Origin of the sequence: Methyloversatilis sp. (assembly GCF_030698125.1) — a bacterium.
Lineage (GTDB): Bacteria > Pseudomonadota > Gammaproteobacteria > Burkholderiales > Rhodocyclaceae > Methyloversatilis.
The window spans coordinates 1-57,671 of record NZ_JAUYNV010000050.1; the positions used below are offsets into that span (position 1 = coordinate 1).

Annotated in this window: 43 protein-coding genes and 1 tRNA gene (1 of these 44 running past the window's edge); 13 read left to right on the forward strand and 31 right to left on the reverse strand. The window is 65.1% G+C overall.

The window, feature by feature from the left end:
* Positions 1–227: 227 nt before the first annotated feature.
* Positions 228–304 (reverse strand) — tRNA-Met (locus Q8Q80_RS15830).
* Between the two features lie 184 nt (positions 305–488).
* On the opposite strand from Q8Q80_RS15830, the gene Q8Q80_RS15835 reads away from it, so the two are divergent.
* The 3 genes from Q8Q80_RS15835 (at position 489) to Q8Q80_RS15845 (ending at position 4,516) form a co-directional block, all read left to right on the forward strand.
* Entirely contained in the window at positions 489–1,457 is a 969-nt protein-coding gene (locus Q8Q80_RS15835) for a sensor histidine kinase (RefSeq protein WP_305633846.1), read from the forward strand.
* The gene (locus Q8Q80_RS15840) at positions 1,450–2,100 is read left to right on the forward strand and encodes a response regulator transcription factor (protein ID WP_305633847.1); all 651 of its coding nucleotides are present in this window, start codon (positions 1,450–1,452) and stop codon (positions 2,098–2,100) included. Before Q8Q80_RS15835 ends, Q8Q80_RS15840 begins: the two co-directional genes overlap by 8 nt.
* A gap of 157 nt (positions 2,101–2,257) precedes the next feature.
* Entirely contained in the window at positions 2,258–4,516 is a 2,259-nt protein-coding gene (locus Q8Q80_RS15845) for a TonB-dependent receptor (protein WP_305633848.1), read from the forward strand.
* 85 nt (positions 4,517–4,601) lie between these two features.
* Here the strand turns inward: Q8Q80_RS15845 and Q8Q80_RS15850 are convergent, their stop codons facing one another.
* The 10 genes from Q8Q80_RS15850 to Q8Q80_RS15895 all read right to left on the reverse strand — a co-directional run bounded on the left by Q8Q80_RS15850 (position 4,602) and on the right by Q8Q80_RS15895 (position 13,997).
* Positions 4,602–4,898, reverse strand: coding sequence for a formate dehydrogenase (locus Q8Q80_RS15850; RefSeq protein ID WP_305633849.1), 297 nt, complete (start codon positions 4,896–4,898; stop codon positions 4,602–4,604).
* 16 nt (positions 4,899–4,914) lie between these two features.
* The gene (locus Q8Q80_RS15855; RefSeq protein ID WP_305633850.1) at positions 4,915–5,937 is read right to left on the reverse strand and encodes a formate dehydrogenase subunit gamma; all 1,023 of its coding nucleotides are present in this window, start codon (positions 5,935–5,937) and stop codon (positions 4,915–4,917) included.
* 9 nt (positions 5,938–5,946) lie between these two features.
* Positions 5,947–6,171, reverse strand: a complete 225-nt coding sequence (locus tag Q8Q80_RS15860; protein WP_305633851.1) for a hypothetical protein — start codon at positions 6,169–6,171, stop codon at positions 5,947–5,949.
* Positions 6,168–6,794: a formate dehydrogenase FDH3 subunit beta gene (gene fdh3B / locus Q8Q80_RS15865; RefSeq protein WP_305633852.1), complete on the reverse strand. Its 627-nt coding sequence runs from the start codon at positions 6,792–6,794 to the stop codon at positions 6,168–6,170. Before fdh3B ends, Q8Q80_RS15860 begins: the two co-directional genes overlap by 4 nt.
* A 64-nt stretch (positions 6,795–6,858) precedes the next feature.
* Positions 6,859–9,765 carry a formate dehydrogenase subunit alpha gene (locus tag Q8Q80_RS15870; RefSeq protein ID WP_305633853.1) on the reverse strand — a complete coding sequence of 969 codons (2,907 nt, stop codon included), beginning with the start codon at positions 9,763–9,765 and terminating at the stop codon, positions 6,859–6,861.
* A gap of 16 nt (positions 9,766–9,781) precedes the next feature.
* Positions 9,782–9,994, reverse strand: a complete 213-nt coding sequence (locus Q8Q80_RS15875) for a formate dehydrogenase (RefSeq protein ID WP_305633854.1) — start codon at positions 9,992–9,994, stop codon at positions 9,782–9,784.
* Positions 9,995–10,056: 62 nt separating this feature from the next.
* Positions 10,057–10,716 (reverse strand): molecular chaperone, encoded by a 660-nt coding sequence (locus tag Q8Q80_RS15880; protein WP_305633855.1) that lies wholly within the window; start codon positions 10,714–10,716, stop codon positions 10,057–10,059.
* Positions 10,713–12,806: a 4Fe-4S binding protein gene (locus Q8Q80_RS15885; RefSeq protein ID WP_305633856.1), complete on the reverse strand. Its 2,094-nt coding sequence runs from the start codon at positions 12,804–12,806 to the stop codon at positions 10,713–10,715. Before Q8Q80_RS15885 ends, Q8Q80_RS15880 begins: the two co-directional genes overlap by 4 nt.
* A 65-nt stretch (positions 12,807–12,871) precedes the next feature.
* Positions 12,872–13,498: a DUF3306 domain-containing protein gene (locus tag Q8Q80_RS15890; protein ID WP_305633857.1), complete on the reverse strand. Its 627-nt coding sequence runs from the start codon at positions 13,496–13,498 to the stop codon at positions 12,872–12,874.
* Entirely contained in the window at positions 13,488–13,997 is a 510-nt protein-coding gene (locus tag Q8Q80_RS15895) for a DUF3305 domain-containing protein (RefSeq protein ID WP_305633858.1), read from the reverse strand. The genes Q8Q80_RS15890 and Q8Q80_RS15895 overlap by 11 nt, the downstream gene beginning before the upstream one ends.
* Positions 13,998–14,074: 77 nt before the next feature.
* Here Q8Q80_RS15895 and moaA point away from each other — a divergent pair, with 77 nt between their 5' ends.
* The 5 genes from moaA to Q8Q80_RS15920 are packed head-to-tail and all read left to right on the forward strand — an operon-like array spanning position 14,075 to position 18,737.
* Positions 14,075–15,163, forward strand: a complete 1,089-nt coding sequence (moaA, locus tag Q8Q80_RS15900; RefSeq protein ID WP_305633859.1) for a GTP 3',8-cyclase MoaA — start codon at positions 14,075–14,077, stop codon at positions 15,161–15,163.
* A 1-nt stretch (position 15,164) separates the two neighbouring features.
* Positions 15,165–15,992 carry a formate dehydrogenase accessory sulfurtransferase FdhD gene (locus Q8Q80_RS15905; protein WP_305633860.1) on the forward strand — a complete coding sequence of 276 codons (828 nt, stop codon included), beginning with the start codon at positions 15,165–15,167 and terminating at the stop codon, positions 15,990–15,992.
* Positions 15,989–16,582, forward strand: a complete 594-nt coding sequence (mobA, locus tag Q8Q80_RS15910; RefSeq protein WP_305633861.1) for a molybdenum cofactor guanylyltransferase MobA — start codon at positions 15,989–15,991, stop codon at positions 16,580–16,582. Before Q8Q80_RS15905 ends, mobA begins: the two co-directional genes overlap by 4 nt.
* A complete protein-coding gene (gene glp / locus Q8Q80_RS15915; protein WP_305633862.1) occupies positions 16,579–17,814 on the forward strand; it encodes a gephyrin-like molybdotransferase Glp in 1,236 nt (411 codons plus the stop codon). The genes mobA and glp overlap by 4 nt, the downstream gene beginning before the upstream one ends.
* Positions 17,815–17,816: 2 nt before the next feature.
* Positions 17,817–18,737: a helix-turn-helix transcriptional regulator gene (locus Q8Q80_RS15920; protein WP_305633863.1), complete on the forward strand. Its 921-nt coding sequence runs from the start codon at positions 17,817–17,819 to the stop codon at positions 18,735–18,737.
* A 179-nt stretch (positions 18,738–18,916) separates the two neighbouring features.
* Here the strand turns inward: Q8Q80_RS15920 and Q8Q80_RS15925 are convergent, their stop codons facing one another.
* The 12 genes from Q8Q80_RS15925 to Q8Q80_RS15980 all read right to left on the reverse strand — a co-directional run bounded on the left by Q8Q80_RS15925 (position 18,917) and on the right by Q8Q80_RS15980 (position 43,897).
* Entirely contained in the window at positions 18,917–30,340 is an 11,424-nt protein-coding gene (locus Q8Q80_RS15925) for a filamentous haemagglutinin family protein (protein WP_305633864.1), read from the reverse strand.
* A 158-nt stretch (positions 30,341–30,498) separates the two neighbouring features.
* Positions 30,499–32,052, reverse strand: a complete 1,554-nt coding sequence (locus Q8Q80_RS15930) for a ShlB/FhaC/HecB family hemolysin secretion/activation protein (protein ID WP_305633865.1) — start codon at positions 32,050–32,052, stop codon at positions 30,499–30,501.
* A 185-nt stretch (positions 32,053–32,237) separates the two neighbouring features.
* A complete protein-coding gene (locus Q8Q80_RS15935) occupies positions 32,238–33,776 on the reverse strand; it encodes a hypothetical protein (RefSeq protein WP_305633866.1) in 1,539 nt (512 codons plus the stop codon).
* 62 nt (positions 33,777–33,838) lie between these two features.
* Positions 33,839–34,672, reverse strand: a complete 834-nt coding sequence (locus Q8Q80_RS15940; RefSeq protein WP_305633867.1) for a PEP-CTERM sorting domain-containing protein — start codon at positions 34,670–34,672, stop codon at positions 33,839–33,841.
* A gap of 1,319 nt (positions 34,673–35,991) precedes the next feature.
* Positions 35,992–36,642 carry a hypothetical protein gene (locus tag Q8Q80_RS15945; protein WP_305633868.1) on the reverse strand — a complete coding sequence of 217 codons (651 nt, stop codon included), beginning with the start codon at positions 36,640–36,642 and terminating at the stop codon, positions 35,992–35,994.
* Positions 36,643–36,644: 2 nt separating this feature from the next.
* Positions 36,645–38,306 (reverse strand): putative porin, encoded by a 1,662-nt coding sequence (locus Q8Q80_RS15950; RefSeq protein WP_305633869.1) that lies wholly within the window; start codon positions 38,304–38,306, stop codon positions 36,645–36,647.
* A 50-nt stretch (positions 38,307–38,356) separates the two neighbouring features.
* A complete protein-coding gene (locus tag Q8Q80_RS15955; RefSeq protein ID WP_305633870.1) occupies positions 38,357–39,061 on the reverse strand; it encodes a TonB C-terminal domain-containing protein in 705 nt (234 codons plus the stop codon).
* A complete protein-coding gene (locus Q8Q80_RS15960; RefSeq protein WP_305633871.1) occupies positions 39,061–39,465 on the reverse strand; it encodes a biopolymer transporter ExbD in 405 nt (134 codons plus the stop codon). Before Q8Q80_RS15960 ends, Q8Q80_RS15955 begins: the two co-directional genes overlap by 1 nt.
* Before the next feature lie 19 nt (positions 39,466–39,484).
* Complete coding sequence (locus Q8Q80_RS15965; RefSeq protein WP_069038000.1) at positions 39,485–39,895, reverse strand: biopolymer transporter ExbD; 411 nt, start codon at positions 39,893–39,895, stop codon at positions 39,485–39,487.
* An 89-nt stretch (positions 39,896–39,984) separates the two neighbouring features.
* The gene (locus Q8Q80_RS15970) at positions 39,985–41,664 is read right to left on the reverse strand and encodes a DUF2341 domain-containing protein (protein WP_305633872.1); all 1,680 of its coding nucleotides are present in this window, start codon (positions 41,662–41,664) and stop codon (positions 39,985–39,987) included.
* A 256-nt stretch (positions 41,665–41,920) separates the two neighbouring features.
* Positions 41,921–42,274, reverse strand: a complete 354-nt coding sequence (locus tag Q8Q80_RS15975) for a hypothetical protein (RefSeq protein WP_305633873.1) — start codon at positions 42,272–42,274, stop codon at positions 41,921–41,923.
* Positions 42,275–43,129: 855 nt separating this feature from the next.
* Positions 43,130–43,897, reverse strand: a complete 768-nt coding sequence (locus Q8Q80_RS15980; protein WP_305633874.1) for a pseudouridine synthase — start codon at positions 43,895–43,897, stop codon at positions 43,130–43,132.
* 143 nt (positions 43,898–44,040) lie between these two features.
* Here Q8Q80_RS15980 and Q8Q80_RS15985 point away from each other — a divergent pair, with 143 nt between their 5' ends.
* Entirely contained in the window at positions 44,041–44,313 is a 273-nt protein-coding gene (locus tag Q8Q80_RS15985) for a hypothetical protein (protein WP_305633875.1), read from the forward strand.
* Between the two features lie 71 nt (positions 44,314–44,384).
* Here Q8Q80_RS15985 and Q8Q80_RS15990 read toward each other — a convergent pair whose 3' ends face one another.
* From Q8Q80_RS15990 to Q8Q80_RS16000, 3 genes are read right to left on the reverse strand one after another with little or no spacing between them, the layout of a single operon-like run.
* Positions 44,385–45,005, reverse strand: coding sequence for a DUF1415 domain-containing protein (locus Q8Q80_RS15990; RefSeq protein WP_305633876.1), 621 nt, complete (start codon positions 45,003–45,005; stop codon positions 44,385–44,387).
* Entirely contained in the window at positions 45,002–45,925 is a 924-nt protein-coding gene (locus tag Q8Q80_RS15995) for an alpha/beta fold hydrolase (RefSeq protein WP_305633877.1), read from the reverse strand. The genes Q8Q80_RS15990 and Q8Q80_RS15995 overlap by 4 nt, the downstream gene beginning before the upstream one ends.
* Positions 45,925–48,330 (reverse strand): DNA internalization-related competence protein ComEC/Rec2, encoded by a 2,406-nt coding sequence (locus tag Q8Q80_RS16000; protein ID WP_305633878.1) that lies wholly within the window; start codon positions 48,328–48,330, stop codon positions 45,925–45,927. Before Q8Q80_RS16000 ends, Q8Q80_RS15995 begins: the two co-directional genes overlap by 1 nt.
* An 89-nt stretch (positions 48,331–48,419) precedes the next feature.
* Here Q8Q80_RS16000 and Q8Q80_RS16005 point away from each other — a divergent pair, with 89 nt between their 5' ends.
* Complete coding sequence (locus Q8Q80_RS16005; protein WP_305633879.1) at positions 48,420–48,980, forward strand: DUF2062 domain-containing protein; 561 nt, start codon at positions 48,420–48,422, stop codon at positions 48,978–48,980.
* Positions 48,981–49,115: 135 nt separating this feature from the next.
* The gene (locus Q8Q80_RS16010; protein WP_305633880.1) at positions 49,116–49,385 is read left to right on the forward strand and encodes a hypothetical protein; all 270 of its coding nucleotides are present in this window, start codon (positions 49,116–49,118) and stop codon (positions 49,383–49,385) included.
* 50 nt (positions 49,386–49,435) lie between these two features.
* Here Q8Q80_RS16010 and lolD read toward each other — a convergent pair whose 3' ends face one another.
* The 3 genes from lolD to Q8Q80_RS16025 form a co-directional block, all read right to left on the reverse strand.
* Positions 49,436–50,107: a lipoprotein-releasing ABC transporter ATP-binding protein LolD gene (gene lolD / locus Q8Q80_RS16015; RefSeq protein WP_305633881.1), complete on the reverse strand. Its 672-nt coding sequence runs from the start codon at positions 50,105–50,107 to the stop codon at positions 49,436–49,438.
* Positions 50,100–51,344, reverse strand: a complete 1,245-nt coding sequence (locus tag Q8Q80_RS16020; RefSeq protein WP_305633882.1) for a lipoprotein-releasing ABC transporter permease subunit — start codon at positions 51,342–51,344, stop codon at positions 50,100–50,102. Before Q8Q80_RS16020 ends, lolD begins: the two co-directional genes overlap by 8 nt.
* Positions 51,345–51,494: 150 nt before the next feature.
* Entirely contained in the window at positions 51,495–52,097 is a 603-nt protein-coding gene (locus Q8Q80_RS16025; RefSeq protein ID WP_305633883.1) for a TetR/AcrR family transcriptional regulator, read from the reverse strand.
* 93 nt (positions 52,098–52,190) lie between these two features.
* On the opposite strand from Q8Q80_RS16025, the gene Q8Q80_RS16030 reads away from it, so the two are divergent.
* Both Q8Q80_RS16030 and Q8Q80_RS16035 read left to right on the forward strand, forming a co-directional pair.
* The gene (locus Q8Q80_RS16030; RefSeq protein ID WP_305633884.1) at positions 52,191–52,664 is read left to right on the forward strand and encodes a nuclear transport factor 2 family protein; all 474 of its coding nucleotides are present in this window, start codon (positions 52,191–52,193) and stop codon (positions 52,662–52,664) included.
* Between the two features lie 98 nt (positions 52,665–52,762).
* Entirely contained in the window at positions 52,763–53,857 is a 1,095-nt protein-coding gene (locus tag Q8Q80_RS16035; protein WP_305633885.1) for an NADH:flavin oxidoreductase/NADH oxidase, read from the forward strand.
* A gap of 107 nt (positions 53,858–53,964) precedes the next feature.
* On the opposite strand, the gene Q8Q80_RS16040 is transcribed toward Q8Q80_RS16035, so the two are convergent.
* Together Q8Q80_RS16040 and Q8Q80_RS16045 are read right to left on the reverse strand one after the other, a co-directional pair.
* A complete protein-coding gene (locus Q8Q80_RS16040) occupies positions 53,965–55,506 on the reverse strand; it encodes a glucan 1,3-beta-glucosidase (protein WP_305633886.1) in 1,542 nt (513 codons plus the stop codon).
* A 15-nt stretch (positions 55,507–55,521) separates the two neighbouring features.
* Positions 55,522–57,671, reverse strand: the 3' portion of a protein-coding gene (locus Q8Q80_RS16045) for a glycosyltransferase (protein WP_305633887.1). It continues 454 nt past the right edge of the window; 2,150 of the gene's 2,604 nt are visible here — the last part of the coding sequence; its start codon lies off the right edge, out of view; its stop codon occupies positions 55,522–55,524.

Here is a 57,671-nt window from a genome sequence, read left to right on the forward strand (position 1 = left end):
TTGATTCGTATGAGCACTTCAATTTAGTTGTCATGCGCATTTCAATCGCCCCAAGTTCCCCTGAAACGACATCTACACGCCGTTACAACCATGCCGTGCCCACACCTATCGGCTGTTTGTGTTTTTAAAGAGCTTCGCTGCAATTTCGTGCAGCACAGAAATGAGACTGTAACACAATTTCGAATCTGCGACTACTTTTTCTCTCACCCTTACCGCTCGTAAATCGGTGGTTGCGGGGACAGGATTTGAACCTGTGACCTTCGGGTTATGAGCCCGACGAGCTGCCAGACTGCTCCACCCCGCGTTCGAGAGAAAAAGATTATGACTGGTCGAATGAAGAAGGTCAACCCCACCTGATAAATTTGGTGTGGATTGCGGAGCGGCGCGATCGGATACTCTCCGGCGACGAACGGAAGGTCTCTCCGGCGACGAACGGAAGGTCGTCGGGGAAAGCGTGCGGATGTGCAAGCAACCATATATATAGGCGAATGAAACGGACTTACATCAGGAAGCACAGGCATCAGATTGAGCTTGCGCTCATCGTAGCCACTGCGGCCATCACATTCGTCGCAAGTTCGCAGGCGGAGCTTTACGAGCGGTTCCATACGCTGCTTACGCGGTATGAAGTTGTCCAGGCAGACGAGTTGTTCATTGCGTTGCTTGGTCTTACGGTGGCGCTGACGCTTTTCTCAGCGATGCGGTGGCGCGATGCACGACATGAGCTGGCCTCGCGTGTCGCCGCCGAAAGACGACTGAAACGGCTTGCCACACGCAACCGCGAGTTGGCTCAGGCCTTGATTGGCCTTCAAGAGGCCGAACGACGGCGCTTTGCACATGAGCTTCATGACCACTTCGGGCAGTGCTGCAACGCGATTCGGATCGATGCGGTTTTCTTGCGCGATCACCTTGAGGATCCCTCAGCGGAGAAGCGCGCGGCTGACCGTATTGCGGAATCAGCAGACGACCTTTACCAGACGGTACGGGGATTGCTCTACGAACTGCGTCCGGCGAGTCTGGACAGCCTCGGGTTGCTCGGGGCCGTGCAGTCGCTGTGCGAATCATGGGAAGAGCGATCAACGATAAACTGCGCCCTGCTTCCACGGGGAAACCTCGATGATCTCGGTGAAGACGCCAACATTGCAATCTTCCGCATCATCCAGGAGTCTCTTTCCAACGTCATGAAACACGCCAATGCCAGCCACGTCCGAATCGTCCTCGGTCATCATGCCGATACCGATACGATCGAACTTGCCATCGAGGATGACGGTGGCGGATACGATGCAGTCAGAGTGCGCCCCGGTCTGGGCTGGCTGGGCATGGGCGAACGCGCGTCCATGCTCGGTGGTGCGCTGACGATAGACACGAGTTCGCTGGGCGGTGTCATGGTGAGTTGCAGCTTTCGACATCCGGCACACGCTGACGCCATCGAGCGCCATAAGGTCAAGGACCATGATTGAAGTACTGCTTGTCGACGACCACCCTATCGTTCGCTCAGGTTATGCACGATTGCTTGAAACGGGTCGCGACATTCACGTCGTCGCAGAAGCCGAGGACGCCGATTCGGGCTATCTCGCCTATACAGCACATTCACCCAAGGTGACGGTAACCGACCTGTCACTGCCCGGTTCAAGCGGCATCGATCTGATACGCCGCATCAGGGCTCGTGATGCGGGTGCCAAGGTATTGGTATTCAGCGTGCACGATGAAGCAGTGGTCGTCGAGAAAGCGCTGCAGAGCGGAGCCAGTGGTTTCATCAGCAAGCGCAGCGCGCCGGAAGTGCTGCTCGAAGCCGTTCGTCACGTAGCACGCGGTGAGCGCTATCTGAGTACCGACGTAAAAAGGGCTTTCGAACTTCGTTCGCCCGACGCCGAACGTTCCATCATCAATGACCTTTCACCGCGTGAGTTCGAGGTGTTCCGCCTCCTCGCGCAGGGGTTGTCGGCCGCTGAGTGCGCCACGATGCTCAACCTCAGCCAAAAGACGGTCGCCAACTACCAGGCTCTCATCAAGGAGAAACTCGGTGTCGGCACATCGGCGGCACTGGTGCATCTCGCACTTCGGTTAGGTGTTGTGCCTCCACTCGGACCAAAGCAGGACTGAACTTCGCTCGCAAACTATCGGGAAAAACTCCCGATACCGGGAGTTTTTCCCGATCTTTCCCGAAGAGCGTTCGCTATCTTCCGCTGCGGTCGCGCCCTGCGACTGCAGTCGCAGCGCCTCGCAGACTGGCGCGCGACGCAACTTGAGGAGATTTCAGTTGAACACACATCACGGCGCAGCACGACTGCGTCTGACGCCGCTTGCAATGGCCATTGCCGGACTGCTTGGTACTACGGTCACCATTGCAGCGGAAGTTCGGACCGTTGCCCCGACCGTTGAAGTCGTCGGCACGTCTCCGATCCCCGGTCTCGACCGGCCGAAGGACGAGATCCCGTCGAACGTGCAATCGATCCGCCGCGATCGACTTCGCGACACCGGAGCAGCAGGCTTGCCGGAGCTTCTTGGCAGCCAGTTGCAAGGCGTCAACGTCAATGAAATCCAGGGCAACCCCTACCAGGCCGACGTGAATTACCGCGGCTTCACCGCAAGCCCGTTGCTCGGCACTCCCCAAGGCCTGTCGGTGTACCAGGACGGGGTGCGCATCAACGAACCGTTCGGCGACGTTGTGAATTGGGACCTGATCCCGCGCAACGCGATCGCATCGATGGACCTGATCCCGGGCTCGAATCCGCTGTTCGGCCTGAACACGCTTGGCGGCGCGCTGGCTATCCGCACGAAGGACGGCTTCAGTCATGCCGGCACCGGGCTGGAAGCCTACACCGGCAGCTTCGGCCGCCATGCGGTCACCGCCGAGCACGGCGGCAACAACGGCGAACTGGGCTGGTATTTCACCGCCACGCGCTTCAAGGAAGACGGCTGGCGCGATTCCTCGCCGTCGGACGTCAATCAGTTCTTCGGCAAGATTTCGCATCGTTCCGCAAAACACGAGCTCGACCTGAACCTCACTCACGCCAACAGCGATCTCATCGGCAACGGCCTGACGCCTCTGTCGTTCTACGAACAGCGGCGGAAATCGATCTTCACGTCGCCCGACAACACCCGAAACCGGATGACCATGCTGTCGCTGAATGGCGGCTACTGGCTGGACGACGTGCACAAACTGTCAGGCACGGTCTATGTCCGCACGAACAACGTACGCACGCTCAACGGCGATGCCAATGACGAGTTCGCCGCCCCGGGCGACCCGGAAGGCGTACTCAACCGCACCCGCACGCGCCAACTGGGTTACGGATTCAGCGCCCAGTGGGCAAAGATTCTTGACGACCGTCAGCTGGCAGTCGGCACGACCTATGACCACAGTCGTACCCGCTTCCAGCAGACCGAGCAGGAAGGTGACTTCAATCCGGACCGTTCGGTGAATCCGACCGACACGGAAGAGGATCCCGACCCCAAGCTGCGGGGCCGCACGCAGACCTGGAGCCTTTTCGCCACCGGTACCTGGAAGCCGGTGCCGGAAGCCGCCGTGTCGATGTCGGCACGCTACAACCACACCAGCGTGAAGACGACCGACCAGCTGGATGCCACGTCCAGCCTCAACAGCGACTACACCTACAGCAAGATCAACCCGGCGCTCGGCGCCACCTATGCGCTGACTCCGGCAGTCACGATATACGCCAACGCGCAGCAGGGAAATCGGGCGCCCAGTCCGATCGAACTGGGCTGTTCCGACCCGAACGAGCCATGCAAGCTGCCCAACGCGATGCAGGCCGATCCGCGACTCGACCCGGTGGTCACCCGCGGCATCGAGTTCGGCATCCGTGGCGTCGCAGGTCCGATTCGCTGGAACGCGGCTGCTTTCGGTTCAGTAAGCCGGGACGACATCCTGTTCGTGTCCAGCAACACGGTCGGCCAGGGCTACTTCAAGAACTTCGGCAAGACGCAGCGCCACGGCGTCGAACTGGGCGTGGGGGGCGACTACGGCCAGATGGCCTGGCGCGCCGGCTACACTTGGGTGGATGCGACTTACCGCTCGGGTGAGTGGGTCGTATCCACGGAAAACTCGTCCGCAATGCCAACTGGCGACCCAAAGGAGGGGCAGATCCGGATCGAATCCGGCGACCGCATTCCGGGCATCGCCGAGCATAGTTTCAAGCTGGGGCTGGACTGGCGCCCGACGCAGTGGCTGACACTCGGTTCCGACATCGTGACGCACTCCGGTGTGTATGTACGCGGCAACGAAAACAACCAGCACGACGAAGGTGGGAAGACAGCCGGCTTCAGCGTGGTCAACCTGGTCGCAACCGCCCAGCTGGGTGCCGGATGGTCGGCATTTGCCCGCATGAACAACGTGTTCGACAAACACTACTTCACCGCCGGCCAGATCGGCGAAAACCCCTTCGTCGGCCCGAACAACAGTTTCGATCCGGACGACAACAACTGGCGCGATGAAACCTTCTATGCGCCGGGTGCCCCGCGTGCCGGCTGGATCGGCGTTCGGTACCGTTTCGGCGGGTAAGCGGCGGTGCCCCGCAGTGCCGGGGCCACTGCGGCCACAACGACAAAGGCACCTTGCGGTGCCTTTGTCGTTTCCGTGGGTTGGCTTACCTGGCGGCCGGCGCCTGTGCCGGCGCAGCGGCGGGCGGCGCTGGGGGTACCGCCGGAGGTGCAATAGGCGTCGGCGTCACGGTCACTCCCTGCGCCTTCATCCGTTCAATGTACTTTCCCGCCACCGCATCCTGCGAGGCGGCCAGCAATCCGGCCGCCTTCTTGTCGCCTTCAGCCGCCTTCGCTTTCTTCTCGGCCGCAGCAGCCTTCTGTTCTTCCGTCATTTCCGGAAGCTTGGCCAGCGCACCGGTGGCCAGCAGCGCACCGAGCATCAACACCAGTAGCCTGTTCATACAAGTAGTCCTCCGATCAGACGCGGGCCGTGACGGGCATCCCGCCAGCCGGCTGTGTCGCGGGTTGAGTTTTCATCGCCTCGTCGTACCACAGTTCGTGGTGTTCCCTGGCCCAGGTTTCGTCCACGTAGCCGGTCTTCATGCCGTCGAGCGCGCTTTCCATGCCGATGCTGCCTATATATATATGCGCAAGCGACAGCGTCATCACCAGCAGAGACCCGATCAGGTGCACGATGTTTGCCGTCTGCATCACCCAGCGCCCCTGTTCGAAGTTCGGGAAATTCAGCACCAGGCCACTGACCCCGACAATCGTCGACAAGCCGACCACTCCGAGCCAGAACCAGGTTTTCTCGCCGAAGTTGAAGCGATGAGATGGCACATGTTCACCGGTCAGCAAGCCACCTGCCTTGCGTATCCACAGTGCGTCGATCGACTGCCAGATGTTGTCCTTGATGAACAGCACGATGAAGACGACCACCGACAGGATGAAAAGCGGTCCGATGAAGTTGTGGACGTTCTTGCACACCACGGCCACAGTGGCGAACAGCGAGTAGCCGAACACCGGCAGCAGAACATGCTTGCCGAACAGCATCACCAGACCGCTGACGGCGAGTACGCAGAACGAAATCGCCATCGCCCAGTGTGATGCACGCTCCAGCGAATTGAAACGATGGATCAGACGGCCGGTCTTCGCGCCGGAGAGCATGATCGGCCCCTTCAACTTGAAGAACACCGCGAGCAGTATCACCATGGCGCAGAAGGCGATGCCGCCGTACAACATCACCGGCCCGTTGCGCAACGCGCGCCAGGTCTGGCCCCCCGACTGGATCAACACACCGGTCTCGACCCCCTTGACAGTCGTGTAGTGAGCGTCACCCGAGCGCACCTCGCGCCATACCGGTGCGTTGTTCAGCGGCTGGAACTGCTGGCTGGTCGCCTGCTCGGCCGCATCGGCCGCCAGCGCGGGCTGTAACGGCAGCGCCATCAGCGCACCGATGCAACACAGCAGACGGACGAGCCATGAGAAGTGTTGAGTCATCGCAGCCTCCTAACCGTTGATGCGGCGGTATTCGTTCTGGCTCTGGTTGCGCGCCTTGATGGTGGCTTCCCATTGCGCACGGTCACCCGCGAACGATTCGTTGTCCCACGGCTTGGTGTCGGGCTTGCCCTGGTACTGGCCCTGCTTGTAGACCACCACCCGTTCGTGTTCGCCGCAGCCGGCCAGCGACACCGCCACGGCGGCGACAAGAACCGATCCAGTCAGTCGTCTCATGATTTGCCTCCCGCATCAGGTTGCCGGGCCGGTGCGTCCGGCTTGCCGTAGGCGGTCGACCAGCCCCAGATGTCGGCGCCCTTGCCGCGCGTGGTGACGCGCTGGCGGTAGATGTCGGCCAGCACGTCGGCATCGCCACCGAGCAGCGCCTTGGTCGAACACACCTCGGCGCACAGCGGCAGCTTGCCTTCGGCGAGGCGGTTGCGGCCATACTTGCGGAATTCGTCTTCCGAAGCGTTCTTCTCCGGGCCGCCGGCGCAGAAGGTGCACTTGTCCATCTTGCCGCGCAAGCCGAAAGCACCCGCCTGCGGAAACTGCGGCGCGCCGAACGGACAGGCGTAGAAGCAGTAGCCGCATCCGATGCACAGATCCTTGTCGTGCAGCACGACGCCCTCGTCGGTGCGGTAGAAGCAATCGACCGGACACACCGCCATGCAGGGCGCGTCGGAACAGTGCATGCAGGCAACCGACATCGAGCGCTCGCCGGGCACACCGTCGTTGATGGTCACGACGCGCCGGCGATTCACGCCCCAGGGCACTTCGTGTTCGTTCTTGCACGCGGTGACGCAGCCATTGCACTCGATGCAGCGCTCTGCGTCACAGATGAATTTCATTCTTGCCATGTTGTCCTCCGTTCTCCGCGGCGGTCCCGACCAGGCGCCCGCCGCGTGGGTTGCATCGCGCGTTTCAGGCCTTGACGATCTGGCAGACCGTGGTCTTGGTTTCCTGCATCATCGTCACCGAGTCGTAACCGTAGGTGGTGGCAGTGTTAACCGCCTCGCCGCGCACCACCGGGGCCGCACCTTCCGGATAGCTGTCGATCAGGTCCTTGCCCATCCAGTGGCCGGCGAAGTGGAACGGCAGGAACACCGTATCGGCGCCGACCCGCTCGGTCACCATCGCCATCACCTTGATCTGGGCCCCGGTAGGCGACTTCACCCACACCATGTCCTTGTCGCGGATGCCCCGGTCATTGGCTGCACGCGGGTTGATCTCGACGAACATGTCCTGCTGCAGTTCGGCCAGCCACGGGTTGGAACGCGTCTCGTCGCCGCCGCCCTCGTACTCGACCAGCCGGCCGGAGGTCATGATCAGCGGGTAGTCCTTGCCGACGTTTGCGAACTGGTCCTGCACGCTCTTGTACAGCGTGGGCAGTCGCCAGAACGCCTTCTTGTCGTCGTGCGTCGGGTACTTGGCGATCAGGTCGGCACGCGGCGAGAACAGCGGTTCGCGGTGCAGCGGAACGGCATCGGGGAAATTCCACACCACGGCGCGTGCCTTGGCGTTGCCGAACGGATGGCAACCGTGTTCCTTCATCGCGACGCGGATGATGCCGCCCGACGAGTCAGTCTTCCAGTTCTTGCCTTCCGCCTTCTTCTTCTCGTCGTCGGTCAGTTCGTCCCACCAGCCAAGCTTCTTCAGCAGCACATGGTCGAATTCCGGGTAGCCGAACTGCAGGTCGGCACCCTTCGACGCCGAGCCGTCATTGGCCAGCAGACTCACGCCGTCCTTCTCGACGCCGAAGTTGGCGCGGAAGTTGCCGCCCCCGTCCATCACGTGTTTCGACGTGTCGTACAGATTGGGCGTACCGGGGTGCTTCATTTCCGGCGTGCCGTAGCACGGCCACGGCAGGCCGAAGTACTCGCCGTCGAGTACGTAGCCCGTTTCCTTGTCGATGCCGCCCTTGGCGCGCAGCGTCTTCGGATCGAACACCTGCATGTTGCGCATGTGGATCTTCAGGCGTTCCGGCGACTGGCCGGTGTAGCCGATGGTCCAGGTACCGCGGTTGATCTCGCGCAGGATGTCCTCGACGCTGGGCTCGTTGTTCGTCACCTTCACGTTCTTCGTGAACTCGTCGGCGAAACCGAATTTCTGCGCGAACAGATACATGATGGTGTGGTCGGGCTTCGATTCCCACAGCGGCTCGATCACCTTTTCGCGCCACTGGATGGAACGGTTCGACGCGGTGCAGGACCCGACGCACTCGAACTGCGTCGCCGCCGGCAGCAGATAGACGCCGTCCTTCCGGCCGCTGGCCGCCATCGCAGCAGTGGCCGATGGATACGGATCGATGACCACCAGCGTATCGAGCGCCTTCATGGCCTCCAGCATGTCCTTGCCGCGCGTCTGCGAATTCGGCGCATGACCCCAGAACACCACGGCACGCAGGTTCGGGTCCTGGTCGATGAATTCGTTCTTCTCGGTGACGCCGTCGATCCAGCGCGACACCGTGATGCCCGACTTCTCCATCATCGCCTGCGACGCGAAGCGGCCTTTCAGCCACTCGTAATCGACGCCCCACACGCCGGCCCAGTGCTTCCACGAACCGGTCGCAATGCCGTAGTAGCCGGGCAGCGAATCCGGGTTCGGGCCGACATCGGTTGCGCCCTGCACGTTGTCGTGACCGCGGAAGATGTTGGTGCCGCCGCCTGCGACACCGACATTGCCGAGCGCCAACTGCAGGTTGCACATCATCCGCACGATGGCATTGCCGGTGGTGTGCTGCGTCTGGCCCATGCACCACACCACGGTCGAGGGCTTGTTCTTCGCCATCGTTTCGGCGATCAGCTTCACCTGGTCGTCCGGCACGCCGCTGACTTCCTCGACCTTCTCCGGCGTCCACTTCATCGCCTCGTCGCGGATCTTGTCCATGCCGTACACGCGGTCTTCGATGTACTGCCTGTCTTCCCAGCCATTCTCGAAAATGTGCCGCATGATGCCGTAGATGATCGCGATGTCGGAGCCGGAGCGGATGCGCACGAAGTGGTCGGCCTTGGCCGCGGTGCGCGTGAAGCGCGGGTCGGCGACGATGATTTTTGCGCCGTTCTCCTTCGCGTGCAGGATGTGCAGCAGCGACACCGGGTGCGCCTCGGCGGCGTTCGATCCCATGAACAGGATGGCCTTCGAGTTCTGCATGTCGTTGTAGGAGTTGGTCATCGCGCCATACCCCCACGTATTCGCCACGCCGGCCACCGTGGTCGAGTGGCAGATGCGCGCCTGGTGGTCGCAATTGTTGGTGCCCCACATCGACACGAACTTGCGCATCATGTAGGCCTGCTCGTTGTTGTGCTTCGACGAGCCTATCCAGTACACGCTGTCCGGTCCGCTTTCTTCGCGCAGCTTGAGCAACCGGGCTGACAGTTCGGTCAGTGCGTCGTCCCACGACATGCGCACCCATTTGCCATCGACCAGCTTCATCGGGTAGCGCAGGCGGTGCTCGCCATGGCCGTGCTCGCGGATCGCCGCGCCCTTGGCACAGTGCGCGCCCATGTTGATCGGGCTGTCGAACACCGGCTCCTGCCCGACCCACACGCCATTCACGACCTCGGCGTCGATGGCACAGCCGACCGAACAGTGGGTACAGATCGTGCGCTTGATTTCAACCTTGCCACCGGCCGCCGGCGCATCGGCTGCCCGGGCGCGCTCGACCATCGAGAACGGCAGTGCCGACGCAAAGGCGCCGGCACCGGCCGTCATGCCGGAGCGCTTCAGAAAGGTGCGCCGGTCCATCGTGCGCGGCACGGCAGCCGACACGGCGCGCGCGAGGCGCGAGCCGCCGCGCGAGGCGGTGGCGGATTTGCGGGTCAGGGTCATGGTCGGTCTCCTCCGGTCAGACGCGTGCGGTACGGTAGTAATTTGCGATGTGCTCGGTCATGCGATAGCCGCCCTTCTCGTTCTTTGCCGTGAGGCCGGTCGCCGGCGCGGTGTCGCCGATCGAGCGCACCGCCACCACGGCGGCTGCGGCGCCCACGCCACCGATACCCGCGGTCAGCAGGAAATGCCTGCGTTTGAGGTTGGCCTTGAGGTTGTCCTTGTCAGTCATCGTGAAGTCCTCCAGTCGTGGTCACTGCGGGTTGTGCGGGGATGTGTTGTTCAGGCATCGCGTCAGGCCTCGATCTGCCGCGATGCAGTTTCGATGTCGAGAAAGCAGCGCAGGTACCGGCCGGCGCGCCGGTAGAAATTTGCTTCGGGCACGGCCTCGATCGCATCGATCAGTGCGCCGTACCAGGGCTCGATGTGGGTCGCGAAAAAGCGGTCCTGCGCGGCGGCGCGATCCGCTTCGCTGCGCGTCGTATCGGTCAGCAACAGGCGCATCACGTCGGCCAGTGCCGCGATGTGGTCTTCCGGATCGGATTCCCCTTCGGCCCGCTGCAGTCCGAGCGCAGCAAGGTCATCGCGCAATCTGGCCAGCGGCTTTTCGTTGACGAAGCCGGCAAGATGGAAGGACGCGAACGGCACGACCTGCGGGCGGCCGACGCCGCCGAACAGGGCGTCGAATTCATCCTGTGCCGCAGCAGCGTCCATCGCCGACGATGCGGCACACAGCGCGTTCCACGCGCGCGCCATCAACATGGCCTCCGCCGAGGGCGCATCGTCATCGACTGGCCAGTCGCCCGAGGCCGTCATCGTATCCAGCAGCGCAGCGTCGGGCGCCGCATGAAACAGTCGCGAAATGAGCGCGTAGTGATTGGCACGCGCCATGTCTTCGTCGCTGACCGGGTCGCGCACGAAAGCCACCGGGCGAAGTCGGGTTTCGGTGGTCATAGATCGAATACCGATGTTTCGCGGCCGGGGCTGTGCATCAAATCGATGACGCGGCAGTCGGCGCACATCTGCAGCCGGCGCAGCGCATCACCACCGGCAAACATCGAGTGCGCCGCCAGCTTGCCGGTCATCGCATCGATCATCTGCTTCGTGCCGAAGGGTGCGCTGCAGCGGATGCAGTGGAAAGGTTCGGCTTCGTTCAGCACGCGTTCGCGCCGTGCCGCGTCACCGGTCAGCAGACGCGCTTCGAGCGACAGCGCGTTTTCCGGGCAGGTATTCACGCACAGGCCGCACTGCACGCAGTTGCGTTCGAGAAAACGCAGCGCCGGCCGTTCGCCGCCATCCATCAGCGCCGACGCCGGACAGGCGCCGACACAGCTCATGCACAACGTGCAGGCCGTCCGGTCGATATTCACCGTACCAAAGGGGGCGCCAGCCGGCAGTGCGATGGCTTCTGCCTTTACAGGCGCGTGACGCACCAGGTGGTCGAGACAGAATTCGAGCGCGCCGCGTTTTTCGGCCGGCAGCGCAAAAGACGCCGGCGGACAGGACATGCCGGCCGCGGGAAGCGTGCCCAGCGCCTGCGCCAGCGTCGCCGCGTCATCTGCCGTGACGGCGACCACTGCCGCCGCGGGGTAGCCAAGTGCCGCAAGCACGCTGCGACCGATGGCGATCTGCGCCGCGGTTGCCGCGGCGTAGGCATCCGGCCGGTCGCCTTGGGACAGAATGACGCATTGTGCAGCGCCGTAGGACAGGGCCGCGAACATCAGTTCGAGACCGACCGAGGCAACGTCATGCACGGCCACCGGCAGCACGTCAGCCGGCAGGCCGCGATGGCGTCCGGTCAGCGCAATCAGGTCTTCGCCCTGCGTTTCGCTGTGGAACAGAATGCGCGGTGCGTGACCACCTGCAGCGCGCCAGGCCTTCAGCGCCGTCTTGACGCGCAGTGCAACATCGCTCGCGGACGGGTAGGCGTAGCGCATCGCACCCGTGGGACAAACTGTCGCACACGCACCGCAACCCATGCACAGATGCGGCTCGACGAACACACCATCGCCATCGGCGCGGATGGCCGAGGTCGAACAGACGTCGATGCACTGGTTGCAGCCCTGCTTGCTGTTGCGGCTGTGCGCGCAGATCGACGACTTGTAGGTGAAGAACTTCGGCTTCTCGAATTCGCCGACCAGGGCGGCGATCTGCTGCAGCGCCAGCGACTGCTCGAGCGGATCGCGCCCGGGTGACAGATAGCCTTGCGGCGGGTGCGGAATGCGGATCAGCGCCGGCTCGGACAGGTCGAGCACGAGATCGTAGGTTTCGCTGCGCAGCGCACCGATGGCGTCGAAATCGATGGCACCGATGTCGCGGCAGGCCGTCGCGCAGGCGCGGTGACCAGAGCAGCGCGCGGCATTCACCTGGTAGTCATAGCCGATGGCGCCTTCCGGACAGGCGTCGATGCAGGCATTGCAGCGCACGCAGGCGTCGAGGTCGATCGCGTTGGCGCGTTGCCAGCTCACTTCGAAGGCACCGAGCCAGCCGGCGACCGACACATTGCGGCCGCTGGCCACCGGGTAGTCGCGGCGCACCGGCAGCTCGGTGCGATCGTTATCGGTGATCAGCACGTTGATCGCGAGGCGCTCGCCATAGTGTTGCTGCGCGCGCTGCGCCCAGCCCAGCGCGGCGCCGGCCGGGCCGATGATCAGCAACTGGCCGGCGGATTCATAACTCACGGCCGGCACCGGTGCCGGTTCGGCCAGCCGCGCCATCGCAAGCTGTGCCGCGAGTGCAGGCTGCACGTCGGCGCCTCGCGCGCTGCGTCCGGCGATGTCCCGCAGGTTGATGAAGGTGACGCCGGACGCGCTGCCCGCGTCGTCAGCCAGCTCGCGCAGCAGAGCCGATTCCTGCGTACAGCCGACGATGGCTTCGGGCGCACTGCCGAGCAACTGCGCAAACGTATGCGCGTCGCGCCGGCACAGCTGCTGCCCGACCTCGAGCGGCGCATCCAGCGCGAGCGCGTCCGTCAGGCGTGTAATGTCGAATGGCACCGTGCCGTTGCAACTGCACAGGTGGACCGCCTTGTCGGCGTTGTTCATTGTCTGTCGCTCCTCCGGCAAAGCTTTTGCAGGCTTTGTGCCAAAGAGACGACGAAAGGAATGACCTATTCCGACCGAAAACGACTTTCCGCCGGGTCGAGCAAGGTCAGATCATCGGGCGAGCCGGACAGCGCGTCAGCATGCGAGGACGAAAGAGACTTGGGCTTGAGCTCGGCCTCGGCCTCGGGCTCGTCAGGCGTTTCGGGAAGCGCTTTCGACTCGGGCGGCAAGTCAGGCAACAGTTCCGGTTCCAGCAGTTCGACCGTCGGTTCGGTCGTCGATTCGGCATCGATCACCGGACCAAACCAGTCGGCCGGCAGCGTCGGCGACAGCGTTTCCCGCGCATGCGCAAGCTGGGCGACCATCGACGCCGGCAGCGGCTCGAAAACGCTGAAGTCTTCGATGTACACGTCCAGCCCGTCCATGGTGTTGAAGGGGCCGGCGTGGAACAGCTTTTTCAGCGCCGCGCGCTTCACACCCTCATCCACCTTGTCGCCCAGAAAGCCGCGGAAGTCGGAGTCGAAGTCGAGCGATTCGACTGGCGGCAACGGCACTTCGGGCTCGGTCTGCGGCGCTGTGGCGTCGGCCGCCGCAACGACGACGGGCGCGGCGTCAGCCGGCGCAGATTCTGCCGCGGCCTGCTTGAGCCGCGACCAGCGACCGAGAAAGCCGCGTACCGGATCATCGGCCATGGCCGCCGCCCCCGTAATGGGTGTTGCCGTCACCGGTGCGCGCAAAGCGTTTCTGCCTGCGCGGCTCGGGCGCCTTCTGGAAGCGGCGGGCAAAGGCTTCGATCCAGTCACGAATTTCGGGCGGCATCGGCAGTCCGTCCACCTTCTCGCCCGAATCCATCCAGCGTGCCGCCTCACCGTAGCTGGCGCTCAGCTGCATCGGTCGTACCGGTGGTTCGGCCTCTTCGTCCGGCCGCCACATGACGAAGATGCGCGGCTCGGCCGCGGTCACGTTGAGCAGGTAGTTGTCGGCTTCGTCGGTGTAGAGCGTGAAGTCGAGCGGCGGGAACAACCACTGCATCGCCGCTCCGGAATCGGCAAAAACCACAGGTGCTGCAGGGTTTTGCGGGCCTTCGGGCTGCAGCGCGCAAGCCTCCCACGCGTGGTCGGCCCACTTGTTGTGCAGCACCCTGCGCTCCATAATCACTGCCAGCCTGAGGGTGACCGGTTCGTGTTCCATCCGCTCTCCATGCACAATCTTTTTCCTGCCTTCCTGTCGAACGGGTTCGCGACCCCGAACTTCACGCCGCGCTGCCCATGAGCGAAAAGATCATACATCTGCTGGACACCCGCACCGCCGCGCGCACCGCGGCGGTCGTGCCCGACCTCGCCATACCGGCCACCGGCCGGCTGGACGACACGCGCGGCCGAGCGGTACGCGACCTGAGGATATCGGTCACCGACCGCTGCAATTTCCGCTGCGTCTACTGCATGCCGAAAAGCGTGTTCGACAAGGACTACCCGTATCTGGCCCGCGCCGAGCTGCTCAGTTTCGAAGAGATCGAACGCATCGCCACGTTGTTCGTTGCGCACGGCGTGAACAAGCTGCGCATCACCGGCGGCGAGCCGCTGCTGCGCAAGAACATCGAACAGCTGATCGAGCGCCTGGCGCGGCTGCCGGTCGAAATCACGCTCACCACCAACGGCACCCTGCTGCCGCAGAAGGCGCGCGCGCTGCGCGATGCCGGCCTCACGCGCGTGACCGTCAGCCTCGATGCGATGGACGACGACACCTTCCGTCGCATGAATGACGTCGACTTCCCGGTCAGCCAGGTGCTCGAAGGCATCGACGCGGCGCATGCCGCAGGGCTCACGCCGATCAAGGTGAACATGGTGGTCAAGCGCGGCACCAATGACCACGCCATCGTGCCGATGGCGCGCCATTTCAAGGGCAGCGGCCACATCGTGCGCTTCATCGAATTCATGGACGTGGGCTCCAGCAACGGCTGGAAGATGGATGAAGTGCTGCCGAGTGCCGAGGTCATCGCGCGCATCCACGCCGACATGCCACTCGAGCCGATCGGTGCCAATTACCCCGGAGAGGTCGCCCAGCGCTGGCGCCATGTCGATGGCGGCGGCGAGATCGGTGTCATTTCGTCGGTTACACAGGCCTTCTGTTCAAGCTGTACGCGGGTGCGACTGTCCACCGAAGGAAAGATCTACACCTGCCTGTTCGCCACCGAAGGCCACGACCTGCGCGCATTGCTGCGGGCAGGTCGCAGCGACGCAGACATCACGTCGGCCATCGGCGCGATCTGGCAGGCACGCGGCGACCGCTACTCCGAAGTCCGCACCGCCGACACGGCCGCCCGGCGCAAGATCGAAATGTCCTACATCGGTGGTTGACGTGGCCCGCCTCCCCAGACCCCTGCTCACCGACGCGGCCCGCCCGGCCACGATTGAAATACCCGCCATCAACGAGCGTGGCGAAACAGTGCCGACCGCGATTGCCGGCGAACATGCGCTGACGCTGTATCTGGACAAGCGCGAACTGGTGACGCTGATGACACTCGGCGGCGCGCCCGAGGCGCTGGTCATCGGCTGGCTGCGCAACCAGCGCATGCTGGCGTCGATCGACGACATCGTGTCGGTGCAGGTGGATTGGGAAGTCAATGCCGCCGCCATCACCACGCGCCATGGCGTGGCCGATCTCGACACCCGCATGGCCACGCGCACGGTGACCACCGGCTGCGGCCAGGGCACGGTATTCGGCGACCTGATGGAAGACATCGAACGCATCCGCCTGCCGGCCGATGCGCGCCTCACCGAAAGCGCGCTGTACGCGATGCTCGACGTCGTTCGCACGCACGAAACCATCTACAAGCAGGCCGGCGCGGTGCACGGCTGTGCGCTGTTCCGCGGCGCCGAACTGCTGTACTTCGTCGAGGATGTCGGGCGCCACAACGCGGTCGACGCGATCGCCGGCCACATGTGGCTGGATGGCGTCGACGGCGACGACAAGATTTTCTACACCACCGGCCGGCTCACGTCGGAAATGGTGATCAAGGCGGCGCAGATGGGCATCCCCTTCCTGGTGTCTCGCTCCGGCCTCACGCAGATGGGTTATGACATCGCGCGCCAGGTCGGCATCACGATGATCGGCCGCTCGCAGGGCAAACACTATCTTCTGCTGACCGGCATGGAGCGCTTCGTGCGCGACGGAGCGGCCACATGAGCGCAGGCATCACCGGACTGGTGCTGGCCGGCGGACTCGGCCGTCGCATGGGCGGCATCGACAAGGGGCTGCAGGAATTCCGCGGCGAACCCATGGTCGCTCAGGTCATCCGCCGCTTCGCGCCACAGGTCGATGCACTGATCGTCAACGCCAACCAGAACATCGAGCGCTACGCCGCCTTCGGCCACCCGGTCGTGCCCGATGTCATCACCGGTTATGCAGGCCCGCTGGCGGGCCTGCATGCCGGCCTGAACGCCTGCCGCACGCCGCTGCTGGTCACCAGCCCATGCGACTCGCCCTTCCTGCCGCTCGATCTGGTCGCCCGCCTGCATGAAGCACTGGAACGCGAGGGCGCCGACCTCGCGGTGGCGCGCACCGGCGAGCAGTCGCATCCGGTATTCAGCCTGGTGCGGCGCCATGTCCTGCCCGGCCTGACCGATTTTCTCGACGGCGGCGGGCGCAAGGTCGACCTCTGGTATTCGGCATTGAAGGTGGTCGAAGTCAGCTTCGACGACCAGCCCGATGCCTTCGCCAACATCAACACGCTGAACGAACTGGCCGCACTCGCCGTGCGCCCCGACACGCCATGACAGATCGCTTCACACCGGTCGCGGACGCCCGCGCCCACATCCTTGCCGCCTGCGCGCCGGTCGCCGGTACGCAACGTGTGCCGCTGCGCGACGCGCTCGGCCGCGTGCTGGCCGCCGACGTCATTTCACCGGTCAGCGTGCCGCCGCACGACAACTCGGCGATGGACGGCTACGCCGTACGCCACGCCGACCTGTTGGCCGACGGCGACACGCGGCTGGCCGTCGTGGGTCAGGCGTTCGCCGGACATGGCTGGGCGGGCGAAGTCGCCACCGGGCAGGCGGTGCGCATCATGACCGGTGCGGTCATGCCGGCCGGTGCCGACACCATCGTCATCCAGGAAACCGCGCGCCTAGACGGCGACACGGTCATCGTGCCGCCGGGCCAGAAAGCCGGTCAGCACCGCCGCCGCGCCGGCGAAGACCTGCGTGCAGGTGACCCCGCGCTGCGCGCCGGCCGCCTGCTGCGCCCGGCCGACATCGGTCTGGCCGCCTCGCTCGGCATTCCGGAACTGACCGTGCGCCGGCGCGTGCGCGTCGGCGTGCTGTCGACCGGTGACGAAGTGATGTCGATCGGCGACGCACCGCGCGAAGGCGGCATCTATGACAGCAACCGCTACACGCTGACCGGCATGCTGACGCGGCTGGGTTGCGAAGTGGTCGATCTGGGGGTGGCGCGCGACACGCGTGAGGCGCTGTCGGCCGCACTCGAATCGGCTGTCGGCGAAGTCGACGTGATCATCACCAGCGGCGGCGTGTCGGTCGGCGAGGCGGATTTCGTGCGCGAAATCCTCGCCAGCCTGGGTGAAGTCAAGTTCTGGAAGATCGCCATGAAGCCGGGCCGGCCGATGGCTTTCGGAAAGCTTGGCAGGGGCGAACGCAGCACATTGCTGTTCGGCCTGCCCGGCAATCCGGTCGCCACCATGGTCACCTTCCATTTCTTCGCGCGTGACGCGCTGCTGACGCTGATGGGCATGTCACCGGTCGCCGCGCCCATCCACTTCGCTGCGCTGAGCGACACGGCGATGAAGAAGCAGCCGGGTCGCACCGAATACCAGCGCGGCATCCTCGAACTGCGCGACGGCCGGTGGCATGTCGCGGTGACCGGCGCCCAGGGCTCGGGCATCCTGCGCTCGATGTGCGACGCCAACTGCATCATCGTGCTCGGTGACGACTGCGGCAACGTGGCGGTCGGCGACGCAGTGCATGTCATTCCGTTCGAAGGCCTGATCTGACGGTGCAGGCCGACGACGATCAGCCGGGCGAAGCCTCGCCCTACCTCACGGCACGCGAAGCGGCCGCCTATCTGCATCTGAACGAAAAGACGCTGTACGCAATGATCCAGGAGGGCGGCATTCCGGCCACCAAGGTGACCGGCAAGTGGCTGTTCCCGCGCGCGCTGCTGGACGACTGGCTGCTCGAATCGACGCACGGCGGCGTGCTGGCCGACCGCCTGCTGATCGCCGGCAGCGACGACCCCTGGCTGGCGCACAGCATCGCGCGGCTGGCGCAGCGTGCCGACGACGGCACGCTGATTGCCTACAGTCCGTGCGGCACGCGCAAGGGGCTTGCGCTGCTCGCCCAGCGACGCGCCAACGCCTGCCCGATCCACTGGGGCGATGCGCAGCACGCCACGCGCCGGCATGCGCTGCTGCTGCGCGAATACATCGGCAGTTCGGGCTGGGTCATGGTGCAGCTTGCGCTGCGCGAACAGGGCGTCATGCTGTCGCGCACGACCGCCCCGGTCGCCACGCTCGCCGACTTGCTGGCCCGCCAGCCGAAAATCATCCAGCGCGGCAGCGGCGCCGGATCGCAGCACTTCTTCGTGCAGGCGTGCACCGCGGCCGGCCTCGCGCTGCCGGCACTGACGCAATCCGCCGCCACCGAACGCGAAGCCGCCTTCATGGTGGCCAGCGGTGCCGGCGATTGCGCCCCCGGCACGCGCGCCGCCGCCGGCGAATTCGGCCTGCCCTTCCTGTCGCTCGGCCGCGAGGCGCTAGACCTCGTCATGCCGCGCACGCTGTACTTCCGCGCATTGCTGCAGCAATTGCTGGCCGAACTGTCCAGCGCCGACAGCACCGACCTCGCCGCCCGGCTGGGCGGCTACGACCTGGCGCCACTCGGAAAACTCCGCGCGGCAGCGACCGAGGCGGGGTGAAGCGCTGCTGTTGGGCATCGCTGCGCTCACCCCAACCAACGGGGGAAGCCACGTGATCAGCCCGTCCCCAACCCACGAGAGACGCCACGTGATCAGCCTGTAGGTTGGGGTGAGCGCAGCGATGCCCAACACCGCCCACCGCAACGGCGCCCTCGCAGCAAGCCGCGCGGCCGCTCGCGTCAGTTGGCGCGCGTTGCGCGTTCCTTGCAGTCTTCGTCCTTGCTGTCGTCATCGCAACCGGAGGCCGTCGGATCTTCACCCAGACCGACCAGTTCGACGGTCAGGATGGAGTTCTGATCCCGCTGTTCCCGCCCACCCGACGCCGTTGCAGCGGGGTCTGACGCCGCACGCTGTGACTCGTTATTGTTGGTACTGACGCCGCTGACGGGGGCTGCGGCTGGCGCACTGACAGCGGTACCGCTGGTGGCCCCGCCGACCGATATGTTGTCGGCGCCAATCACTCGTTGCGCACCCACTTCGAAATTGCCACTCACGCGAATGCCTGCGTCACCGGCATCGATCTGCCCGTTGGGTGCGTAGAGACGGACATCCCCCTCTCGCGTGTCCGGTCGTGTTTTCAACGTCCCGATGCCGGAGCCGGATACCGCCCCACTGACGTCAAGAACGAAACTGTCGCCCACTGCGCGCAACTGCGGCGGAGGCGTGGCAGCGGCCGTCTTCGAGCCACGGCCGGCATCCTGGTCGCCGAAGCTGCTCCACTGCTGTATCGAACCGCCGTCCAGCGTGAACACCCGCGACACGCCGACCTGGATATCGTCGCGCGCGATGACGTCGATGTTGCCCTTGCCCACCACGACGACACCGGAACGCGATGCATCGCCGCCACTGCCCGAAGGCAAGCCGATATTCACGCTGCCGAACGGCGCGAACAGCGCAATCGCCGACGCGTACTGCTTGGCTGACGCGGGAATCGACGGATCGGCCAGTTCGCGCAACGACCACACGTTCTGCACATCCTGCTCAGTCTTGATCTGGCTGCGGAACAAATCAATGCTGCCTCCGCCGCTGGCGCTTTGCGGGTAGTTGATACCGTTCACCTCCGTCTTCACCACCTCGCCGTCGACGGTCTGCGCTTCGTACGGGAACACCTTCTCCATCAGCTGGAAGCCAGCGGCATAACTCGTTGGGCCAAGACCCAGCGCAACGCCCGCTCGCCCGACATAGCGCAGCGAAGCAAACAGCACTTCGTTCAGCGCAACGCGCTGACTGTTCATGAAGGTTGTACGTTCATCCTGCGACAGAGTCGCGAACAGCGAACGTGCGCCTTCCATACTCATCGACGGGTCATCGCTGCGTGTCCTCATCGCGCCAAGCAGCGCTTCGTCCCAGGCGGCAAACCACTTCGCCAGGTCGGCCCGACCTCTTTCCCGGGCGCTGACCAATCCGGCGTTCTGTTCGTCAGCCAGTACGGCATCCAGAGAGGTGCCTTCGGCCGCGAGCAATGCCTGCAGACTCCGATCGAAACTGTCGTCGCCAACTGCCGTGCCGGGACGGGCGTACGCAAGGAGCGCCTCATAGTCGATCACCGAAGTGCCAGCAAGCACCTGGATGGCTGACGCCGATGCAGGCAGATACGGGTTGTCGTAGTTGCCGCGCGACACGATGCCGTAGGAGTTCGCCAGCACGACATCGCGGCCGGCAGCGATCAACAATTCGCCGCCCCCCCCGATGACGATGCCTTCGCCCTCGTTGTCGATCAGAGGCCCGCCGGGCGAACTCGTGGTGGTGGAGAAAATGACATCGCGTCCGGCTGAAATGAGCGAACTCGAGTCGGCTGTCGGGTGATCCACCCTGAGCCCGAAATCGCGAATATCGCGCGCTGCGCTGATCGTTACCGGAATCGGCGACACGAGTGCGTTGAACACGCCCGACGGGCTGCTCGAATCGGGGCCATTCACATCGCCGGTCGCCGACACTACATGCACGCGACGATCACCACGGGCAGCCAGCAGATCGGGGTCGTGACGGCCGGCGCCCGAGAACTCGCCGACCTGATAGAGCGCATCGCGATCGCCCGTCGTGTTCACCGGCTTGCGGATTGATGGCAACGCGGACGGTGCAACATCGGACATCACCAGTGTCGCGTTGAAATCTACATCCTTCAGCGCCAGCACATCGAGTGCCCCGCGCGCCGACGGATGCATGACGCCACCCGCAACGCCGGCTCCGCCGGACACCGACACCAGCGAAAGCGATGCCGGGAGTTTTCCGCCTCCGCCGAGGAACGCATCTCCGCCAAGCGAGGTGATGCCAAGGGAGGACTGCGCACTGTACGTCGAGAAATACGCTTGCGTTCCGCTGCCTTCGAGGGTCGGGTTGCTGACTGCTGCCACGACGGCATCGCCCTTGGCTGCGATACGCACCATGCTGTCCATCATCGATACGCGCACGCCGGACGTGCCGCTGTCGGTAGCACCGACCCGACCGCCGGCATCTACATCGATATTGCCTGCGGAAGACATCAGCGTGACATCGAGCACATCACCCGCACTACGTATCGAAACGTCTCCCGCATCACTCATGCGCAAAGGCGAATCTGCTGCCTGCGTGCCCACTGCTCCGGTCAGTTGTGCGCCACCTGCTGCGGCAAGGACGACATTGCGGACATTCCCGCCGGTCTGCACGCGAAGATCACCACCACCGAGCGTGGCAACACCCTGGCCAAACTGAGCGTAATCAGCCCACCATCCCGGCGCCTGCCCCTGCAGGATGCTGCCATCCGCGGCCAGCGCGGCCTGGCGGCGTAGCCAGTTCGTCACATCGGCGGGAGCCGCCGTAACATTGTCGGCGGTGCGCAGATCACCACCGGCATTCACGATCACGTCACCTCCGAACTGCCCGTAGCGCACGCCCAGCACAGCATCCTGCGCACCGATGCTGTAGATGGCCGAGGTGGCGCTGCCCAGTATCACGTCGGCCGCCGCGCTGACTTCGAGTCGGCCCTCACCGGTACGCAACTGCCGGCCGGCGCCGACAATGACCGAGCCGGCATTGCCGACTGTCGCCATCGGATCGGCTGCCATTGCATCGGCACCCGCCACCACGCGCATGGACCAACTGCTGTTGTCAGCCCCGACACGCGTACGCGTGTTGTTGAAGCGGTCCACACCGTCGGAGATCGTCGCATTGATGCGCACGTCGCCGGTTGCGGCGAGGGTCAGCGAACCTGCGTGTTCGCCGTCGCGCCAGTAGGGCACATACACCTGGGCGTTGCCGGACGTCCCGCCACGTATTGCGTGTTCGCCGAAATTGAGCTCCTGGCTCACCACTAGATCACCATTCGCCCGTATCTCGGCGGCCGCGCGCACGCCGGCGCCTGCCATGTGGTCGAGCCCGACGGATGCAAGAATGCGGTCGCCGTGCTGTATCACGGTGCGGGTATCGGTCAGCACGGCAGAACCCGCCCAGATTGCATCTACCTTGGCCGATACGCTGTCCCCCACTGTCTGATACACCTGCTCGCGGCTGGCTGCGGCCACGGTCGTCGGCATCTGGAAGCGGTTATAGGCATAGGCCACAAAAGCAGCATCTCGCGCGACGTCGGCGCTGCCTGCTCCAGTTGCCGCGGCCGCTGTCTGTTCGACCGCCGTCGGGATGGCAATCAAATCATTGACCCGGCTGTCGGCCAGCATGAGGAAGGCCGGATGATCGGCCGCCAAACCGGTGGCGGCGCGTACGCTGCCGAGTATCCGGGTGGCTGTTGCGCCGGTGTTCCGCGCGACATCGGTCGGGTTGCTCGCACCAATTCCTGCGATGACGGCTTCACGTGCGGCAGCGATCTGCGCCGCGGAAACCATCGGGTTGCCCGGATCGGTATTGAACGCAGACAGGGCCGCTGCAACGACGCCTGCGGCCCCCTCTCCGTTCAGGACCGCCTGCGTGATCGCAGACTGTGCCAGGGCTCGTATCGTGATGTCCTGACTGTCGTCGCTGGTGACCTGAGTAGCCTGATAGGCCAGCGTTCCTGCCAGGTAGCTGGCAGCATCGAGGCGGGTCAGCGCTGCAAAGTCATCACCGTCGGCGGCACCGCTCAGGTGCAAACCGAAAATGACGCGCGCAGCTTCTTCAGCAGTCGTGCGCGCATTGGCATTGACCGAATTTCGCTGTGACACATTGGACAGCACCGCAGCATCGACGTAGATCACCGACGTCCCGGTCAGCGCTCCGATCATGCCGCTCGAAGGCGTACGCGCGCCGACTACCGGCACCGTAAAGCTCACCTTGCCATCGCCGCCCGTCGCGGTGATTTCATTGCCGTCGTAGACCTTGACGCTCTCCACCCACACCTTGCGCGCACCGTCGATCTGCGCCCCCTCGGCACGCAGCGCAAGATCAAGACCGTCGTCCGACCGCGGCGCGCGCAAGACCACTTCACCGCCCGCCGCCCCGGCAGTACTGCTGCCCACATCGATGCGACTGCCTGCCTCCAGAGACAGCATCGGCGACTGCGTACTCGTGTCGGCAGCCGATACGCCGAGTTCGACATGACCGCCATCACCGACGCTGCCACGCGCCAGTATCCGTGCGGAGTCCGTCAACGTCAGACGACCGCTGCCGTCACGTTCGCCGGCTTGCGCGAAAACACGTACGTCGCCCCCCTCGCTGCCGGACGCATCCAGCGTACCGGCGAGCGTGATGGCACCATCATCGGCAGCCAGCGCAATGCGCTCGGCACGTATGGTTTGCCCGTCATCGAGCCTGATGTCGCCGGAACGCACGCGCACGGCGCGCGACTGCGTGAAGCTCCCTGTAGCACCCGCAAGCGGGCTGAGCGACCCGTTCCCACCCAGCGTATCGACGTCGGCGACGAATGCCCCGCCGGCACCGCCGGTCTCGGCCGCACCATCGAGCGTGGCACCGAAGCCCACCGTACCCTTGATCGCCGAAAGCGCAAGCAGGCCGGCGTCAGCGCCGCCCTTTCCGGCGACGCTCACCCTGGCACCCGAGGCGAGGTCAATGTTCCCGTTGTCGGAACGCAGCGTGATCGCGCCAGCGCCTACACCGACAGTCTGACTACCCAGTTTGGTGCTGAAACCATCAGCGTTCAGGCGCGCGGTCGAAGCGACGGAGACGTCACCGCTCAACGCCCGAACCTCGATGTCGCCACCATTCATATCCACGCGACCCGAGATCGATACGTCCTCCCCCTGCAGAGACAGTTTCCCGGCAAGCCCGGAAGGCGCCCTCGCAGCACTGTCGCCTCCGCGCACAGTCAGAATACCGTCAGCGCGCACTGTCGTTTTCGCCGCCGTCGCCGTCGTCACACGCGCGGCGGAAATGTCGAGTGCACCGGACACGTCATGAGTACCGCGTGCGCTGCCCGTCAGCTCGTCGCCGGCATGCATGTTCACCTGGTCAAAGCCGGCATAGGCAAGCGAAGCTTCGAGCTCGCCACTTGCCGTGCTGCCGAGCTCGATATCGCCGCTGGCGACGATATCGAGCTGTGCGCCACGACCGGCCACGCCAGAAACATTCGACGTCGCCGCTGACGAATTCGTCAGCGCGACATTCTTCGCCTCGATGCGGGCAACGACCGGCGCACCACCTATGGCAGCACCATCGCGACCCGTGATGGACGCCGCGTCCAGTGAAAGAGTGTTCATGGCGGCCGAACCGATACGTACCGAATCGATCAGGCTGATTTCGCCATAGCTGCGCAGATTCAACACCGACAGGGCGGCCAGTGCATCCAGCGTGTCCTGCCGCAACACCAGGCCGGTCGCGTTGCCGACTGGGTCGCCCAGCACGAGCTGCCCTGCAGACAAGCTCAGGCTGCCCCCGGCCGCCGGGTTGAGCGACCGCACATCATTGTCAGGAAGTGACACCGAACGCGTCGCATCGAGCGTCAGGTGGCGTCCGGCCAACACTGCGCCCTGTCCGACGACGACATCGCCTCGTGCGCCCACCGGCGCCGTGCGCAGCAGAGCGGCCTCCCCTGCACTCGCAACACGCACGAACGCCCCGTCCGCTGCTGCGCCGCTGCCTTCGACGCGATACACAGCGTTGCCGCGCCCGGATTGGGGCGCCGCTTCGATGCGGCTGCCGGCAGCGACTTCAATGCGATCGGTCGCAGCGAACAGCAGTTCGGGCGCACGCAGTGCTTCACCGTCGCCCGTCGCCACCCTGACCTGATCGCTCAGATCCGCGAGCACCCAGCTGCCGTCCGCGGCGCGCGCCCGCGTGCCACCGAGCAATACGCTGTCTGCCCCAAGCGCATTCAGCGTGGCAACATCCACCGCCAGCTCCGAATCAGCGGCCGATGCGCCGCCTCCGACCACCGCCAGTTTCGTGCCCGACACGTCGATCTGCGCACCGGCGCCGCGGCGCCCCAGCGAATCGGTGCCGGCAGCCGTACCGAGGCTCCCGGCCAAAGTGAGGCTGGTTTGCGCAAGCAGTTGCAGGCGCCCGGCGTCGGCGAAGCGCGCGCCGCCGTCCGTATCGAAGAACTCACTGCCCTGGGTTTCAATGTATTCGGAACGTAACCGTGTCTGCGCGCCATTCCAGACCTCGACAGCAAGCGCCGGCGCTGCGGCCGCAAAGGTGTCGCCTGAAAGCGTACGACCGATACGTGCCGCCACCAATTGGGTCCCATCGACCTGCTGACGTGAAGCCGCAGCGTCAAATTCGCCGGCCGCGCTGCGCACGGTCAGCACAAAAGCGCCCTCCATCAGGCCGTAGCGGGCCGGCAAAAGTACATATTTTCCGGCCGGCAGTCCGCCTGCTGCGGTCAGTAGTTCTATCGTGGCGCCCTGCTCGATTCCGCTTTCGGCCCACAGCGTCGGGTCATACGGGACCGAACCCGCGCTCACCATCGGCACGACTGCATAACGCTGCAGGCCATCGACCGGTGCCAACACATCGGTTGACCCGCCTGGACCAGGAATCCACTCGGCCGCACTGACATCACCCCTGCCCGACAGGTCGACCAGCGAGCCGGCCGAGGTCACTACATTGTCAGCTTCCAGTCGAACGCGTTTATCCGGTGCCGACTCGATGTTGTTCACCACGCCCGGACTGAAAATCCATTCGCGGCCTGAGGTTGTCGTCGTGCCGAAGGGCACCACCACATCATCTCCGGCGACCGAAGTGATGCTGCCGGACAGCAAGGTGACCGTACTTCCGGAAAAGGCCTGACGCAACACGCTGCTGTCATTCACACCTGCGGTGTCGTCAATGCGCGCCGCCACCAGCAACAGGCTGCCCATCGGCGCCCTCAGATAGCCCGCCTGCTCGATATGCGGTGCCACGAGTTCGAGGTCGCCATAAGCCGACAACGCCACACCAGGCGTGCGACCGCTGGATTCGATGCGCAGCACACCATCCGGCCGGTTGCGCAGTTCAATGTCGAACGCGCTGCCCGAAGTCGGATAGACCTGTGCCGCACGCAGCGTCAGGTCGGCGTTCGTTGCCAGGCCGCCACGCAGTTCGATAGCCGCGTCAAGCTGACTGCTCACACGCTCCAGCGCACCGGTCGCCTGAATGTCGCCGGCGGCGGACAGCAGCACCTGATCGAACCCGTCGATGAAGCTGCGCCCGCGCAGCATGATCTGTTCCGCCTGTACCGACAGCTTGCCAAGTCCGGTCGCAGTGGGCGGCAACGGACGGTTGGACGCTGCCTGCGGCCCAAGCAGGACATACGCCGCGCTCAGGTTGACGTTCGCATCGGCCAGACCGCGCACGTTGAACGCATCGATCTGCAACTGACCGGGCAAGCTCAGGTCGACACTTTCCGAAAACTCGACCAGCCGATTGCTGCGCAGGGTGAGATCGGAAAAGCCACCCGCCGAGATCAGGTCGGCCGCAATGCGTGCAACACCGACATTGCCGGTCACCGGAACACGTCCGCCGGCAGCGATGGAAGCCGATCCCGCCGCATCATCGTCGCTGACAACGATGCGGGGCGCCGCATTGATCACCGTACTCAGCGCCGGATTTCCCAGTGTGGTCTGGCCCACGTACAAGGAGTCATCGGTGCTTTGCCAGTCATCGCCGACCGGCTTGGTGAGTGCGAACACCAGCGACCCACCGGCCACGCTCGAGTCACCGCCGCGTGCGCTCAGACCGGCATCCCACATGACGCCTTCACGTGCAGAAATGCTGATGTCGCCACCCGTGCTCGCAACGTTGCTGCGTACCGCCGCAGTACCAGAGCGCAGCACCAGATCGAGCGGCGCAACGGCACCGTCGGCCCGCACCTTCGCACCCGCTCGGGCAACGATGAAGCCTCGCCCGGCATCGATATCGACAACGCCGCCGCCAAGCAGCTTACCGACATACCGCCCGGCAGCCAGTTGCAAGGGGTTATAGAACACGGTGCCTGACACGTCGATCAGGGCTGAATCCGTCAGATGGATCTGATCCGAGGTGATCAGGGTCGTTTCGTCACTGCCCGCTGTCTGGGTGTTCAGCGCCACCGAACCACCACGCGCAGTCAGTGTGCCGGCCAGCGTGATATTCCCGTTGGATCGCAGCGCGATGTGCCCGCCCGCGTCGACCTCGATCGACGCCCCCTGCTCCACCGTCACACCGCCATTCGGCCTGAGCGCACTGCTCAGTTCGATCGAAGTCGGCGAGCGGAACCACAGGTCGAGCGGCTTCAGTGTGCCCGCGCCGGCCAGCAGGCTGCCGCTGGGGGTGGCACGCATCGCCTGATCAATCAGACGAGCCGAGGGCCGTGGCTGCAGATGCGCGCCGGTACGCACGTTGAGCGTCCCGCGCGCACTCAGATTGAATCGCTCAAACCCGCCGGAGCCGACCCAGTCGTCGCCCAAGGTCAGAACGCCGCTGGCGCTGGTGTTCGTGTCAATGCCATCGACGATTTCGATCGCCGAAGCGGTCAGGTTCAAGGTACCGCCCTGCCCCGCCACCCGTCCATCGGTGAGCGCGTAGCCGGACAACTGGCCGTCGATCACCAGTCTGGACTGTGGCGCAGTACCGGTCGCCGCACCGGAATTTCCGCTCGCCAGTGCGATTTCACCCGCATCTCCGGGATGAAACTTACCCGCGCCATCGATCCAGCCGCCTGCGGATACGTCCAGCGAACCCGAAACCTGCAGATCCGATGTCGAAACAAGCTCGATCCGTCCTCCGTCTGCGCGAACAATCGGCGGACTGTTCACGCCGGGACGCGAAACGCGATCGTTGGTCCATGCCCCCGACACATCGATGCTGGCGCCAGCGCCGACAACGATATCGCGGGTTGCGGCATTGCCGCTGGCACCATTCACGTCAACGGTGTGCGCGACGAATTCGCCACCGGGCAGCCGGACATCGCCGTAAAGGTCAATCTCGCGTGCAGTCAGGGTAATGCTGGAGCCGGCAGCGGCCGATATACGGACGTCATCGGGCAGCACGACGTGGCCGCTTGATGTCAGTGACAGATGATCGATACCGCCGGCGAACAGCCCGGCGGACAGCAACAGTTCGTCCGGCGCGCTCGACGCCATATCGAAGCTGCGTGCTGGCGCCGTGGTCACGAAGCGCACATCGCCCACGGGCGCCAGCAAGGTGGTGCCGTCCAGATCCCCGGTGACGCGCAGCGTTCCACCCTGGGAGCGCGAAGATTCGTCCACGTTCAACCGCCCCTTTTGCTCAAAGAAGCGGCGGTTTTCCGACTGGAACTGCTGGCGCTCGCGCTCGGTCAGCAGCGCGTTGTAGCGATCAACAACGGCCGAGCCGGCACTTGAAGCAAGGGTGAGCTCATGCAATGCGGCGCGTACCGCAGCGCTGTCTCGTTGTAGCTGGCCGTTGACGGTCGCGGCATTCACCCGACCGTCGAGCGCAACGTGTGCGCCGCTTACGGTAAGCGTGCCGGCATCGCTGCCCACCGTGCGTGCCGCCACCTGCCGGGTCGAATCGAGGACGTTACCGGTGTAGCGCACATCAGCCGATGCCGAATTCGCCTTCACGCTGGTGCCTCCCACCATTTCGAGGCGCGACTCGTTAATGCTGCCGGCCTGATAGACGACGCTGCCGCCCGAAATGTCGAGGGTCGCACCACCCGATACGAGCACATCGCCCTCTGCCTGCAGCGCAATGCTGCCGCCAACGGCTGACAACTCCGAAACGCTGCGCGAAATGCCTGCGCGGTAGCCGGACACGTCAGCAAGCGGCGCGCCGGTCGCCGGATCGATGCCGTTCATCACATCGACCCATATTTTCTTGCCCGACAACATACCGACTGCCTTGCCATCGACCAGCCGGCCATACGCCGGGTCCCGCTGCAGCGGCGAGTCCTTCAGTTCATTGCTGCGCAGTTCGATCTGAACAATGTTGCGGCCTGCATCAACGGCCACGCCTTCGATGCCCGATACGTCGATGGATACGCCATCGCCCAGCACGACGCGCCCGGCTTCACCGTCGCGCGCCAGCGCAGTCACGGCCACGTTCGCAGCCGGTGCCAGGATGTGCGCACCGTTTCCGCCACTGTCCTTGCCGTCGAGCGACACACGATGACCGTTCACCCTGATTTCAGACGGATTGAACGCCACGTCGTCGCGCAAGGTGAGCACATTGCCATTGGCATCGTAGGTGTCTTCCGGCAGCACCGAAGTCGTGCTCGCGCTACCCAGCCTGACATCACCCGTACGCGAAAAACCGGGCACCTGCACGTCGCCCGTCGCCGTAGTGACGGTGCGCGCGACCATGGTGTCGCGTGCATTCAGGTGGATGGAGCCGTTCAGCGTGACGCTGGTCGTGGTGCGCGCCGATCCGAGCTGGTTCACGTTGAGCCCGGCCAGCGTGATGTTGCCGCGTTCGGCCACCAGCTTGCCCGCGACCTCATTGCTCACGGTGCCGCCATTGTCGACTTCGATCAACAACCCACGCAGCCGGGAATCCAGCGAGTCCGCCAGATAGACCTTCTCGCCGGCTGCCAGCAGCACCTGCCCCTGGTTCGCCTGCAACGTGCCGGCGTTGGACACACGCGGTGCAGCGAGAACGATGCGGCCATTGTCGGCCGCGATGATGCGTGCTCCAGCCTGCACCATCACGTCGCCCGCCGAGGCATCGCCGCTCAGTGCCGCACCGGTGACGCCCAGCGCCGACAGCGAGCGGTTGATCAGTTCGTCATTCAGTCGGAGCGACGATGCGACAAGTCCGCCGACATCGACCACGGCATTCGGCCCGAACAGCACACCGGCCTGATTGAAGAGGAACACCTGACCGTTGGCCTGGATGCTGCCGTAAATGTCACTGCGTGGCCCGCCCGGCAGCACGACGTTGATCGCACGCGACGTGACATCGGGCTGCACGAAACGCACCGCATGTCCCTGGTCGACGCTGAAACTGTTCCACTGCATCACCACCGGCGCCGCCGTGGTCTGCGTGATCGTCATCGTCGAGCCATTCACCACGGGTGCCGCTGCCATGCCGGGAGAATTGGGCGCAATGAACGTGCCTGCCGCAACAGGCAAGGGGCCATTGGCAGAGACGCCGAGCGAGAACGCGGCCGCCATCGCGCCTGCCAGTACGCGCAGCGTGGCGCAACGGCCGCGCTTGCCGCGCGCACGCATGTGCTCGGCGACAGGCACCCAGCAGCCGGTCAGATCATTGAATTTCAGACGATATCGATTGCGGTTCATGGCTATGCTCCTGCTGCTGTGGCGCCGGTCAGACAAACGTCTTCACGATGCCCACCCAACATGACCGGCTGGTTGCGTTCGTGGCTTGCATGCGCAACCAGCCGCTAAACAATCGTTAACTGCGGGCGCCCGCGAACCGGGCCACCCTCCGCCGGCACTCAGAACACGTACTTGATGCGCAGCACCGCGCGATTGTCACCATCAAGGGTTCGTCCGGGGCCATCGGCGCCGTCATGCAGGGCATGCGCCCACATCAGCTCTCCGCTGAAGGCCTGTGCGATGTCGAAGCGCAGCCCGATGCCTGCACCGGCCATCAATGCGCGCCCGGTCTGCCCGGGCAGAGGTTCGCGAATGCGCACTGTCGCCCAGTCATAGAAAGCAAGCGCGATCAGTCCGATGCGCCCATCGGCAAACGCCACCCGAGGTGCGCGCAATTCGACGCTGGCGCGCGTACCCATGTCACCGATACGCTCGCTTTCGAGATAGCCACGCACCGAATCAATCCCCCCGGCGGCGAATTGCTCGGTGTTGACCAGCGGCGAGCCCGTGCGCTGAAGGTCGATCCGCGCAAAGGCGCTGAAGCCGGCCATCAGCTGCCTCGTGTGCTGCAGGTCCAGGCGAAGCACGGAGAAACTGGGCGTGGCGCCAGGGCGCCGGCACTCGAACTGATCGACGACCACACCGTTGCAGTTGATCGAGCGTGCGTTGAAAGCCTCCATGCCCAGCGTGAGCCCCGCCCCGAAACGCCACTCGCTACCCACGTCGACCAGCGAGCCATTCCAGTTGGCCGCCAGCGTCGCGTAACGAACCGGCTGACTCAGATTGAATACGCCACCGAACAGCCGCGTATCCTGTTTGTTGTCCTTGTAGTCTCCGCCGAGCACCACCGAATGGAAGAGGCCGCCACGCATCGGGAGGGGTTTCACCCATCGCAGGCCGACCGTGCTGCCCCGACCGAGTGACTGCGTGCCGAACACGGTCGGTACGTCACTGTCACTGTTGACGGCATACGCCGCCAACGTGGCGTCCTGCCCCACCGGCATCGAATAGTTCAGCGCCCAGACTTCCACATCGTCACGGTTGCGCGGCGACACGAACCAGCTGACACCGAGGGAATGGCGGCGCTGCCAAAGGTTGTCGTAGCGCAGCGATGCTTCGATGCGCCCGGTCTTGGTGTCGGCGCTCTGCTTGTTGTTCAGTTCAACGCTGCCGTGCAGCGGTGACTTGTCTTCGATCGCCAGTTCCATCTCGACGCTGCCGGGGTTGCGGCCCGAACGCAGCAGCGGGGTCACCTGCATGTCGGGATTACGCGCCAGACGCCCGAGATCCTCCTGCACCTCGTTGAAGTTGGGCACGGTTCCCTCACCCATCGACGGCGTGCCTTCCTTGATCCGTGACGGCAGTGTGTATTCGGCACCCGCCACGCGGGTGCGCTGTATGCGCCCTTCGACCACGCGCAGTCGTACCAGTCCCTCATCCACCTTCTGTTCCGGCACCTCGACACTGACCGTCAGAAAGCCGGCGTCGTGATAGGCCTTTTCAAGCGCCGCGCGCGCGCCATCGACATCGGCTACCGTGCGCCGCTCGCCGAGAAAGGGGTACACCGCCCGCTCAATCGGATCTTCGGACAACACCGTGTTGCCATCGATTTCGTACTCGAAAATATCGAAGTGCTGCGTGGCGCCTTGCGCCCACGCGCAGGGGCCACCCAATAACAGGGCGCCGCACACCGCTGCACAACCCAACCATCGTGAAACGCGATTCACTCGATCATCCGTTCCAGCTGCAGGGCGACCTCATCCCTGCCGGCCGCTACCATCCGAAAAAAAGCGAGCCCGTCACCGGGCTCGCCTGCTGAAGGCACCCGCCGAAGCGGGCACCCGGGTGCTGCATCCGATCAGAAGCGACGCATCGGCGAGCACGAATTGCCGCCGCGCGAGAACTTCGTGACGTAAGCCGGCTTGGTGGTGTAATCGCCGATCGTCGGCAGCGTGGCGTAGGCGTTCGGCACCGAAGTGAAGTTGCCGCCGTCGTTGCCGGTATAGGTCGTGCTGCCGGCACGCTTGATGAACTCGGCGATGAAGGACTTCTTCGTGGCATTCACCGGATCATTCATTGACGGCACCGGGTCGCCCACGTCGTTCGTCACGGCATCGTTGCGGTACTGCATCGACAGTTCGTAGGTGAAGTCCCACTTGCCGTCGAGCAGGTTCTGCTTCGACGGAGCGATACCCGTCGCACCGGCCGACGAGGTCTGGCTCGACGGTGTGAATACACCGGCGCCGTCCATGTTGCGGAAGGTCCAGCCGCCTTCGGTCGCATGGTTCTCACGGCCGTAGCTGTCCAGCGACAGCACGCCGATGGCGCGGAAGGGCGTCGGCGAGCGGTCGAAGCGGACGCGATACCAGAAATCGTTCGACCCCTTGGTCTTGAAATCGGCGTGGTTCTGGGCTGCGAACAGACACTTGCGCACATCGCCGGAACCGGAGTTCTCGATCACGACATAGGCCGGCTTGCCATTCTCGTCAAGCACGCTCGGGTCGATCTCAAACGGGTCGGTTTCGCTGCCGTCGCCATTGCCGGTGAAGGCTTCCGGCGACGAGTCGGCGATACCGGCCGGCGCAACAGCCGCGTTGGACGCCGATGTGCAGGGGAAGCTGCCGTAGAAGGCGTTGTAGCTGGTCTGTGTGCCGGAACCATTGACGCGGCGACACACGATGACACCGGCGTTGGTACCATCGACCTGGTCCCAGTTGCGGATCAGACCCTGCAGCATCGAGCCGTAGGTGGTGCGGCTCAACGAGGTCGTTGCCGGCACGGCATTGGTGGCCACCTGACCGAACATCAGCGCATTGACCGCGAAGTTCGCGAACACGCCACGTTCGGCGTCGGTCAGTTCGGGCTGGCCGTTTTCGGTGTTGAACGGCTCGCGGAACATGCGCGGCTCGACGTCGGACACGCCGAAGTCGGAAATTTCACCGTTGTTCAGGCTCGGATCTTCGTGGTTTTCGACGCCCGGATCGATACCCTTGAGGCCACAACGACGGGTACCCAGATCGCAGTCGTCCATATTCAGCGACTGGATGCGCTGGGCACGGGCCACCGGGTCTACACCCCACACCGACCCACCCTTCGAGCGCTTGAAGAACGCAACCGGCGTGCCTGCGGTAACGCCCGGAATGCCGGCCTTGGCCGTGCCGATGAAGGCGCGGAAGTCAGTGCCGCTGATTTCAACGCCTTGCGCATTGGTGGCGCGGTTGCGGTACTCAACCACGTTATCGAGCATCTGGTTCGTCAGGTCGGCCAGGAAGTTGTCCGGTGCCGTGGCACCGGTCAGGTAGATCTTGGTGTAGCCGGTCAGATCGACCGAGGCGGCGTGGGCGGACATGCCGGCGAAGGCAACGGCGCACCCGGCGACGAGAGCTTTGATTTTCATTCAGACATCCTTTCAGGTGAGGCGAGTGCAGACGCACCCGCCGGATTCAGACAGGTGCGCAATCAGGCGCGACGACGGCGGGCGACCGCACCGATCAAGCCAAGACCAGCAAGCAGCATGGCGTAGGTTTCGGGTTCCGGCACGGCCGAAATCTGCAGGCGATAGCCGTCGTCCGCCATATAGGTGCGGGCGACGATCTGCAGGCCTTCCTTGGTCACGAAGGACTTTGCGGTCGGTGCGATCGACGACGAGCCGTAGAACACGTTCAGGTCCATCGATTCGCCGAGCGCAGCTGCGGTCGAGCCGTTGAAGCCGGCAACACCGCCAAGATTCACACCAAGATTGCCGGCGTATGCAACACCGTCGGCAACGACGGTTTCTGCATACCCGTCGAACGCATCGTTCGTACCCGCGTGCGTACCCTTGCCATTGACCGCACCGATATAGGAATCAAACCGGGTACCGATATCATTGAAGGCTGCGAAATTGATCGCACCAGCAGTATCAACCGAGAAAGTAACGAGGAAGCGGTCCGTACCGGCGGAATCACCGGCCATCAGGTTCCACATGACGGAGCCGCTGGACTTCGACAGGAAGGACGCGAAAGAGGGCAGCGCGACGTCGAGGAAAATGCCGTCGAGCGGGGTGTTCTTGACGGTGGAAATCGTCGAGCCCGCCGTCAGCGTCGAAGTCGTGGCCGACACAAAGTTGTTCAGACGGTCGGTGGTCGCAACATCGGCGGTGTAGCCGACGCCGTTTACGCTGTCCCATGCCGAGAACACGAGTTCCGAATTACCGTCGATCGGAGCGCCTTGGCCGTTGGTGATGCGGGCTTCCGCAACACCAGCGACAGCGGTCATCGCAACAGCGACTGCCAGCAGTTTGGTTTTGAACATGTAAATCTCCTAGGAAAGTTCGTGGGTGGTATCCGGCTTGCGCCGGACAGCCCTGCTCCACGAGGAAGCGGAACGAGAATGGCGGGCTCGCGTTACACCCGACCGAAGTGGGCAGTGCCAATGAATGAGCCGTTCGGACTATCTGCTGTAAAGAATTCCGTCCGTTGACCTGGGCGCGACGTTAGCGAGTGGAGATGACGAAACCGTTTCAGTCGAGCGGCCGTTTCATAGTCCGAACGGCTCATTAAAAATGGTCCGGCATCCGGAAATCGTTTCTGCACAAGGGTTTTTAGAATGATCCGTAGAAGCCGAAAATCGCCTGAAACCGTCGGTTTATTACAAGTTGCGTGGCTGCACGGGCATTTGCGGGTAGTGCTTTCGGTGTAAAGCAGGCCGGCAGAATGCGGCGGTGCATCAGAAAAAATGTGTGACGTCGTGTCACCGCAGGCCGGCACTTCCTGCGGGGGCGGAGCGGGGGTTTCGGCGAGCACGGCTCGCCGCCCGTGGAGCCGGTCGGCCATGCGGGGCCGACCGTGGGACGGCTCCTACGAAAAACCGCGACGATGTTGCCTTCCGTAGGAGCGGACCCTGTCCGCGATACGGACTTCGATCGCGCGATGCCGCACTTCGAAGACGGGAATCGCCTGCGGGGGCGGAGCGGGGGTTTCGGCGAGCACCGCTCGCCGCCCGCATAGCCGGTCGGCCATGCAGGGCCGACCGTGGGACGGCTCCTACGAAAACCGCGACGATGTTGCCCTTCGTAGGAGCGGACCCTGTCCGCGATCCGTACGTTGATCATGCGCTGCCGCATTTCGGAGACGGGAATCGCCTGCGGGGGCGGAGCGGGGGTTTCGGCGAGCACCGCTCGCCGCCCGTGGAGCCGGTCGGCCATGCAGGGCCGACCGTGGAACGGCTCCTACAAAAACCGCGACGCTGCTGCCCTTCGGAGCGGACCCCGTCCGCGATACGGACTTCGATCACGCGATGGCGCATTTCGAAGACCGCATCGCCTGCAGGGCAGGCTCCTACGAAAACCGCGATGGTGTTGCCGTTCGGAGCGGACCCTGTCCGCGATACGGACTTCGATCACGCGGTGCCGCATTTCGGAGACCGGAATCGCCTGCGGGGGCGGCGCGGGGGTTTCGGCGAGCACGGCTCGCCGCCCGTGGAGCCGGTCGGCCATGCAGGGCTGACCGTGGGATGGCTCCTACGAAAACCGCGACGGTGTTGCCTTTTCGCAGGAGCGGACCCTGTCCGCGATACGCGCGTCGATCATGCAATGCCGCATTTCTGAGACTGCGGTGTTTCGCCGTAATCCTCTACTTTTCCGGCCGGGACAGACTGTCTTCAAGGCGGTCGCGGTAGCCTTCGACGAGGTTTTCCAGCTTGACGCGACCGATCTGGGTGAAAGGCTCGGCCTGCCCCGCACGTTCGCCGAGCGAGCGGTCGCGCCAGCGATCGAGCATGTCGATGCCGGTCTGGTACAGGGCGACGTTGTCTTTCGTGCACTGGGCCAGCTGGCCGGTCAGCGATTCACCCTGGGTGCGCGCGCCCTGCAGTTCGCGTTCGGTTTTCTGCAGGGTGTCGCGGGTCTGTGCCAGATCGCGTTCGCGGTCGGCCAGCTGCTTGCGGGTCGCTTCGAGCTGCTGCGCCTGTGCTGCGGCAGCGATGCGCGCTTCTTCCAGTTCGCGCGCGAGTTGATCGGCCTTGCGCTGCGCACCGCTGGCGCGGCGCTTCGCGCTGGCGGCTTCTTCTTCCAGCTTGGGCAATTCGACTTCGGCCGCCTGCTTCAGCCGGTCGGCTTCGGCAGCCGCCTGCTGGCGCGCCTGCTGTTCGGCCGACAGTGCCTGCTGCAGCTGCTGCGCCTGGGCGCGCAGACGACGCAACTGTTCCTGCTCGCGCGAGGCCTGCTGCGCATGGACCGTGCTGGCGCAGAGCAGCGCGACCAGAAGAAAGCTCAGGGTCTTCACGGTCAGAACCTCACGTTCATGTCGACCATCAGCGTGTCGACCTTGAAGCGCTGACCGGTGATCGAAGCGTTCTGAGTCAGGTAGGTCATCGAATCGATGTTCTGCGCCGAATACCAGCGCAGACCTAAAGCGGTATCCCGATAAAGGCCGTAGCTGCCTCCGATGACGAAGCCCTTCAGGTTCGTTCCACCGAGGCCGAAATCGGAATCGGTAAAGGCATCGAGTACTGCGTCCGAACCGATGTACTTGTACGATGCAAAGGCCTGCCAGTCGTTGGCCAGGCGTACCAGCGGCATACCGACCTGCAGACGGACGTGATAGGCCGTGTCATCCCCATCGGTAAGCGCAAGACCGGTCCGGCGCAGGATGTCCGCACGATCAAAGCCCGTGTTCTTGACGTACTCGGCCGTGAACATCACGTGAACCGGGTCGTAGTGAGCGAGATCGGCGGCGACCGTCAGCACCCAGGGTTCGAATTTCGAAGCGAGACCCCAGTTGGGCTCGCTGTCCGATGTGTCGTTCACCGGGTCGTTCGTCTTGAACACGGTGTTGCCCTTGGCGCGGAAGCCATTTTCATAGGCGTAACGGCCGTAATCAGCGTCGGGCAGCAAAGTGTTCGGATTGAAACTCTGCACCCGGCCTTCCAGGTTGCCATAGCGGAACTTGGCAAGCCCGAAACGTAATCGGGTCTGGCTGTTCAAGTCGTAGTCCGCGCCAAGCTGCACACCCGCCAACCACCGCTTGTCAGCCGACGGCGGCGAATCGGCGCGCAGCGGGAACCAGCCTGCGGTCGCGAACGGGCGCAGTGTCGAAGATGGCCTGACATCGCGCAGGGTCGCTGCAACGCCTTCGAAATTGAGATCCTCATCCCACACCAGATCGGTGTTGAACCACGGATTCGGGATGCGTCCGCCCGAAGCACTGAACCACTCAACCGGATCGAGTTTGATGTAGGCGCGATCAACCAGGAAGTTGTACTTGTTGAAGTTGTTGCCAAGCGTCTGATTGGTCGACACCCGGTCTTCGCGGTTACCCGTCGCGACGCGCAAACCTGCGCTGACCGAATCATTGATCTTCGCCAGCACGCCGAGGCGCGCGCGAACCCGCAACCTGTTCACGTCGTCTTCAAGATTGTTCACCGGAACGCCATTGGAATCCACCTCGGCGCCCCCGGGATTCCGCGTGACGAAGGGATAGTCCTGGACGGCGCCGGTCGCGCCGGGATGAAGGCCGGTCAAGCCCAGGGTAGTGGTGTTGTCATCCCCGAGACGATCATCCTGATAGCGCACCCGGATATCACCCTCGATCTTGATGCGTTCGGTCCACTCCGGAATCGCGTTCGGCGTCGCCCAGCCTTCGCTGCGCGCCTGGGCCAGCACTTCCTGCTTCAGCTGGTCGCGGATTTCCGCCTTCACCGATTCGGGTACGTACTGCACGCGCACCGTGGTGTCCTTTTTTGCCCTGGCCACTGCCTTGGCAGTTTTGGCTTCGGCGGCCTTGACCAGCGCATCGGCCTTTTCGCGTGTCAGCACGCCGGTGTCGACCAGTGCATCGATCAGGTTGAGCGTGGTCTGGCGCAGCGTATCCAGCGTTTCCGCTTCACTGGCGTGCGCCGGCAGCGCGAACAGCGCGGCCAGTGCAACAGGGAGGAGGGATTTCTTCATGACATCGGTCCGGGATCTGTCTGGAATGGGTGGGCGGAGCGCTCGCGCGTTCAGCCGGTCAGCCGGTTGGTGATGCGCAGGCGGATCGGCTGCGGCATGTCGGCCGGTGGCGCGTCGCGGAAGGCGCGCATGTCGGCCAGCGCGGCCGACAGCGCACTGTCGGCCTTGTCGTCACCGGTGCTGTCGTCGAGCACGGCGCGCTGGATGCTGCCGTCACGGCCGAGCCACACCTTCACGACGACGCGGTAATCGATCTGCTTCACGTTGCGGTTGCGCGCGAGCTCGTCCTGGATGTGGCGCTGCAGCGCATTGGTGTAGAAGGCGTACTGCATGCGGCTGGGCTTGGCCGGGCCGCCGCCTATCGTGCTGCCGATGTCGCCACCCTTGTATTCATTGGTGACGTCGCCCGACGCGAACGCGCTCGGGCCGTCGCCGGCCGCACCTTCCATCTTCAGCTGCTCGGCCTGCTGCGGCGGCGCCTCGACCGGCTTGGGCTGCTCGACCTTGACGTCCTTCTGCTCCTTCGGCTCCGGCCGCTTTTCTTCACGCGGCGGTGGCGGGGGCGGCGGGGGCGTATCCGGAATGATGGAAATCTTCGTCACCTGACGGGCGGGTGCCGACGGCTTCGAAAACTGCGTCTTCAACCAGTAGCCGCCGTAGCCAACCATCCCCATGCCGGCCAGCGCCAGCAGGATGTTGCGCACGCGACGGCCGGTGCTGACGCCGTCGACCGAATCTTCTGCAAGTGCGCCCATCAGGTACCGATCCTGGACGTGATGAGGCCGACGTTTTCGATGCCCATGCGATTGACCAGATCGATTACCTCGATCACGCCGGCATAGGGTGCGCGGGCTTCGCCGCGGATCATCACGCTGAATTTCGGGTCGCGCGCCCGCACGGCATTGAGCTGGCCTTCGAGCTGGCCGAGCGTCACGCCGACACCATTGACCATCAGCGCGCCACTTTCCATCACCTGCACGATCTTGATTTCGTGCTGTTCGGTGCTCGGCTTGTTCGACGGCTTGGGCAGCGTCATCGTCAGCCCCTGCACGCCGGCAGTCGTCATCAGGATGAACACGACCAGCAGCACATACGCCAGGTCGAGCATCGGCGTGACGTTGATCGCGTCGTACGGCTTGGCTTCGGTATTGACCTGCATTACGCGTTCCGCTCCATGCCTAGCCTGCCGCCTTCTTGGTCACCAGGCCGACTTCGGTGATGTCCAGCCGCTTGCAGATTTCCAGCACGGCCGACACCTTTTCGAAGTGCGCGGCCGCGTCGCCCTTGAGCACCACGGGCAGCGCCGGGTTGGCACTCTTGTGCTGGGCAAGGCGGGTTTCGAGCATTGCCAGATCGACCGGATAGGCGTCGAGAAAAACATCGCCGGCAGCCGTGATCGTGATGGCTCGCGTCTGCGGTTTCGCCAGGCTGACGACCGTTTCGGTCACCGGCGCCTCGACCTTGATGCCCTGCACCGACGCCGTGGTCATGATGATGAACACCACCAGCAGCACGTACGCCAGGTCGAGCATCGGCGTGACGTTGATTTCGTCGTACGGCTGGTTGTCGTCCTTGACGTCGGCGGACATGTCAGCGCCGCCCGGCCGCCCGAAGGCGCTGAGCAGCCCCCGTGGGGGGCAGCGAACGAAGTGAGCGTGGGGGTCGCATTTTTCGCCTCTCAGCGGCCGTGCACTTCGGCGACGCGGGTGATGAACTCGTCGACGAAGATCTGCATGTCGGCGCTGATGTTCTTGATGCGCGACGCGAGGTAGTTGTAGCCGAACAGCGCCGGAATCGCGACCGCCAGACCGGCGACGGTGGCCAGCAATGCGGCGGCAATACCGGGCGCGATGGCGGTGACGTTCACGTCGCCGGCTGCCGCGATGGCCGCGAACACGATCATCACGCCGACCACCGTGCCGAGCAGGCCGAGGAAGGGGCCGCCGGAAATCGCGATGGTCAGCAACACCATGCGCGCGTTGAGCTTGTGCGATTCGCGCACCAGATCGGCATCGATGGCGGCCTTGATCGCGTCCATCGACGCGCCGGTCAGGCCGGCGGCTTCACCCTGGGTGTCGAATCGCTTGCGGATTTCGCGCAGCCCGGCGCCATACAGGCGGAACAGTGACGAATCACCATATGTTTCACCCTTGTCGAGCAGCAGGAAGTCATTGGCAGCCGTGCGGAAGCGATTGATGAAGCCGCGGTTGGCCTTGTCGATGCGCATCACCTGCATCGCCTTGTCCACCATGACCCAGGCGCTGATCAGGAACATGACACCGAGGATGATGATGACCACCCAGGCATCGACGGTCAGGTTGTCGACCAGCACCGCGAAGTGGCTGTGCCCCCCTTCCGATTCGGCCACCTCCTCGCGCACCGCGACGAAGGTCGCGTCAGCGCCCTGCCCCAACGCGGCAAGCTTGATCCAGTCCGGGCTGCGCGCGGTGTTCGCCAGCTGCACTTCGTCCAGTTCGCCGGTGTAGCCGTCGCCAATGACGACGTCGGCCTGCTCTGCGGTCAGCGCAACGTCGGCGCTGCCGGCCGGCTGACCATTGATGTAGAGGGTGGCCTTGCCGCCGCCGACCGTTGCCGCGACGTGCTGCCACACGCCCGGCTGCAGCGTGCCGCCGGCCAGTCGCGTGGCGCCGATGTTCAATGCCAGCGCGCTGTCTTCGATCTTCACGGTCAGTGCGCCCTGGCCGTACAGCGTCGCCTGCTGCGGCAGCGCGGCCGGCTTGATCCAGGCCGACATCGTCCAGGCGCCGCCTGCGGTCGTCGCCAGCGGTGCGCCCGCCGCCACCGTGATCGGCGTACCGCCGAAGATGGCAGCGTCGCCCAACAGCGCCGCCTTCTGGATCTGCACCGTCCCCTGCGCCATCAGCGCGCTGGCGGATGCATCGGCCAGCGGGGCGGCTTCTGAGAAGTGCCACACGCCGACGGTCGAGGCGTCATAGGTCTCCTTGCTGTCCTGTGCGCCGCCGACGGCTGCATTGCCGAAGTAGGCGTACAGCGTGGCTGGCGTGTCGCCGGCCGCGATCAGCGGCACCTGCACCCACAGCACGGCCAGTTCGTTCAGCGCATCAAAGCGTTCGATGTGGTGTTTCAGCACCGTCTTGTCGTCGGCGGTGACGAAGCGGATGTCCGAGCCATCGTCCTTCGCGCCCAGGAAGTCGAAATTCCCGCTGTGCAGGCGGATCGCCACCGGAATCGAGTTCTGCGGCGCGCTGATCGGCACGCCCGCGGCGCTGGTATCGAGCGTGACGGTGCGGCGGGCGGTCCACGCTTCGTCCCACCAGGCGTTGGCAAAAGAGGGGATGAGCGCCGCGAAGGCGCCGAGAGCAATCAGGGTTTTCATGGCAGGCGGGGATGAGTTCAGCGCCGATTGTCGGGGCCGAACATGTCCATGCCGTGACATGAAATATGGGCATTGATAGTCCGTTCGGACTATCCGGAACATCGTTTCCTGCTGCGCCGCATCACGGCTGGTGTCGCGTGCTCCGCTCACCAGAAGTGAAATGCGGGCCGATGACGGTCCGCGGGACGATGCGCCATTGCGACGGTTGCGCTGCACACCGGATCGCCCCGTCGGCGATCCGGTGTTGCAGACCGCATCAGATCGCCGAACGGTCCGCCGGCGCCTGCGCGCTGCGCATCGGCACCGCGCGCTCCGACGTGAAGCTGCGCAGCACGCCCGGCGCATAGGTCGACTCGTGGTTGATCACGAGACCGTCGAACGACTTGCCCGCCGGTGCCTGACTCAGCGCACGCAGATAGGCCGGGTCATACGTCGACTCGTGGGCCAGCACGTCGCGGGTCGCGGCACGCCCGCCCAGCGCGCCCTTGTCCGACAGGTTGCTCAGATAGCCGGGCTCGTAGATGGATTCATGGGTGGTCGTGCTGCCGGCAAACGAGGCGGCGGACACGGTCAGACCGGCAAACATCAGGACAGCGATCATCTTGTTCATGGCAAAGCTCCTTTGAGGTTGGGTATGCAGTCGCCCGGTTTCGGGTTGAGCGGTGTGCTCTCGACGCTTTCCTCTCAGCAGCATGCGTGCCAGTTGCAACGGGAAGACTTTTCTTTTTTAAAAACAATATCTTGAAAGATTAAAACTTCTTAGCCAGGAATACATAACCCCGCTAAATCCCGCGGATCCGCGATATTTCGCGGCATGAGCTGGCGACCTCGATTTTGCAACCTTGACGCTCGGCGGCGTGATTCGCCGCCGCGGGCCTTGTGTCTGTGATGCGCACGCCGATCGTGCGATCTCACGTGTTGTGAAACCGGGATCGCCTGCGGGAACGGAGCGGGAGTTTCGGCGAGCACGGCTCCTACGAAAAACCGCGACGATGTTGCCCTTCGTAGGAGCGGACCCTGTCCGCGATCCGGGCGTTGATCACGCGATGCCGCATTTCGGAGACCGGAATCGCCTGCGGGGCAGGCTCCTACGAAAACCGCGACGCTGTTGCCCTTCGGAGCGGACCCTGTCCGCGATGCGTACGTTGATCACGCGATGCCGCACTTCGAAGACGGGAATCGCCTGCGGGGGCTGAGCGGCGGTTTCGGCGAGCACCGCTCGCCGCCCGCATAGCCGGTCGGCCATGCAGGGCCGACCGTGGGACGGCTCCTGCGAAAACCGCGACGGTGCTGCCTTGCGTAGGAGCGGACCCCGTCCGCGATCCGTACGTTGATCACGCGATGCCGCACTTCGAAGACGGGAATCGCCTGCGGGGCAGGCTCCTACGAAAACCGCGACGATGTTGCCCTTCGTAGGAGCGGACCCTGTCCGCGATGCGTACGTTGATCGGGCGATATCTTGCTGCTAGCAAGCGAAAATCGACTGCAGCTTCCAGCCGAATGCCTCGGCCAGCCGCCCGAACGCTTCACCCGGATCGCATTGCAGCGTGATCGGATCACCGCTGACCGGATGCCGCAGTTGCATATATATACAGGCGAGCATCAGCCGGCTCACGCCCCAGGCGGACGCAAAATAGCGGTTGTGCACGCCCTTGCCGTGGGTCGAATCGCCGATTACCGGGTGGGCGATGTGATTCATGTGGCGCCGGATCTGGTGCGTGCGGCCGGTCAGCGGCAGCGCTTCGACCAGCGCATAGCGGCTGCTCGGGTAGCGATCGACCATGACTGGCAGTTCGACTGTCGCCAGCCGTCGGTATCGGGTCAGCGCCGGCTGCACCTCGACGGGTTCGGCGCCCTCACGCGCCGCGCGCGGGTCGATTGCGTCGATCACGCGACGCAGCGGATGGTCGATGACGCCCGCCTCCGACGGATGGCCGCGCACCAGCACGAGGTAGCGCTTGTCCGGCGTGTGTTGCGCGAACTGGTCCGCCAGCGCATGCGCCGACACCGCGTCGAGCGCGAACACCAGCACCCCCGACGTGCCGCGGTCCAGCCGGTGCACCGGCCACACGCGTTGGCCGATCTGGTCGCGCAGCCGCTGCACTGCAAATTCGGTTTCGTGCCGATCGAGCGCGGTGCGGTGCACCAGAAGGCCGGACGGCTTGTTGATCGCGACCATGACGTCGTCGCGATAGATGATTTCAAGCGGAATGTCGGGCAGGGAGACAGTCACGGACAGGTCTGTTCGGGTCGTCGGAGAGGCGGCGCATCATCGCATGCGATTGCACTGCAGCATCGATTGGGGAGAGCGAACGCGCGAGCGGTGCTAGATTGAAGTTCTGACTTCTGAACGCATCATCTGCCAGGAGGACTGTCATGAACGACGTAGACGTCAATCAGTACATCGTCGATCTCACCAATCACTCGAACCGGCTGCGCCTCGAGTCGGCCGTGCCGGGCCGCCAGATGAAGGTGGTGCTGCGGCATGCGCGCGACCCGTCTCAGCCGACTGTCCACGGTGCCGGTCTGGTCAGCGCCGACAAGAGAGTGTTTTCGATCGATGTCGTCACGCCGGCCGGCGTACACAGGCTTTCACACAACTGGCCTGAACTGAGCGCCGAACTGGCGAACTTTTCGGAAGTTGATTGAGCCGCATCGGACTGGACCACACGCGGTTGCGCCGCACTTGGCCGGCCCGTCGCTGACGGCGCGGCCGCGGCTCAGGACTTCGAATTTGACGCGGACCGGAGCCCGACCGGCAGGCCAAGTGCGCGCCAACCGTCGAGACCCAGCTTTTCCAGCGTGTCGATGTTGCGCTCGTAGATGCTTTCCGCTTCCGGGAAAGCGTCAACCGCGCGCGTGACACTGGCTTCGCGCAGCAGGTGGATGGTCGGGAACGGTGCCCGGTTGGTGAAGTTGCCGATGTCGTCCGGCTCGGTGTCGGCGAACTGCCACAGCGGATGGAAGGCAGCGACCTGCAGCACGCCTTCGTGCCCATGCTCGGTCACCGCGTCGTCGACCAGATCGAGCACGTCGTTGAAATCGAGAAAATCCTCGAGCAACGATGCATGCATGATCAGGGTGGTGTCCACCTGCTGCGGATCGGCTGCGGCGAGAAACTCGATCTCGCGGTCAATATCCTCCAGATAGCCATCCAGGTGCGTCGCTTCGCTGACCACATAACGCACCTGTTCCTTCACATACACCGCCTTGGCGAACGGGCACAGGTTGAGGCCGATCACGGCCTTCTCCAGCCAGTCGCGCGTCGCGGCGATCACTTCGTCCGCTGACGGCTTCGTTGTCTCGTCCGTTGTTTCGTCCGTAGTTTTGTTCTTCGTCATGCGGTGAAACCTTCGATCAGGAATTGTTCGATCGGCGCGGTCTGCGCGGTGTCCATGAACATCGGCGCGTGTCCGACGCCGGCAATCTCGAGCGTGCGCGCCTTCGGTCCGCGCGCCGCCATCTGCGCCAGCGTGTCGCGCGTCAGCAGATCCGATTCGGCGCCGCGCACGCACAGCGTCGGGCAACGGATCGCCTCATACAGATTCCACAGTTCGATGTCGCCCAGGAACAGCATGCCCTGCATCGGCTTGGCGATATCCGGGTCATAGCCCATTTCGAAGGCGCCGCCGGCCGTCGGCCGCGTCGAATGCACCGTGAGATGGCGCCACTGCGCGTCGGTCAGCGGCCCGAACGGCGCGCTGACCGCACGGATGTACCGGTCGGCCTCGTCCAGGCTGGCGAACTTCGGCGCCTTGCCGACGTACTCCGCGATGCGCCGAAGACTCACCGAGGTGACCACCGGTCCGACGTCGTTCAGCACCATGCGGGTGATCGGCGACTGCGGCAGCGCAGCCAGCGCCATGCCGATCAGGCCGCCCATCGAGGTACCGAACCAATGCACCTCTTCGACGCCGAGGCGCGCGATCAGCGTCACCATGTCGCCGACGTACTGCGGCACGCCGTAATTCGCGGCGTCCGGCAGCCAGTCGCTGCGACCGCGTCCGACCACGTCAGGGCACACCACGCGGTAGTGCCGGGCGAGCTGCTGCGCGAGAAAGTCGAAGTCGCGCCCGACCCGGGTCAGTCCGTGCACGCACACCAGCACGCGCGGATTCGCCGGGTCGCCCCATTCCGCATAAGCCATGTGATGCAGCCCTTTCGGATTGGCGCACTGCACGCGGTGCAGACGCGGCGCTGCGTCGCGTGGTGCGGGCGGCGCGCTGCCTAACCACGCCGATATCCGGTCAAACAGTCCCATCACGGTCCTTCGGGTTGAACAGGAAACCGATTGTGCCAGTAGCGCGCGTTGATCTCGCGGCTGAGCTTGCGGTGGATGCCGTCTGCGGTGAAATCGAATGCCACGGCACCGTGGAGGTCGCTGCGCCACTGGGCAGTTCCCTGGTCGGCATAGCGTGCCTGCACCTTCGGATGCGGGTGATTGAAGCGGTTGCGGTAGCCGACGGCGTGCACAACATCGCTGGCGTCGACCGCCTCCACGAAGGCTTCCGTCGACGACGTGCGGCTGCCGTGATGCGGGCTCACCAGCAGATCGGCGGCCAGCGGCGCAGCCGCCTTGAGCAGCGCCGCTTCACCGTCGGCCAGCACATCGCCGGTGATCAGGGCTGAACCGTGGACGCTGTCGACGCGCAGCACGCACGACAACGCGTTGCTGCTGCGCGCGCCAAGTGCGACGGCACCGGGCGGCGGATGCAGCATCGAAAACTGTACGCCATCCACCGTCCAGCGCTGGCCGGCTGCGCAGTCCCGCGTGTCGGGCCGCACCAGACGCAGCCCGTCGTGCGCCGGCACCGACGACAGCACCTCGCCCACCGGCAGGCCGGCGAGCAACGATGCGGCGCCACCTGAATGATCGCTGTCGGCGTGGCTGACGATCAGGGTGTCGAGTTGCCGCACACCGATCGCCCGCAGATAGGGCAGCACGAGCCGCCCGCCGGCATCGGCTTCCACGCCGTAGCGCGGGCCGGTGTCGAACAGCAGGTCGTGCTGCGCGGTCTGCACATGCACGGCCAGTCCCTGACCGACGTCGAGCACGACCACCCGCATGTCGCTGGCGGCCGGCCGGGTGTCCGGCGTCATGAAGAGCGGCAACATCAGCGGCACGGCGAGCACACGTCCGGGCCAGCCGCGCGGCGCGAGCAGATTCGCGGCACCGAGCATGCCGCACGCGACCGCCCAACCTGACGGCGCTGCGGCATGCCACAGCACCCAGTCGGGCGCGACCAGCCCCTGCACCGCCCACATCAGCCCGGTGGTCAGCGCATGCGCCAGCCACAGCAGCGCGTCGAGCGGCAGCACGATGGCGATCAGCACCAGTGGCGTGATGACCACGCTGACCAGCGGAATCGCGAACAGGTTGATCAGCGGCGACACGAGCGACACCTGACCGAACAGCGCCATCATCGGCGGCGCCAGGCCGAGCGTGATCGCGGCCTGTGCGCCGAGCCAGCTGCGCACCGGATGCGGCGGTCCCAGATGGCCGGCGGCCGCGTAGAACAGCAGCGCCACCGCGCCGAACGACAGCCAGAAGCCGGGGTTCATCACCGCCATCGGGTGCAGCGGCAACACCACACACACGGCCAGTGCAAGCGCATTGAACGGTGACGAGAAACGCCCGGCCAGCAACGCCACCCCGGCGACCGCCAGCATGATCAGCGTGCGCTGCGCCGGAATGCCGAAACCAGCCAGCGCGCAGTAGGCGGTGGCGGCCATCAATCCGGCGACGAGGCCTGCGCGCTGCGCGGCACAGCGCAGTGCCAGCGCGGGCACCCGGCGCCAGAGCGCCGACAGCAACAGACCGGACAGTGCGGCGACCATCGTGACGTGCAATCCGGAGATCGACACCAGATGCGTCAGGCCGGCGCGCTCGAACAGGTCCCAGTGTGCCGGCGGGATCGCCCGCTGGTCGCCGATCGCCAGCGCGATCAGCACGCCGGCCCATCGCCACGGCGGCACTTCGGCCAGCGCGTCGTCGTGCATCACCGCCGTGAAACGCGATCGCACCGCGTCGCGCTGTGCATCGATCCATGCGGTGAGCCCGCCCGCCCGAACGGCGATCAGCCGCTGCGCCTGTCGTCCTTCGCCGCCGGCACGCACATGGCCGGTCGCGCCGATGCCGCGCTCGAACAGCCAGGCTTCGTAGTCGAAGCCGTGCGGATTCATGTTGCCGTGCGGCCGCTTCAGGCGTACGCGCAGCTGCCAGCGGCTGCCGGCCTGCAACTGCGGGGTCGCTTCCGCTGCCGGCGAATCCGCGTCGCGACTGTCGTACCAGGTCAGGGCGATTCTTTGCGGCACGCCGGACGGCGCCTGTTCGACCGCCAGATCGAAGCGCTGGCCGCGCTCCACCCGCTGCGGCAGCCCCGCGATCACGCCAATCAGGTCGATGTCCTGCCCTTCCAGCGCGTGCGACAGACGGTCGGCCAGCGCGACATGCCCTGTTGCGCTGGCCCACACGAAGGCGGCCAGTGCAACCGAGACGCAGAGGGCGCTGTCGGATGCAGCGCGCGTGAGTCGGGTCGAAGCGACCAGCGCCAGCAGCAGCGAAAGGGCCGACAGGCCGTAAAGCATGGCGGGCACGGGCAGCAAAGCCTGCTGCTGGGCGAGCCAGGTACCGGCAACAAGCGAAAGCGCGACGGGCAGGATCATGACGATCGATTATCCCGTCACGCGTCCCGGAAGTCATTCGAACCACACCATTGCCATGCCGTCACGACGGCAGCGGATAATCCGCTCCGATGAAAAAAATCTTCCGGAAATACATCCCCGACACGGAAACCCTGCGCTGCAATCGCTGGCTGGCACCCTTTGCCGACTGGCTCGGCCATCCCAGGCTGTGGCACCTGAACCGCCACAGCTGCGCGGGCGGCGTCGCGGTCGGGCTGTTCGCCGGACTGATTCCGGGGCCGCTGCAGATGCTGGGGGCCGCCGGGCTGGCGGTACTGCTGCGCGTGAACCTGCCGCTGTCGATGGCCGTCACCTTCTACAGCAACCCGCTGACCATCGTGCCGCTGTACGCCTTCGCGTGGGGCTACGGCCGGCTGGTGATGCCGCTGCTCGGCCTGACCATGCCACCCGGCGCCACCTTCCACGCGCCGCACATCCCGGACGGTGCCGGATTCGGCGGCTGGATCCGCGCCTTGTTCGACTGGGTGATGGCGCTGGGCGAGCCGCTGCTGATCGGCCTGCCGCTGCTGGCAGTGACGCTGGCCGCGATCGGTTACGTCACTGTGCTGGGCCTGTGGCGCTGGCACCTGATACGCAGCTGGCGCGCGCGGGCGCAGCGGCGCAAGGCGTAATCATGACGACGTGCGCGGCACCCCCGTGTTCCCCTACCCGCAAGAGGGACACTGGGCGCGGCGGGAACGAAGCGGGAGTGCCGGCGCCATCAGGCCCTGGAATCGGCCCCGTCAAGAAACGAAGTGGAGACTGGCATGACCCTGACCGTTGAAAAACTCGATGTCTACATGCAGTTCAAAGGTGACCTCGATGGTCGCACGCGCAGCGCGCCCACCGCATCGCGGCAGGCGCTCAGTGACGACGAGTGGTATCTGATCGACGACCTGCTGATGCAGCTTGGCAATGTGCACGCCGGCCACGCCTCGGCTGGCTTCATTGCCCGGCTGGAGGCGCGACTGCAGTCGGTCACCGCTGACGAAGCAACGCGCGACACCTTGCGCGCCCTCGCACGCCGAACCGCCTGAAACCGCAGGCGCCGCCACCTTGCACCTTGCCTCTTGTGCCTTGATTCTGCCTAAAACCGGCCGTCCACCAGCCGCACGATGCGGTCCGCCCGTGCGGCGAGCCGCTCGTCGTGCGTGACGATGACGAAGCTGGTGCCGCGCGTGCGGCTCAGCGTCAGCATCAGGTCGAACACGCCGTCGGCGGTCTTGCTGTCGAGATTGCCGGTCGGCTCGTCGGCCAGCACGCAGGCCGGCTGGGTGACCAGCGCGCGCGCGATCGCCACGCGCTGGCGTTCGCCGCCGGACATTTCGCCCGGCTGATGGTCCACCCGGTGCGCCAGCCCGACGTCGGCCAGCATGGCCGCGGCGGCTTCGCGCGCCTGCGGCCGTGACTGGCGGCGGATCATCAGCGGCATCGCGACATTGTCGAGCGCGGAGAACTCGGCCAGCAGATGATGGAACTGGTAGACGAAGCCCAGCGAGCGGTTGCGCAGCGCGCCGCGCGCCGCCTCGCCCAGCGTCGAATACTGCTGGCCGAGCAGCGACACGCTGCCCGCAGTCGGCGTGTCCAGCCCGCCCAGCAGGTGCAGCAAGGTGCTCTTGCCCGATCCGCTGGCGCCGACGATGGCCACGCGCTCGCCGCGCAGCACCGCCAGATCGACGCCGGACAGCACGGGCACCTCGACCTTGCCCTGATGGAACACCTTGGTCAGTCCCTCGCACTTCAGCACGGCTTCATTCATAGCGCAGTGCCTCCGCCGGCTGCACGCGCGACGCGCGCCAGCTCGGATAGAGCGTCGCGGCCAGTGTCAGCAGGCCGCCGATGACGGTCACCGTCAGCACGTCGGACCACAGGATTTCCGACGGCAGCTCGGGAATGAAATACACCTCGGCCGACCACAGCGACACACCGGCGATGGCTTCGATGGCCGGCACCACGACGTCGAGATTGGACGCCAGCGCCACACCGCCGGCCACGCCGAGCAGCAGGCCGCCGCCGCCGATGATGGCGCCCTGCACGATGAACACCGCCATCATGCTGGCCGGGCTGGCACCCAGCGTGCGCAGGATGGCGATGTCCGCCTGCTTGTCGGTCACCACCATGATGAGCATGGACACGATGTTGAACGCCGCCACGGCGACTATCAGCATCAGGATGATGAACATCATGTTCTTCTCGATCGCGATGGCGCGGAAGAAATTGGCGTGCTGGCGCGTCCAGTCGCCGACCAGCAGACCGTCGCCCGACATCTGCGCGTGCAGATCGCGCGCCACGCGCGGCGCGTCGAACAGGTCGCCCAGCTTGAGCCGCACGCCCGACACGCGGTCTTCCATCCGGTACAGCGTCTGCGCGTCCTGCATGTGGATCAGCGCCAGACTGGCGTCGTACTCGAAATGCCCGGCCTCGAACACGCCGACCACCGTGAATTGCTTCAGCCGTGGCAGCACCGCCGCCGGCGTCACCAGACCCTGCGGCGCGATCAGCGTCACCTTTTCGCCGACCTGCACGCGCAGCGCGCGCGCCAGTTCGATGCCCAGCACCACGCCGAAGCCGCCCGGCTGCAGATCGGCAAGATTGCCGGCGCGCATGTGCTGACTGAAATCGGCGACGCCATCTTCGGCCGCCGGCAGCACGCCGCGCACCATGGCGCCGCGCACCGTCTGGTCGAAGCTCAGCATGGCCTGCTCGCTGACATAGGGGGCTGCGGCCTTCACGTCGGTGTTCTGCAACGCGCGATCGGCCACCTGCTGCCAGTCGGTCAGTTCGTTGTCGTAGCCGGTGATCTGCACGTGTGACGCCACGCCGAGGATGCGGGTGCGCAACTCCTTCTGGAATCCGTTCATCACCGACAGCACCGTGATCAGCGCTGCAATGCCCAGCGCCAGACCGAGCGTGGAAATCAGGGAAATGAAGGAAATGAAGCCGTTGCGCCGTTTCGCCCGCACATAGCGCAGGCCGAGCAGGATTTCATAGTTCATGGGGCAAGGATGGTACCGGTATCGGCGAGAGCGCGTCGTCCGCATCCGCTGACACCGCGAGCGAAATGGTTGCCCGGATGCGACGCTGCGGAGGGGAGCCGAGGGAGAGCGCTGCGCGCGGCCGCCCCACAGTCAGCGTTCCGGGGACCGTCAGGCCCGTTCGCCGCCGGCATCCGACAGGGTGCGCGCGAACAGCCTGTGCAATGGGCCGCGCGCAGCATCGGCGCCGTCCATCTGCGCGCGCACGATGGCGCCTTCGATGGCCAGCAGCAGGTCGGCCGCCACGTCTCCGGGACAGGCCAGGCCGGCGTCTTCACACTGCTGTTCGATGCGTGCGGCCAGCGCGCGCTTGTGCATCACGGTCATGGCCGGGGCGTCGGATCCCGCTTCGGCGTGACCGTTGATGAAGGCGCAGCCGCGGAAGCCGGGGCTGCGGAACCAGTCATCGAGTGCATCGGGCAGCGCAGCGAGCCCGTCGCGCGGCGAACTCGACCCGCCGAGCCGACCTTCCAGCCAGGCCATCCAGCGCGCATGGCGCAGGTCGAGGTAGGCGTCGATCAACGCCTGCTTGGAAGGAAAGTGACGGTAGAAGGACATCTTGGCCACGCCCGACTCGGCGATGATGCGGTCGATGCCGGTGGCGCGCAGACCATGCCGGTAGAACAGCCGGTAGGCCGTTTCGAGCACGCGGGTGCGCGCGTCCTGCTCCGGCAGCGGGCCGGAGCCGGCGAGGTCGTCGAGGGTGAAAGTCATCTTCGCATGTTGACAGACAGACCTGTCTTGTTCAAGCATGTAGACAGATCTGTATCCCCGTCCTTTTTCCAACCCTGCCCGATGGAGCCCGCCATGACCGACGCCCCCCGCCCGCCGCTGCCGCCCTTCACCGCCGACACCGCCGCACAGAAGGTGCGCGCCGCCGAAGACGGCTGGAACAATCGCGACCCGCACAAGGTGTCGCTCGCCTATACGCCGGACAGCCGCTGGCGCAACCGCTCGGAATTCATCAACGGACGCGCCGGCATCGTCGATTTCCTGACCCGAAAGTGGGCGAAGGAACATGAGTACCGGCTGATCAAGGAACTGTGGTGCACCGGTGGCAACCGCATCGCGGTGCGTTTTGCCTACGAATGGCTCGACGCCGACGGCCAGTGGTTCCGTTCCTACGGCAACGAGAACTGGGAATTCGACGAGCGCGGCCTGATGGCGCGCCGCCACGCCAGCATCAACGACCTGCCGATCAGCGAATCCGATCGCCTGTTCCGCTGGCCGCAGGGCCGTCGGCCGGACGACCATCCGGGGCTGAGCGAACTCGGACTCTGATTCTTCACTGACTTTCCGTTGGTTCGGCAACCTGACGGTGGCGCGCCCGGGCCGCCGTCAGGGATACTGCACGCCTCTGTCACCACGCACCGTCACCCATGTCCAGCCTGCTTTTCCAGCCCTATGCGCTCGGCCCGCTGCAGCTCCCCAACCGCATCGTCATCGCACCGATGTGCCAGTACTCGGCGCAGGACGGCTGCGCCACTGACTGGCACCTGATGCATCTGGGACAGATGGCGCTGTCCGGCGCCGGCCTGCTGATCATCGAAGCGTCGGCGGTCGAGCCGGAGGGCCGCATTTCGGCCGAGGACCTCGGTCTTTGGTCGGACGCCAACGAAGCCGCGCTGGCGCGCGTGCTCGACACGGTGCGCGCACATTCGGCCATGCCGATCGCCATCCAGATCGGCCACGCCGGCCGCAAGGCATCGGTCGCACGACCGTGGGAAGGCGGCGCGCAGATACCTCCATCGGCCGGAGGCTGGCAGACCGTGGCGCCGTCAGCGCAGCCGCATGCGCCGGGCGAACATCCACCGGTCGCCCTTGATGCGGCGGCACTCCAGCGCATCCGCACTGCATTCGCCGACACGGCCCGTCGCGCGGCGCGACTCGGGCTGGACGCGATCGAAGTGCACGCCGCGCACGGCTATCTGCTGCACCAGTTCCTGACGCCGCTTGCCAATACACGCAGCGACGAGTACGGCGGCTCGCTGGACAACCGCATGCGCTTCCCGCTTGAAGTGTTCGATGCCGTGCGCGCCGCCTTTCCGGCCGGAAAGCCGGTCGGTGTGCGCATCTCCGCCAGCGACTGGGTGGACGGCGGCTGGGATGTCGATCAGAGCGTCGCCTTCACGCAGGCGCTGAAGGCGCGCGGCGCGGCCTGGATCCACGTGTCGAGCGGCGGCGCCTCGCCGCTGCAGCAGATTCCGGCGGTGCCCGGCTATCAGGTCGCTTTCGCCGAACGCATCAAGCGCGACGGCGGCCTGCCGACCATCGCAGTCGGCCTGATCACCGAGGCGGAACAGGCTGAAGCCATCCTCGCCAGCGGTCAGGCCGACCTGATCGCACTCGCCCGCGCCATGCTGTACGACCCCCGCTGGCCCTGGCACGCCGCCGCGAAACTGGGCGCGCAGGTCGACGCCGCACCCCAGTACCTGCGCTGCCAGCCAAGGGAATACAAGACACTGTTCCGCTGAAGGGTGCGATAGCGGGCTGCCGGAAAGCTGGAGTTTCGCTGCAGGTAGCGTGCCTGGGGAGCGGTCCTTGTGGGAGCGGCAGCCTCGCCGCGAGCGGCGGTTTCAGCTCAGTACCCGCGTTCCCGACGCAGCACGAACGCACTCGCCATCACGATCGTCAGCGCGAGCCAGGCGAACGCCTGCGGATTACGCCAGTCGGCGAGCCAGGCGACGGCGCTGCCGAGCACCGCGACGGCGGCGAACAGCGGCGCTTCCGGCAGAGGGGGCAAGGGCGCCAGCCGGGCCCAGGCGTTGGCCAGACCCCACTGCACGGCCGGCAGCAGGAACAGCAGGAAGGGGAAGTCACGATAGCGGCCGTCAACAGCCAGCAGCAGGCCGCTGAATGCGAGCCCGAACAGCAGCACCCGTGCCGCAAGGCGCACCGCCTCGCCGGGGCGACCGTGCAGTGTCCAGGGCAGCGCGGCCCACATCAGCCAGCCGACCGCTGCAATGCTCCCCATGGCGGCCCATTCGAGCGGACTGCGACAGGCCAGCGCGAGATAGTCGAACTGCAGCGGTGCGATGACGCCGGCCAGCACGCCGGACACGGCGAACGCGACCGTCGCGGCGGGTCGGCGCACGCGGCCGAGCGTCGACAGCACGAGCGCCAGCGCCAGACCGGCGGCGCCGCCTACCAGCGGTTGCGGCCCGTCCACCCGCGCAGCGAGCGGCCCCTGCCAGGCAAACTTGGCCTGGCCGTCCGAATCGAGCAGACCCCAGAACCCGCCCACCGTGCCCTCCAGCCGGCGCTTCCACGGCTGGTCGAAAGCTTCGATCAGGTTGTACTGCCAGCCGTGCGTGTGCGCGGCGATGACGAATTCGCGCAGGTAGCGTGCCTGCTCGAGCACCCCGGGTCGTGCGCCATCGCGCTGCTTGCCCACGCTGGGCCAGCCGGTTTCACCGATCAGCAGCGGCTTGTCGAAGGCGGCATCGACCGTCTTCATCACGTCCTCGACGTGGGCGATCGCGCGATCGATCGGCTGCGGCTCGTCTTCCCAGTAGGGCAGAACATGCACGGTGACGAAATCGACCGACTGCGCGAGGCTCTTGTTCATCAGCCAGAACTCCCACACGTCGGCGTAGGTGACCGGCACATTCGTCGCCGCCTGCGCGCGTTCGATATAGATGCGCATGGCGTCCGGCGTCTGTTCGCGTCGCAGCAGCACTTCGTTGCCGACGATCAGGCCGCGCACCACGTCCGGATGACGGTTGGCCAGTTCGATGGCCTGAGCCAGTTCGCGGTCGTTCTTCGCCGCATCACCGCCTATCCAGGCACCCAGCAGCACCTTCAGGCCGTGCTTGCCGGCCAGCTCCGGCACATGGTGCAGGCCTTGATCGACCGAATACAGCCGCACGCAGCCGGAGATTTCGGCCAGTCGCGCCAGATCGGCGTCTATCCGCTCGCGCGTGACCCGGAAGTCCGGTTGCAGCGGCGATTCACCCGGGCGGTAATAGGGCGCGTAGGACACGCACTGGAGCGGACCGAAGTCCGCCGGCACGTCGGCCAGCGGCTGCGCCACATTGCGCTGCCACAGCCAGACCGCCAGCAGCACGAGGGCAAGGAAGTGGACAAGCGCATAACGCACCCAGCGCGGCGCGGGACGGTTCATTTCTTCAGTGACCGGTCACGCGGCCTGGGCCTGCGCCGGCAGCGGCTCGGCTTTTTCCGGCAACTGCGCAATGAACTGGCAGCCCACGGCGGCGAGGTAGGGCAGCGACTGCAGACCCAGCATGGTCACCCACAGCACGACTTCGATGTTCTGTGTACCGCGCAGCATGATCATGGCCCAGGCGGCGGCGATCAAGGCCAGCAGCAGATACGTTTCCTCACGGATCGGCTGGAAGAACTGGGCCAGACCACTTTCGCCCCTGCCCTTGGCGGTGCGCAGGAACACACCGCGCTTGTGCGTCAGTCCGGCCATCACGCCGCGTGCGATCGAGTGCGACAGACCGAGGCTGACCAGCGACGCACCGGCAATGTCGGCCCACGGGCAATCCATCGCGCGCCGGTAGAGGATCGGGCCCATCGCCGCCTTGGCGACAAGCAGACCCAGTACCGGCGCCAGCATGATGGTGACCGGCAACGAAAACAGCTTGGGCCAGATCAGCATGGCCGCCGTCCAGGCGATGGCACCCATGGCGAACACCAGTTGCAGCGCGTCGCCGAACCACGAGAACCAGCCGGTGATGAAGTGATAGCGCTGGCCGCTGTCGAGCTTGCTGCGACCGAACAGCGAACGCCAGTGGCCCTTCAGGATCTGCATCGCGCCGAAAGCCCAGCGGAAGCGCTGCGACTTCAGGGCAGCAAAGCTGGCCGGCGTCAGGCCGCGGCCGAATACGCGGTCGATGTAGCGCAGTTCGTCGCCGTTTTCGAGCAGGCGCAGACCCAGCTCGGTGTCTTCGCAGATGCACCACTCCGACCAGTTGCCCGAGCTTTCCAGGCGCGAACGGCGCACCAGCGTCATCGTGCCGTGCTGGATCAGCGCATTGCGCTCGTGGCGATGGTGCATGCCGATGCGGAAGAAGCCTTCGAACTCCCAGTTGCACATGCGGCGGAACGGGTGACGTTCCCATTCGCGGTGCGCCTGCGGCGCCTGCACCACGGCGACCTTTTCATCATGGAAGTGCGGAATCAATGCACTGAGCCAGTCCGGCGTGACCACGTAATCGGCATCGACCACGCCGACCACGGTGGCCCGCGGGTCCGTCTGCTTCAAGCCGAAATTCAGCGCACCCGCCTTGAAGCCGGGCCACGGCGACAGATGGAAGAAGCGGAAGCGTGGCCCCAGTTCGGCCATGCGCGCCTCGACCGGCTTCCACAGCGCCTCGTCCTTGGTGTTGTTGTCGATCACCAGCACCTCGAAGTTCTGGTAGTCCATGGCCGCCAGACTGTCGATGGTGGCGATCACCATTTCCGGCGGCTCGTTGCAGCAGGCCAGATGCACCGACACGAACGGCTGGCGCTCGGGCGGCAGCGGCTCGGCCGCCTTGTAGGCGCGACGCCAGCGCGCCTTGAAGAACACCTCGGCGAATTCGAAGCCATTGGTCAACAGCACGCCCGCCGTCAGCATGACGCCGAACACCAGACCGATCAGCGCCGTGAGATCGCGCAGCGTGAAGTAATAGTCTGCCGGCAGCCGGGCCGAAATGACGATGGCGGTGACGCAGGCCTGCACCAGTACGCACATCCACAGCAGGCCGAACATGCTCATGCCCCGCTGTGCCAGACACAGCAGCAGCATCGGGACCAGCGCAAACACGGTGGCCACGACCGCGTCGTCGATCCAGCCACTGTTGCGGTCCACGCTGCCTTCGAGCGGGAACTTCAACTGTCGGTCGGCATTGAACATGCCCCAGTAGGCGCCGGCCCAGCCTTCGATTTCGATCTTCCACGGCTGGTCGTAGGCTTCGATCAGGAAGTAGTCCAGGTTCTTGCACAGCGAGCGGTACAGGAATTCGCGCACGAAGCGCGCCTGGTTCTCTTCCGAGGCCACGGCGGCCTGGATGGTCGGCCCCTTGCTCGGCCAGCCGATTTCACCGATCAGGATGGGCTTGCCCGGAAAGGCATCGAGCAGTTCCTGGTAGCGCGCCATCGCGTAATCGACCGCCTTGTCTGCTGGCAAGCCTTCGTGATACGGCAGCAGGTGCACGGCGAGGTAGTCGACGTGATTGGCCAGTTCGGGGTTTTTCAGCCACACATGCCAGGGCTCGGCGGTGGACACCGGCAGATCGGTCGCCTCGCGCACCTCGCTCAGGTACTCGATCATTTCCGGCA

Excerpts from the sequence above, each read along its gene's own strand:
- Q8Q80_RS15835 (WP_305633846.1), top strand. The coding sequence starts at position 489 with ATGAAACGGACTTACATCAGGAAGCACAGGCATCAGATTGAGCTTGCG.
- Q8Q80_RS15840 (WP_305633847.1), top strand. The coding sequence starts at position 1,450 with ATGATTGAAGTACTGCTTGTCGACGACCACCCTATCGTTCGCTCAGGT.
- Q8Q80_RS15850 (WP_305633849.1), bottom strand. The coding sequence starts at position 4,898 with ATGAACAGGCTACTGGTGTTGATGCTCGGTGCGCTGCTGGCCACCGGT.
- Q8Q80_RS15855 (WP_305633850.1), bottom strand. The coding sequence starts at position 5,937 with ATGACTCAACACTTCTCATGGCTCGTCCGTCTGCTGTGTTGCATCGGT.
- Q8Q80_RS15860 (WP_305633851.1), bottom strand. The coding sequence starts at position 6,171 with ATGAGACGACTGACTGGATCGGTTCTTGTCGCCGCCGTGGCGGTGTCG.
- fdh3B (WP_305633852.1), bottom strand. The coding sequence starts at position 6,794 with ATGGCAAGAATGAAATTCATCTGTGACGCAGAGCGCTGCATCGAGTGC.
- Q8Q80_RS15870 (WP_305633853.1), bottom strand. The coding sequence starts at position 9,765 with ATGACCCTGACCCGCAAATCCGCCACCGCCTCGCGCGGCGGCTCGCGC.
- Q8Q80_RS15875 (WP_305633854.1), bottom strand. The coding sequence starts at position 9,994 with ATGACTGACAAGGACAACCTCAAGGCCAACCTCAAACGCAGGCATTTC.
- Q8Q80_RS15880 (WP_305633855.1), bottom strand. The coding sequence starts at position 10,716 with ATGACCACCGAAACCCGACTTCGCCCGGTGGCTTTCGTGCGCGACCCG.
- Q8Q80_RS15885 (WP_305633856.1), bottom strand. The coding sequence starts at position 12,806 with ATGAACAACGCCGACAAGGCGGTCCACCTGTGCAGTTGCAACGGCACG.
- Q8Q80_RS15890 (WP_305633857.1), bottom strand. The coding sequence starts at position 13,498 with ATGGCCGATGATCCGGTACGCGGCTTTCTCGGTCGCTGGTCGCGGCTC.
- Q8Q80_RS15895 (WP_305633858.1), bottom strand. The coding sequence starts at position 13,997 with ATGGAACACGAACCGGTCACCCTCAGGCTGGCAGTGATTATGGAGCGC.
- moaA (WP_305633859.1), top strand. The coding sequence starts at position 14,075 with ATGAGCGAAAAGATCATACATCTGCTGGACACCCGCACCGCCGCGCGC.
- mobA (WP_305633861.1), top strand. The coding sequence starts at position 15,989 with ATGAGCGCAGGCATCACCGGACTGGTGCTGGCCGGCGGACTCGGCCGT.
- glp (WP_305633862.1), top strand. The coding sequence starts at position 16,579 with ATGACAGATCGCTTCACACCGGTCGCGGACGCCCGCGCCCACATCCTT.
- Q8Q80_RS15925 (WP_305633864.1), bottom strand. The coding sequence starts at position 30,340 with ATGAACCGCAATCGATATCGTCTGAAATTCAATGATCTGACCGGCTGC.
- Q8Q80_RS15935 (WP_305633866.1), bottom strand. The coding sequence starts at position 33,776 with ATGAAAATCAAAGCTCTCGTCGCCGGGTGCGCCGTTGCCTTCGCCGGC.
- Q8Q80_RS15940 (WP_305633867.1), bottom strand. The coding sequence starts at position 34,672 with ATGTTCAAAACCAAACTGCTGGCAGTCGCTGTTGCGATGACCGCTGTC.
- Q8Q80_RS15950 (WP_305633869.1), bottom strand. The coding sequence starts at position 38,306 with ATGAAGAAATCCCTCCTCCCTGTTGCACTGGCCGCGCTGTTCGCGCTG.
- Q8Q80_RS15955 (WP_305633870.1), bottom strand. The coding sequence starts at position 39,061 with ATGGGCGCACTTGCAGAAGATTCGGTCGACGGCGTCAGCACCGGCCGT.
- Q8Q80_RS15960 (WP_305633871.1), bottom strand. The coding sequence starts at position 39,465 with ATGCAGGTCAATACCGAAGCCAAGCCGTACGACGCGATCAACGTCACG.
- Q8Q80_RS15965 (WP_069038000.1), bottom strand. The coding sequence starts at position 39,895 with ATGTCCGCCGACGTCAAGGACGACAACCAGCCGTACGACGAAATCAAC.
- Q8Q80_RS15970 (WP_305633872.1), bottom strand. The coding sequence starts at position 41,664 with ATGAAAACCCTGATTGCTCTCGGCGCCTTCGCGGCGCTCATCCCCTCT.
- Q8Q80_RS15975 (WP_305633873.1), bottom strand. The coding sequence starts at position 42,274 with ATGAACAAGATGATCGCTGTCCTGATGTTTGCCGGTCTGACCGTGTCC.
- Q8Q80_RS15985 (WP_305633875.1), top strand. The coding sequence starts at position 44,041 with ATGAACGACGTAGACGTCAATCAGTACATCGTCGATCTCACCAATCAC.
- Q8Q80_RS15990 (WP_305633876.1), bottom strand. The coding sequence starts at position 45,005 with ATGACGAAGAACAAAACTACGGACGAAACAACGGACGAGACAACGAAG.
- Q8Q80_RS15995 (WP_305633877.1), bottom strand. The coding sequence starts at position 45,925 with ATGGGACTGTTTGACCGGATATCGGCGTGGTTAGGCAGCGCGCCGCCC.
- Q8Q80_RS16000 (WP_305633878.1), bottom strand. The coding sequence starts at position 48,330 with ATGATCCTGCCCGTCGCGCTTTCGCTTGTTGCCGGTACCTGGCTCGCC.
- Q8Q80_RS16005 (WP_305633879.1), top strand. The coding sequence starts at position 48,420 with ATGAAAAAAATCTTCCGGAAATACATCCCCGACACGGAAACCCTGCGC.
- Q8Q80_RS16010 (WP_305633880.1), top strand. The coding sequence starts at position 49,116 with ATGACCCTGACCGTTGAAAAACTCGATGTCTACATGCAGTTCAAAGGT.
- lolD (WP_305633881.1), bottom strand. The coding sequence starts at position 50,107 with ATGAATGAAGCCGTGCTGAAGTGCGAGGGACTGACCAAGGTGTTCCAT.
- Q8Q80_RS16020 (WP_305633882.1), bottom strand. The coding sequence starts at position 51,344 with ATGAACTATGAAATCCTGCTCGGCCTGCGCTATGTGCGGGCGAAACGG.
- Q8Q80_RS16025 (WP_305633883.1), bottom strand. The coding sequence starts at position 52,097 with ATGACTTTCACCCTCGACGACCTCGCCGGCTCCGGCCCGCTGCCGGAG.
- Q8Q80_RS16030 (WP_305633884.1), top strand. The coding sequence starts at position 52,191 with ATGACCGACGCCCCCCGCCCGCCGCTGCCGCCCTTCACCGCCGACACC.
- Q8Q80_RS16035 (WP_305633885.1), top strand. The coding sequence starts at position 52,763 with ATGTCCAGCCTGCTTTTCCAGCCCTATGCGCTCGGCCCGCTGCAGCTC.
- Q8Q80_RS16040 (WP_305633886.1), bottom strand. The coding sequence starts at position 55,506 with ATGAACCGTCCCGCGCCGCGCTGGGTGCGTTATGCGCTTGTCCACTTC.